The following is a 45031-nucleotide window of genomic DNA, read 5'->3' as shown; positions in this document are numbered from 1 at the left end:
CCCACACCAGAGCTTGTATTAGGTCTGGGGGGCTCGGATAGGTTTATAAGAGACAGGAGCGACGCCCTCCGCTGCGCTCCGGGCAGGCTCCGCTGACGCTTCGCCAGTTTCCCGCGCAAGCGCGGGAAACGCCGTCCGCAAGCGGACGGCGAGAGAGGGGTCCGGCGCAAGCGCCGGACCGATGGCGCTGACGCGCCACCAGATGCCCGCGCAAGCGCGAACATCTGACGGGCCTTCGGCCCGTTGGGGTGTCCGCTGCGCTCCCACCCCGGTCCTTCCGGCTGCGCCTCCAGTCCAGGGCCCGCTTCGCGGTCCCGGCTGGCAGCAGCGGAGGGGCCGGGGTGGTCTGTCGGGCGCGGGTCCGGGGGCTTCGGTCAGAGCCATCCTGCCCGGATCGGCTCCGTGCCATGCCCGTTGGCGGTACAGTCGTCAGTATGCATCATGCGGAATGTGGTGCGTGTAGCTGTGTAGGATCCCGAGAAAACCGCTAACTCCTCCCGTGGCGGGGTTTTCCCGCCGCTTCGTTTCAGTGGGGTGCCGAATGCAGAAGTCTGGTGACATCGTACTGCGTCCTCACCAGGAGGAAGCGGTGGAGGCGATTGTCCGGGGGCTCGATATTCCGCCCGGGAGACGGATTCCGGAGGCCGGTCTACGGGCCACGGTGGTGGCGGCATGCGGGACCGGGAAGACGTTCATCGCCGCCGCTGCGGCGCTCCGTCTGGCCCGGAACGGACGAGTTTTGGTGCTGCTGCCGACGCTGGATCTGCTGACGCAGACAGCTCGGGAATGGCGGCTGGCCGGCCACACCGGGCCCGCGGTGGCGGTGTGCTCGCTGGAGGACGACCCCGCCCTGTGGGCCCTGGGTGTGCGCGCGACGACGTCGCCGCCGCAGCTCGGGCTGTGGCACGGCCGGGGACCGGTCACCGTCTACGCCACCTACGCCTCCCTCCCGGTCATTGCCGAGGCCCACGAGGGCGCGTACGGGCTGCCGATGGACGTCTTCGACCTGGTGGTCGTCGACGAAGCCCACCGCACTTCGGGGTCGGCGGGGAAGGCGTGGGCGGACATCCACCGCCAGGAGGTCATCCCGGCGATGCGCCGGCTGTACATGACGGCCACCCCGAGGATCTGGAAGGAGCGGCCGCCGCGGTCGCGGGCGGAGGAGGAGCTGCACGAGGCGCAGGTGTCCGTCGTGGACGAGGAGACGTCAGGTCGGACGCGGCGGGTGTGGAACCGCCTCCCGAAGGAGCTCGCGTGCTCGATGGACGACGAGAGCGTGTTCGGGCCCGTCGTCTACGAGCTGTCGCTGGCGGCGGCGATCTCCCGGGGGCTGCTGGCGAGGTACCAGATCGTCGTCGCCGAGCTGACCGACCCCGTCGTCACGCCGAAGCGGCTGTTCGGCGAGGAGCGGCACGAGGAGCCGCCTCGGGGGCAGCGGCTCGCGGCGACGCAGACCGCGCTGCTGGAGACCATGGCCGCCCACGGACTGAAGACCACGATCACCTTCCACCACCGCACGGTCGAGGCGGAGGCCTTCGCCGCCGGGCTGCCCCGGGTCGCGGCCCGGCTCCACGCCGTGGACCCGGAGCGGCACCCCGAGCGGGTGTGGGCGGGGTGGCTGTGCGGGGAGCACGAGGGCGCCCACCGGCAGTCCGTGCTGGCCGACTTCGGGCGCAGGGCCGGGCGCGCCGTGCTGTCGAACTGCCGGGTCCTGGGTGAGGGAGTCGATATCCGGGCGACTGACTCGGTTGCCCTGATCGACCCGAAGGGATCGGCTGTGGACATCGTCCAGGCGATCGGCCGGGCGCTCAGGCAGCATCCGGGTCAGGGCAAGATGGCAACGCTGATCGTTCCGGTATTTTTGACGGAGAACGAGAAGCCGGAGGACATGCTTACCTCGAACTCGTATCGCCCTCTTATTCGGGTTTTGGAAGGTCTTCGGGCACACGATGAAAAGGCTGTGGAAATGCTGGCCATTCCACAGGAGAACCAGAAACGCGTCGTCGCCCCGTCACTCCCGGTCGGTCCGGAGCCCGCCGAGGGCGAGCCGGATGACCGGCCGCTGCTCCGGTTCGCGACCCCCCGCGACCCCGCTCTGATCGCGAAGTGGATCAGCTACACCGTCATCAACACCGAGCGGCAGGACTGGAAGCGGGGCGTCGAGGCCGCGTACCGCTACCGGCTGCGCGAGGAGCACTTGGACGTCCCGTACGAGCACGTCGAGGGCGCGTACCCGCTGGGGCGGTGGCTCTCCGACCAGCGGCGCGCGTACCGGGCGGGGCAGATGTCCGGGGAGCGGGCGGCCGAGCTGGAGGAGCTGGGGATCGTCTGGGACACCGCCGACGCCGCCTTCGCCGAGAACCTCGCCGCCGCACGGGCCTATTACGAACTCCACGCAACCCTCGCCGCGCCGCGCCGCGCCTTCGCCCTGGGCAAGCCGGTGGGGCAGTGGCTGACCAACGTGCGCAGGCCCGGTGGGCTGGGCAAGGACCCGGGCCGTGCCCGCCGACGGGCACAGGAGCTCGCGGCCATCGATCCGGACTGGAACCCCCGCGAGAACGGGTGGACGGTCGACTGGCAGCGCCACTACGCCTACCTCGCCCAGCTCCTCACCGGCGGCGCCCGGCTCGACGACGTCGTGCCCGGGGTCACCCTGCACGGCGAGGACGTCGGGCGCTGGCTCGCCACCCAGCGCCGCGACTTCAGCAAGCTGAACGAGGAGCAGCAGCGCAGGCTCGCCGAGCTGGGCGTGAAGGCCGTACGGGCCCGTAAGGCCCCCACGAAAGCCGCCGTGGCGTCCGGGCCGGGCGCGGGCGGCGGGGCGTTCCAGAAAGGCCTGGAGGCGCTTGCGCAGTACGTCGCGCAAGAAGGCCGGCTGCCGGGGCGCGGCGTCGTCCAGGTCCTGCCCGACGGGACCGAACACCGCACCGGGATCTGGCTCGGGAACTTCAAGGCCCGCCGCGACAAGCTCGATCAGGCGCAGCTCGCCGCGCTCGCCGAACTCGGCGTCGACTGGGCGCGGTAGCGGGGGCGAGGCCGATCAGCTGCCCGTCGGGATACCGCCCCGGACCGGCGATGCAGCCCCGTTTCACAAGGTCACAACTTCCGACTCGGGAACATGGCCCGTCGCCCGTTCACGCCTGCGAGGTGGGCGCCGCGACGCGTGGAATCGGCCCCTTGTCGGGTGCCACAGCGCCCTGGCCAGCGGTGTTCCGTACACGGCATTGACGATCCACTCAAAGCGGGAAGATGCAGGGCGCCCGAGCGCCACGCGCCGCCCAGCACCACCGTCCCGGCCAGCAGGGTCAAGACCATGCCCCCGACCTCGTACCCGAACCACTGCACCCACCAGCCGGCCGCGGCCAGCCCGGTCCCCGCCAGCGGCGGCCGGGTGTGGGAGCCGCCGCTGTCACCGCGTGCGCCCCGCGCCCCTGGCCGGTGCGGTCTGCTGCCGGTGGGCGGGGACGGCGGCTTCCGTCGGGGCCTGCTGGCCGGGGGGGGCCGCGGCGGCCGGGGTGGTGGTGGAGCGGGAGCGAGCCGCCGTCGGGGAGACCCGGACCCGGGACGCGGGCGCGGCCGGTGCCGAGGGCGGTGTCGTCAGGGAGTTGAGGGTCGCGTCCAGCACGTCCTTGACGAGTCCGACGATCGTGGCGTGCGCGAGCGGCTTGACGCCGAGCTGTTCCAGGGCCTTCGCGCGGTCGCCGAGGTCCAGGTCCCGGGGCACGGTCAGCCCCTCGGTCAGCGGGCCCCAGGAGCGCTTCGCGTCCACACTCGCGGGCGGCGCCCACGGATCGACGGCCTCCCGCACCGGCGGCGCCGCAGCAGAAGCCGGGGCGGGGGCGGTGCCCGTGGCGGGTGCAGGTGCGGGTACCCGTCCCGCCGCAGGCGCACCCCACGGATCGCCGGAGCTGCCCATGCGCGAGGCCAGCACGTCCCTGGCCGGCGGCGGGGCAGCACCGGGAGCAGCAGGAGCGGGGGCGGTGGCCGCCGGCGGGGCGGGCGCGGGGGCGGGTGCCCCGGCGGCGGCCGCGGTGGTGACGGCGGCGACGGCCTGGTCGACGCCCGCTCCGGCGGCGTGCGCGTCCAGGAGGATCCGGGCGACGTCGATACCGCGGGCGTCGAGCTGGCCCATCGCGGCCGCGATGTCCGGCCAGGCCGGGGAGGCGAGGATCGCGTCGCGCACCAGGCCCTCGGGCATCGTGGACTTCAGCAGGTCGGCCCACCGGTCGGTGCCCTCCGCCTTCGTCCGCGCGATGTTCGCGGCGACGGCCTGGTGGACTGCGGCGGTCATGCGGTTCATCTGCGGCAGGAAGGTGGCGAGGTCGACTCCGGCCTGCTGGAGACCGACGAGCTGGCGGGCCAACTGCGGCCAGTCCGCCCCGGCCATCAGCTCGGCGAGGATGTCGTCGCCCAGGACGCCGCGCAGCTGGTCGGCCGACCAGCCCGGGGCCATCTTGGCCGCGTCCTCGCTGAGTTCCTCCTCCTTGCCCGTGATCCGTTTTTGGGTGGCGCGGCGGACGGCGTCGGTGATGGTCATCATCAGCCGGTAGGCCATCGCCGCGCTCTGCGCGGCCTCCCCGAGGGCTTCGGCGAACGGCTCGGGCTGGGGCGGGTACGTCATCGGCGGAAGGCTCCCTCGGGTGGGGTCAGCGCGTACGGGACGGGCCCGGCCGTCCGGGATCCGTGCGGCGCGCGGGGCCAGTTCCAGGGCGCGGGCCCCGGCGCGCCAGCCGGCTCGGGCGTGGCCTTCGAGGGAGCGGGCGCCGGGGGCCGCGGCGGCCTGCTCGAAGGCGTCGGCCGCCCGTTGGACGCGGGCACGGACCAGGGCGGTGGCCACCGCCAGGAGGTCGCCGAGCGCGGCGACGTCGCCGGCGCCTTCGTCCTGCCCGGCGCGGCCCAGGAGCAGGGATGCTTCCCGGATCCGGTGCTCGGCGAGCGCCCAGTCGGCGTCGGTGACGAGGGGCTCGTAGCGTTCGCGGACGCGGGGCAGGGACAGGTCGTAGGCGGGCGTCGGGCCCGCGAACCAGACCGGGCGCGAGCCGTGGTCGGCGCGGTCCCCGGGCAGCGCGACCGCGTATCCGAGCAGGGCGCCGTCGTCGTCGCGGCGTTCGCGCACGCGCAGGCCCGCGTCGCGGAGCCGGTCGAGGAGCAGCCATCCCCGAAGCCTGGTCATCCCCGGTGGCCGCCAGGCCATCCACGTGGTCGACGTCCAGGAGCGGATCACCCGCGTCGGGAAGATCAGCCGGCTGGCCAGGCGCGGCACAGCGCGGGTTCTTACAACGGCACTCGCTGCGTATGAGCACGGCCCGGCGCGCCGTGCGAATCCGGACAGGCTCATCGCTGCCACGGCGGCGGTTACCGCGGAGTCCGGCGAGTCCGTTCTCTGACCCGCTGCTCCCGTGTCCGCCAGGCTCGACGCGGGGCGGCAGGGCAGCGCAACGACGCCGTTTCCGCCGTCGTTCAGTACTGTACAGAGCGGCCGTTCCGTACCGTGCGGAGCACCGGAAGGGGACTCGCGATGGCCGGTCTGAGGCTGGGCCCGCTCCTGCGCCACGTGGACTGGGAGTCGGGAACGAGCGCGACGGTGTGGGTCGAGACCGACCGGGCGTGCACGGCGGAGGTCCGGTGCCCGGGCGGCGGCGGTGGTTCGGCTCCCACGTTCTGCATCGTCGGCCACCACTACGCACTGGTGGTCGTGACCGGGCTCGCCCCTGGGTCCGCCACAACGTACGAGGTGCTGCTCGACGGCGAGCGGGTGTGGCCCCTCGCGGATTCGCCCCAGCCGCCCAGCACCATCCACACGCCGCCGGTCCCGGCGACGGGCGCGGTGGTCGCCTTCGGCTCGTGCCGGTGGGCGGCGCCTGCTGTGGGCGAGCCCGATCCGGTGGGCCCCGATGTCCTCGACACCCTCTCCGCCCGGCTCGCCGCCGACCCGGAGGCCGAGCGTCCGGACGTTCTCCTCCTCCTCGGCGACCAGGTGTACGCGGACGAGACGTCCGCCGACACCCGCGCCTGGATCGCCCGGCATCGGCGGGCCGCCGGCACGGGCTCCGCCGCCCCGCCGGACCAGGTCGCCGACTACGAGGAGTACACCCACCTCTACGACGAGTCCTGGGGCGACCCCGAGCTGCGCTGGCTGCTCTCGACCGTACCCAGCTGCATGATCTTCGACGACCACGACGTCATCGACGACTGGAACACCAGCGCTGCCTGGGTAGCCGACATGCGGGCAACGCCCTGGTGGCACGAGCGGATCACCAGCGGCCTGATGTCGTACTGGGTCTACCAGCACCTCGGGAACCTCTCCCCCGCCGAGCTCGCCGAGGATGAGCTGTACGCGGCGGTACTGGCGGCCGGCGACGGCACGGAGGTGCTGCGCGCGTTTGCCGAACGCGCCGACGCCGACCCGGCGACGGTGCGCTGGAGCTACCGCAGGGACTTCGGCCGCACCCGGGTGCTGATGGTCGACACTCGGGCCGCGCGGGTGCTGGAGGAGCAGCGCCGGGCGATGCTGGACGCCGAGGAGGCGGCCTGGCTGCGGACGCAGGTGTTCGACGACCTCGGCGGCGTCGACCACCTGCTGGTCGGGACCTCACTCCCGTGGCTGCTGCCCCCGATGGTCCACTTCGCGGAGGGTTGGCATGCGGCGCTCTGCCGGGGCGAACGCGGGCCGCGCTGGGCGCGCTTCGGTGAGTGGCTGCGCCGGCGGGCGGACCTGGAGCACTGGGCGGCGTTCACCTCGTCGTTCGAAAGGCTGACGGAGACGGTCGCCGAGGTGGGGAGGGCCGACGCCGCCCCGGCGACGGTGTGCGTGCTCTCCGGGGACGTACACCACGCGTATGTGGCGGAGCCCGTGTGGACCACCGGACAGCAGCCGCGCTCCCGTGTCTTCCAGTTCACCTGCTCACCGCTGCACAACTCGGTGCCCGCAGCGATACGGGTCGGATTCCGTTTCGGCTGGAGCCGGTTCGCCAAGGGGATCGGACATCTCCTCGCCCGCCACGGACGGGTCGCGAGACCGGCGGTCCGGTGGGAGCGCACCGGCGGACCGTGGTTCGGCAACCAGTTGATGACGCTGACGCTGCGCGGACGTACCGCGCGGCTGCGGCTGGAAAGAGCCTCGGCGGGTGCCAAGCGGGGGCGCCGCGGGACCGACCGCGCGGGAGCGCGGCTCATCGGCGTCCTCGACCGCAGTCTGGCGGATGGAAGTTGACGCCCCGCCGGACGGCGGTGGCATTCCAGCACCTGAGGGTGATCCTGCCACCGCCCACGGGTCGGCCCACCGGCGGCAACAACGGTGCGATCACCGCGCAAGCGGTGTCGGATAACTCGGCTTCCCTCACGACCGGACCACCGATCCGATGATCGGAAGGACACTCCCAGGGCCTGTCCGGACGATCGCCTACGGCGCCAGAGGACCTAGTCTGCTGCGGTGGCGCTGCCGCCAGGTGGCGTTTCTTCGGAGCTTTCCCTGCTACCACGGGGCGCTCCTTCGCCGAGGACCGCGATGCCTGCGTGGGACGGCCGCCACGCACACCGTGACGACCGCCGCCGAGGAGGCCACCTCCAGCCTCACCGCGGCCGGACCGGCAACCTCGACCCGTACCGCCGTCATCGCCGGGCCGGTACCGGCCTCCAGGGGCAGCACCGCGTCTGTGTCTTCAGGGGCGGATGGTGTCGCATCCACCCGGGACCGCCGTCCCCGGTACAGATGCAGCAGGGCGACCACCGCGGAAACCCCCGCGCCCACAGCCGGGGGAATCCCGGTCCGGTCCCAGGACGGCATCTGAGTCGTTCTCCATTTGGTTTGGTACGGACACCGCTGGCGCCCAACCTCCCAGACGGTCGACCCGCCCCACTTCTCCCTCCACCACCCCCTTGAATCGCCCATTCGAGTGACAAGAGGCGGCAACTGTGCGATTCGAACGACCGGAAAGCACCGAGGCGGCGAGATGCCGCGCCGGAGCTTCGACTGCCCCCGAGCCCCCGCCGGGCCTCGTTCGCCCTTGCCGGGGTCCGGCGGCCCGTCCCGGCGATACCGTGGATACAGACGCCGAACGACTGCCCAGGAGCACACCGATGAGCGAACAGCCGGCCCCCGCCAGTACCGTGCGGCAGCCCCTGGAGCCCGCGGCCGCCGACGCGGTCCGCGCCTAGGCCGCCAAGACCCGCGAGAACGCGGACCGGCTCGCCGCCGTCCTCGAGGACATCGCCACCAACGGCCTTCCCCCGCTGGAGGAGTGCACGCCCTGGGAGGAGCTGCGCGAGGCCCATCTCGCCCGCCTCGCCGCGCAGCGCACGGCCGTCGCCTGACGGCCGCACGACGTGCCAGGGTCGCGTTCAGCGAGTCCGCGGCCAAGCAGCTCGAAGACCTCACCACGGAGCGCGAACTCCACGCCCTGGACCGCGCCCTGGTCGCCATCTCCGTCGACCCCGAGATCGGTGAGCCGATTCCCGCCGACGGCATCAGCCCCGAGCTGCGCCAGTACACCGACGAGATCGAGGATGTCCGCGTCCTGTACTTCGTCACCGCACTGCGGACCGTCGTCGTGGTCGCCTACATCGAAACCTGACCAGGACGACCGCGGTCACGTCTCCGGACGCGGACGTCCCGTCGAGTGCGGACGCTGTGGTGCGTGCTGTTACTGTCCCGAGCGGTCAGGGGTAGGACCAGGGCCTTGGAGTAGGTGGTGCCGAGGGCGGTGGCCACCGCTTCGGCGGGCATGCCGTCGTCGCGCAGCGCGTCGGCGGCCTCCCGGCTCACCCGGGCGGCGATCCGCTGCAGCACACCGGCGGCGCGCAACGCGGCCAACGGCGCGTCCGCGGTCGTGGCGGTCAGCTGCTCGGCCGTCTCGACCAGGAGCGCGGCCAGCCGTTCGGGCAGCGGTACCGCGTTGTCGCGGACGACGGCCAGGTGTGTGGTACATCGCGGCGGAGGATCGAGATTCCGGCTGCCCGCCACCGTGAAGCATGCGAGACCCGGTGCAAGGGCTGATCGACAGGCGGAGGTCACGGGTGAACTGCTGCCAGATGAAGATCCGGGAGGAAAGCATCGGCTCGCGGCGCAGCACGGTGTGGGCGCCGGCGCCTCTGACGAAGACGATCGCGATCTGGGTGGCGGGTTCGTCCCACAGGTAGCGGAAGTACTCGAAGGCCTCGCCGTTGAGCCATTGCGCTCGTCCACGAGGAACGTACGGGGCCGTTCGGCGAGGGCTGTCTTCAGCAGGCGGTCGAACTCGCTGGGGTGGCGGGGCGGCTCCCCCAGCAGGCGCAGGGTCTCGAAGAGCTCGTAGCGGACGGCGCGGGCGGTGGGGCGGGCGCGGAAGGTGACCCGGCACACCTCCTCGCCCGCAGTCTCCTCGAGTTCGCGCAGGCAGGTGTTGACCGCGAGGGTCTTGCCGAAGCCGGCGTTGCCGTGGATACACATCATCGCCCGCGCTGCGACCGTGTCGGCGATGTTTTCCCTGGCGGTGAGCAGGGAGCGGGTGGTCACGATCTGCGCGTCGGGAAGGTCGACGTACTGGTAGGTCGGGGCGGTCACCGCGGTTCTCCCTCGCCGGTGGTGTCGGCATCGGCGGCAGCGCCCGGGCGGGGAGCCCCGGCAGTGCCTGAGCGGGGCTGCTCGTCAGCGGTAGGTGCATCCGCAGGGGCGTGGTGGGTGCGGGCGGCCAGGGAGGGCGGGGTGCGCCAGTCGGCCGGCGGCGCGGCAGGTGGGATCAGGTCCGGCAACGCCAGCCGCGACAGGTCCGCGGTGTTCTCCTCGGCGAGCTCCCGGCCCGCTTCCTGCGAGGTGAGCGTCTGCAACCGCTCGGGCCGGCCCGGCCGGGCCTGGGCTCCGTAGCGCTCGGCCAGTTCCTTGCGCAGGCGCCGGTCGCGTGCTGCCCGTGCGGAACGGACCGCGCTGATCTGCTCCGGACTCGCTTGGCCCGCGAGCTCGGCCGGGCCCATGTCGGCCCGTGGCGGCGTCGAACACCTCGATCCGGCGGTGGTGATGCGGCATGAACCGGACCCGCACCGGCTCGCCGACCAGGCCCGTCATCCACACCGCCACGTAGTCGCGGTTCCGGAAGCGGATGCCCTTGGTGGAGAGCACCCGGACACGGCCGTCGTCCTCCAGGGTGAGCGTCCACAACTCGTCCGTGCTGATCTCGCGCAGAGGCGTCGGGTCCGCCTCCACACCTGAAGCGGGGAGCGGCCCTTCAAAGGCGCGGGGCGGTGGGAGGTGTTCCACCAGGCCACCCAGTCCAACAGGCGGGTGGTGAAGTCCTCGAAGTCCAGGAGCACCTCGTCCTTCGGCCGCGCCCGGCGCCGGCCCGGGCGGGGCTGGCGTACGTAGCCGGGCAACGCGGCCAGGAACATCGACTCCACCGCCCGGTTCAGGCCCTCCACCGTGCCCTTGAGGTGCGGGGTGTAGGCGGGCAAGTCCTCGACGGTGACGTCGAGAGCGTTGAACGCGGCGGTCACCGTCCTCGACAGGAAGTCCCTGCCCCGGTCCACGCGTACTTTCTCCGGCAGGCCGCCTTACGGCCCGAACAGCTCCTCGCGCACCGCGGCCGCCCGGAGGGCGGCCAGGACCGACTCCCGCGACGGATGCCCCGGTGTGACCGCGACACCCGTGATCGTGTTCGTCGCGCAGTCCACGAACCAGGTGACCCACGGCCGGCGGACGGTGCCCTCGACGTCGACCAGGACCGGGGCCTGGACGTGATCGGCCTCCCAGACCTGGTTCCGCCACCCCCGCGGCCGCGACAAGAACACATCATGCTTGCGGGCCTCACACTCACCACGGGCAAGGCCCGCCCGCTCCCCCGGCGTCAGATCACGCCGGATCGCGCGATGCAGCGTCGGAACCGACGGAGGCGGATCACCCTCGCCCCGGGCCGCGCGGGCGGTCAACTCACGATGAACAGCAGCGACGTTCCCTCTCCACACCCCGAGCAGAACCCTCACCTCCGCGGTGACCGTGAACCGCCCGTGATGCCGGTCCCGCTCCCCCGGCGCCGCAGCCGCGGCCTCGTCTTCCTCGGCGGCCGCCAGCCACCGCCACACCGCCCGCTCCCGCACGCCCAAAGCGTCCGCCGCCATCCGAACATGCCGCGTGGTGAGTCTCCCCTCCCGGCGCAGAGCCAACAGACGACGTACTGCCGGCCCCCGCAACGCCCGAACCGATACGGCCGGCAAAGCAGCCCCCGTATCCCCACCCGACCCCGCCGGCGGCTGCATTCCTTCATCCACCCCCCGATCACACCAACCACCCGCCGGCCGGTGAATCAGAACTCACGAAACTGAGACAGCGTCACACCTGCCGCGATAAAGGCCCCAGACAGCGATCCCCCACCGATCTCTCACATCCAAGACAGTGCCCCCGCCCCCCTAAACAGCCCCCGACCAGCATCAACACACTCAGGCCCACTGTCTCTCACACCACTGTCGCCAAACCGAGAGATCGCAGGTGCATCAGCAGCGCAAGGCGCTGCGGGCCGGGGAGCTGGAAGAGCGGCGCAAGGAACTACTGGACGCGCCGGAGGCCGGCATGGTCTGGGAACCCGGCGAAGAGGCATGGGAAGCCAAACTCGCCGCCCTCCGCTCCTACCGCCGGGCCACCGGACACCTCGCCCCCCGACAAGACGCCATATGGGGCAAAGGCGACGAAATGATGCCCATCGGACAACACATGGCCAACCTCCGCCGCAAAGGAACCAAGAACGGCCTGGGCAAAGACCCGGACCGGGCCGCGGAGCGCGCGGCGCAGCTCGCCGCCATCGACCCGGACTGGAACTGCCCCTGGCCGCTCGACTGGCAACGCCACTACCGCGTCCTCGCGGACCTGGTCGACACCGACGGTCACCTGCCCGACATCGCACCCGGCGTGCTCATGGACGGCGACGACATCGGCAAATGGCTCCAGCAGCAGAAGCAGCCGGCCACCTGGACGCGGCTCCAGGCCGAACAGCAGGAACGGCTGACCAAGCTCGGCGTACAACCCAACCAGGCGCCCCCTCCCGCCCCCGCAGCGGCGCGCACGGCGAAGGGGCCCGAACAAGGCGCAGCAGGCGTTCCAGCGCGGCCTGGCAGCCCTCACACAATGGGTAGAGCGCGAAGGCGCCCACCGGCCCGTCCCCCGCGCGCACGGCGAGGAGATCACGGTCCAGGGCGAAACGGAGCCGGTCGTCGTAAAACTCGGCGTATGGGTCTCCAACACCAAGTCGAGGCGCGCCAAGCTCACCGCCGACCAGCTCGCGGCCCTCGCGCAGCTGGGCGTGACGCCACCAGGTGCACTTCGTTGATCGGGCCGGACACATCAGTGCACGAAAAGGACCACGAGCCCTTGGCCTCTGATGGTGCCGCCGCCCCGCGGAAGTGGCACGTCGCGAGGGTGTGTTGGCGCCAGTGCACCAAACGGGTGAATGATCGTTTCCGGTTCCCGCCGTATGCGTTTGCAGTCTGCGGACAGGCATGTCCCCGCATATGAAGAAGGGCACAGGTGGATGACCGAGGCTGTGGCCGAGACGGAGAGCGTTCTGCGGGAGTTGGAGCCGGCGGTGGAGCGACTCCTCGAGCGGCACCTGGCCACCGCCCGTGACTGGTTCCCGCACCAGTACGTGCCGTGGAGCGCAGCACACGACTACGACGGCCCACTGGACGGCACGGCCTGGTCACCGGAGCAGACAGCACTGCCCCAGGCCGTACAGGACGTGCTGGTGGTCAATCTGCTGACCGAGGACAACCTGCCCAGCTACCACTTCGAGATCGCCACCCGATTCGGGCGGGACGGTGCCTGGGGCACCTGGGTACATCGGTGGACGGCCGAGGAGGACCGGCATGCCTCGGTCCTGCGTGCCTACGTCCACGCCCGCCGCGTCGTGGACCCCATCGCCCTTGAAAATCTGCGGATGCGGCACGTCGGCACCGGCTACCACTCCGGTGCGACAACGCCCCTGCATGCGCTGGCCTACGTCACTGTCCAGGAACTGGCGACTCGGCAGGCCCACCGGAACGCCGGAGCAGCTTGTGGGGACTGGGCCGGCGAGCAGTTGATGGCGCGGATTGCGGCCGATGAGAACCTGCACATGCTCTTCTACCGGGATTTGTTCGCTGACGCGCTCGCCCTGTACCCCGCCGCGGCGCTCGCCGCCCTGGCCGATGTCCTCGAACACTTCGAGATGCCCGGTGCGATGATCCCTGGCTTCCGGAGACGTGCGGCGCGCATCGCGGCATCCGGCATCTACGACCTGGATGTCCACCTCGAGCATGTGGTGGCCCCCCTTGTGCGGGCACTGAAGGTCACCTCTCTCGTCGGCATCGGAGCGGTCGGCGAGCAGGCGCAGGAACGCTTGGGTGTGCATGTGGAGCAGCTCACCGTACGGGCGGCCCGAGCTCGAGAACTGTTCGAGCGCATGGAGGCCACGCGTCGTTCATCCGAATGACCGGCGGTGACTGCCGCGAGCCACGTACAGATCGAAAATTCTTGCAGGAGGAACCAGACATGACCCAAGCCGCATACAACGCCCTTCCCGATCAGCTTGTAGCCCTGGTCAACGAGCAGCTGGGCGGCGAGGCACAAGCCCGGCAACTCACGCCGGATCTCACCTTCGAGAGTCTCGGCATGGACTCCCTGGCCCTGATGGAACTGGTCGTGGCGGCGGAGGAGCGGTTTGGGATCGTGCCCTCCGAAGAGGCAATGGACCTGGCCCCGTCTGCCACCCTCGCCGACGCCGCCCGTGCCTTCGCCGATGCCCGCTGACGTCGCCATCACCGGGCTCGGGCTCGTCACCCCGGCCGGGCACACGCTTGAGGAGAACTGGGCGGCCCTGTGCCGGGGCCGATCGCTGGCCGCCCGGGACTCCGAGCTCGTCGGCCTGCCCGTCGACTTCTCCTGCCAGGTGACCGGCCTCGACGCTGCAGCGGGACTCGGTCCGCCGCGGGGCCGGCGGGTGGGACGGTTCATCCAGTTCGCGCTTCTCGCCGCCCGCCGGGCAGTCACCGACGCAGGTCTGCCCACGGACGTCGGACTCGGCGAACGGGTCGGGGTCGTGCTCGGCGTCGGATCGAACTGCTTGAGCACATACATCACCGAGTTCGGGCATCTCGGCGCGGGCCGGCCGGTGCGCGTCTCGCCGCTCGCGCTGCCGCGCAGCGTGCCGAGCATGGCTGCCGGTGAGGTTGCCATGGACCTCGGCGCCCAGGGCCCCAACTTCACCACCGCGAGCGCCTGCGCCTCGGGGGCGACCGCGATCGGAGTGGCACGTGATCTGCTGCGGTCGGGAACCTGCGACATTGTGCTCGCGGGCGGCAGTGAATCGGGCCGGTCCCGGATGACGGCCACCTGCTTCACCCGGATGCGCGCGCTGTCGCCGCGCCGCGACGAACCCGAGCTGGCCAGCAGGCCGTTCGACGCAGCTCGGGACGGATTCGTCCTCGGTGAGGGCGCTGCCGTCCTCGTACTGGAACGGGCCGCCGACGCACGCGCCCGGCAGGTCGAGGTGCTGGCCCTGCTGCGCGGTTACGGTGCGGGGTCCGATGCCTACCATCCCGTCGCCCCGCATCCACAGGGCGACGGCGCCGTCCGCGCAATCGTGGCCGCCCTCCAGGACGCGGGGTGCAGCCCTCACGACATCGGACACGTACAGGCGCACGGCACCTCCACCCCGCTCGGCGACCAGGCGGAAGCCGCAGCCCTGGCGCGCGTCTTCGGCGACACCACGCCTCCCGTCACAGCGTCCAAGGGGGTGATCGGACACTCCCTGGGGGCGGCGGGCGCGATCCAGGCGGCGTACACGGTCCTCGCGCTACGCCACGGCACGGTCCCACCCACCGCGAACTTCCAGCAGCAGGACGGCAAGCACCTGCTGGACATCGTGGCCGGCCCGCCTCGTCCGGTCACCACCAACACGGCCGTCAGCTGCGCCTTCGGTTTCGGCGGGCAGAACGCGGTGCTGCTGCTCAGCAGCACGTAGCTAACCGCAGCACCGCCGCATCGTACGGCCCTCGAGCTGAACCTGACCCGGTGGTGACGGTCCTGGCACAGGGCCCCCGAGGGCCGCGCTGGACGTTGCCGACATCGAACGGGTGAAGGTCCAGGAGCCACCACCCGCAGGTGTGGCCGTCCGGGGAGGACCGAGCATCACGTGACACCCCTGTCGGAGGGCCGGACCAGCGGCGCTCCGCAGGCCGAAACCCCTTGGAGTAGCCATGGACCGCTGCCAGGCACCTCGCCGTGACGTCAGCCTGCTGCGCGAGCTCGAGCCAGTGGTGGCGAAGGCGGTGGACGCCCATTTGGAGAGCGCGGATGACTGGTATCCCCATGAGTACACCCCCTGGAGTCGGGGCGCTGATTTCGACGGCGTGTTGGCCGGGACACCGTGGGAGCCGGAACAGGGCACTCTCGGTAAGGCAGCCCGGGATGGCCTGGTGCATAACCTCCTCAGCGAGGACAACCTGCCGAGTTACCACCGTGTGATCGCCGAGCTCTTCACCCGGGACGGAGCCTGGGGAACCTGGGTCAATCGCTGGACAGTCGAAGAAGGCCGCCACAGTATCGCCATTCGCGACTACCTCATGGTCACCCGCGCGGTTGATCCTGTCGCCCTGGAGAAAGACCGAACCGCCCACGTCCAAAACGGCTGGGGCATGGACTACGGCGACGATGTCGTCGCTTCGCTGGTCTATGTGACCCTCCAGGAACTCGGCACGCGCGTCTCCTACCGCAACATCAAGCTTCAGTGCGGCGACGCGGCCTGCGAGGCAATGCTCAGCCGCATCGCCATGGACGAGAACCGGCACATGCTGTTCTACCGCACGGTCCTGTCGGCAGCGATGGATCTGCATCCTGACCGGACCGTACGGGCTGTGGCAGATGTCGCCGCTTCCATCCGTGCGCCCGGCCACGGCGCCCCCGGCTATGCACGGCTGGCTCAGTCGATGGCCCGCTCCGGTATCTACAGTCCCGTCACCCACTACGAAGAGGTCTTGCAGCCCATCGTGCGCTTCCTGGGCATCTTCGACGTCAGTGGCCTGCGCCCGGACGGCGAGCAGGCGCGAGAGGAACTCGCGGCCGTGCTTGAGCACTCCGCCGGCCAAGCCGCGCGGTTCACCCGCATCTTCGAATCCTCAGCCCCGTCCCACCCAGCCTCGGTTCACTGATCAGGGCTGCAGATCCGCGCCGCTTTCCGCGGAGACGTCAGTGGCCGCCCCCCTCGAGTCCCCGTAGGGGCAGCGAGGGGGCGCAGGCAATCTGGACCGCAGCCTGTGGTGGTCCAGATTGCCGTGAACCCATGGCGTGGCGAACCAGCCCTGGGGAAGTTTGTGCCAGGGCGCGCGGGGTCAGGCGTCACCGCCGGACGGCCTAACCTCTCAGTCGCTGGCCGGGCGGGCTGAACAACGAGATATTGGTTGCCCTGGTGTCCGGTCTGACAAGACCGGTGTGTGGCCGGTGAACCGCACCCCGGCTGCCTCTGGATGCCAGGTGCCGGCCCCTTCGCCGCGCGAGTCGGGGCCGATCTGTCAACGGGATGGCGAGCCTTCCGTTGTCCCGAGCGGCATGGGCGGCGGGGCGTCCACGGCGGGACGGGCAGACTCGCGTCATGGGAGTGCGCTGCGGCGGCAGGAGGGTGACGGTCGCGCCGAGGTCCTTGGCCCCTCCTCGGCTTCGCGGGCGAGGAACTCGATCTGCCGGCCGAGCGCGGGCAGCTCGGTCTGATCCGACTCGGCGGCAGGCCGTCTGCCCAGCGCGTCCGGGAACTGTACTGATCCGGTTACGCGTCTTGTTCGGCAGAGCTTGTCGCGACGGGTTCTGCATGGTCGGGTGCCGGATCCGTGATTGTGCTGGGCATGGGGGCTGTGACAGGGCGGGGCTGGGTGAAAGCGCCTTCGAGCGCGTCGAGCTCGGCGAGCCAGCGGGCGGGGAGTTCGTCGATGTCGGGCAGGCTGGGGTCGGCGACGACGGCCAGGTGCGCGGTGTCGGCGTATTCACCCAGGCAGACCGACAGGTGGTGTCCTGCGGGCAGGAACATCAGCGGCAACATGGTGCGGGTCTTGCGGCCATTGAGTCGAAGGGGCCGCGTGGGGCCGGGGACGTGGGTGGCCACCATGGTGGTGCGCCGCCAGTGCAGGATTCGTGCCAGGGCTCTGCCATGCCAGCGGGTGGGCAGGACGTCGAACAGGACATCCGCGTCGGGATCGCGGTGGCTGATGCGGATGTTTCTGGTGGCCAGGCGTGTGGCGGCCAGGCGTTCGGCGGCGGTGGGCAGGTGGCAGGGCAGGGTGACGGGGACACCGCGGTGGAAGTTGCCCAGCGCGGCGCTCGTGTCGCCGCGCCGGGTGTTGAGGGGGACCGTCACCCGTACGGTGCCTGTGCCTTTGTGGGGCAGCCAGGGCCGCAGGGCGCCGGCGAGGGCGGCCAGGTAGACGTCGTTGAGACTGACACTCCCTTCCCGGGCGATGGCCTTCATACGAGGCAGGGGGGTGTGGACCCACATGCGCCTGGGTGGGCCGGTCGGGGCTTGAACGCGGTCGGGGCCAAGGCTGATGGCGTTCGCGGGCAGCGCGATGCCGGCGACCGCGCGTACCAGGGCGCGCACGCGTGCGCTCGTCCAGGAGGGTGGGGGCACGGGGGGTGTGCGGCGGCGCGGGAGGCCGGGTTCCCGCATCGCGGCGAGCGTGATCCCAATCAGGGACATGCCGTCGAGGAGGCCGTGGTGGGCGCGAAGGAGCAGGGCGAATTCGTCGTCACGGTGGCCGTGGAGCAGGGTCATGCCCCAGGTGACGTCCATGAGCGGCTGGGCGCATACGCGCTCGATGGCCGAGTGCAGCGCGGGGTCCCCGCCCTGCGTGGTCAGCGCGACCTCCTCGAGGTGATCGGCTGGCACGGTCGGGCCTACCGCCTTCGCGCCCCGTGGGCGGGCCCGGTCGCGCAGCGGCGGGTGGGCCATCCGCATCAAGTCGATCAACGCGTGCAGTTCTACGCTCGAAGGGGCGGGGCCGGCGGTCACGGCCACCCCGCCGATCTCCACGTTCGTGTGAGGGTGTGCCGCCGCGTAGTCGAACCAGCGTTCGCCCGCCGTCGTGGCGTCGTCATGGTCGTGCACAGGGTTCTCCGCTGAATGTCGTTCGCGTGGCGAAGGCTGGGGCGGTGGGCTTGTGTTTATCAGGCACGTCACGCCGTGGAACGCGGCATCGACGGAGCACCGGTGCGGCCGGATCTCATTCGCTCACCGCGGCCTCCCGGCGGGCGGCGTCCGGGCAGGTACCTGGTTACCGGGCGCCTACTGTCGTCGGCGACGTTTGGGATGACGCGGGCCGGCCCTCGGGGATCGCGGCGGCGATCTCGCGCACCAGCGCCCAGGCGTTGCGTACGGAGGCCTGGGACGCCAGGCGCGAGCCCAGGGCCGCGCGCAGGATGTAGCGGCCGTCGACGGTGGTGGGTGTCACGAGGATCTGGTGGGTGGCGTCGAGCTCGACACGTAGGCGCTCTGTGCGGGCGTTGTCACCGGCGAGGCGGAAACACACCAGTCCGAGTGAGTGTGAGACCAGTTCGAAGCCGGGGCTGTCCCGGACCAGGTCGGCGAGCAGCTCGGCGTGGGAGAGCTGTTCGCGGATGTGCGCGCGCAGGCCCTCGACGCCGTGGGTGCGCAGGACGAACCACAGTTTCAGGGCGCGGAAGGGGTGCATGAGCGGCACCTGCCAGTCGCGGAAGTCGGTGACGTCGCCTGAGTCGCTGGCCTGGTTGCGTAGGAATGGCGGGCGGATGTCCATGGCGGCGGTGAGGCTGTGCCGGTCGGCTACCCACATGGCGTCGCAGGGCGGCCCGGTGAGCAGCCACTTGTGGCAGTTCACGGCGTAGGAGTCGGCGTGCTCGACGCCCTCGTTGATCCAGCGGTTCTCTGGGCAGACGGCGGCCGAGCCGGCGTAGGCGGCGTCCACGTGCAGCCAGGCCCCGAACTCCTGGCACACTGCGGCGACGGCGGCGATCGGGTCGATAGCGCACGTGCCGGTGGTACCGACGGAGGTGACCACGATCGCGGGCACCAGGCCTGCGGCGCGATCGGCTGCCAGTTGCTCGCGTAGGGCGGTGGGGTCCATCTCGCAGGTGCCTGCCAGGGTGGGGATCTGGGTCGGTTCCCCCAGACCGGCGATGCGTGAGGCCTTGGGGACGCAGGAGTTCGCCTGCTCGGTGCAGTACAGGCGGTAGCGCCCTTCAGTGCCGTGCTCGCGCCAGCGTCCGCCTGAGGCCCGGTACAGGGCGGCGGCTACGGCCACCAGGACCGCTGAGGATGCGGAGTCCTGTAGGACCCCACCGCCGTCCCCGGTGCTGAGGAATCGCTCCGGCAGGCCCAGCGCGACCGCGAGGTGGTCCAGGACCGCCTCCTCGAGTTCGGTGGCGGCCGGGCCCGTCGACCACATCATGTGCTGGACCGCCAGGCCGGAGGCCAACAGCTCGCCGACCACCGACGCGGGGCTGGTCTGGGTCGGGTAGTAGCCGAGGAACGAAGGGTGCTGCCAGTGGACGAGCCCGGGGATCACCACCCGCCGTACATCGGCAAGGACATCCCGGATCGGCTCGCCGTGCACCGGTACGCAGTCCGGCAGCATGGCACGTACGTCCCCGGGGTGAAGGTCCGGCGTCACCGGCAGGCGTTCCTCGCGCAGGTCCTCCCAGTAGTCCTCGAGGATCGCGGCGACCTCGCCGATTGCGCTGCGAAACGAATCATCACCAAGAGTCACTGACATGCCGGGTAACGTACCGCATAAAAACTAGTGAAATGGCCCAGATGACAAGCGAATCCGTGCTGTGGCTCGCCCCGCCCCAGCACCTGCCCCACGGCCTGGGGACCCTACGCGAGGCCGCGGACCGACCTGACCGTCACCACACACCCCCAGACCACCGCCGGCTCCCCGAACGCGACCCCCGCGAAGCCGCGTTCGACGAATACTTCGCGGTCGCACGATGCTCCTGCGCCCCCGCGCCCCTGTTGATCGACGCCCTCGACGACACCCTCGCCACAGTGCGGGCCTTCTCCCGTCACCCGGACGGATCTTTAACGGAGCCCGACCTCGATCTCGCCGCGCACGCGGCCGGCCTGACCCCGGAAACCGGCCTCTACGAGCCCCGGACGCAGACCACGGTGCGCCAACGCTGGATTCAGGGGCACCGGCTGTTCTTCGCCCTCACCCAGGCGACCGTGGTCGCCCTGCGGCACGCCCTTCGCGCTCCCTCCTCCGCAGGTTCCGCCCTCGGCCTGGAAAGCGCGGCTCACTTCCTGCGCGCCAGCGCGTCCGCCCTGCGCATCACCGCGTCTTTCGACGCGCAGGACTACCACGACACTGTCCGGCCCTCGATGGCCCCACCGCAGGCTCCCCGTGGATTCTCCGGCCTGTGGTCGGCCGATCACCGCGTCCTGGTGCAGAGTCTGCGCGAGTGGGGGCTGGCCGCACCGGCGAAGTCCTCCAGCTTGCGCCCCGCCCACCGGCGCCTGGTGGAGGTCCTGACAGATGTTCACCACGCCCACGTCGGCGTCTGCTCGCGCTTCGTGGGCTCCGGACCCTCCCTGCTCCGCGGCGCGGAACCGGGGGTGCAGGTTCTGGACCGCCTGTGCCAGCGGCGCCGCACCGCTCTGGACGCCGCGCCCGCCGACAGGCCGGCCCAACTGCCCGACGCCCGGAATGAAAACCTCACCCTTCACCACTGAACCCGCACTTGACGCGTCCCGGGCGGGCGGGGGAAGCCGACTCGGCTCGGCTGCCGGGTGGTCTTCCCACCAGCAGCAACATCACTTGTGTGTGTCTTGATCGTTGATGCGGGTATGCCAGTACGCAGCGAGGACGGGACAGGGAGGGGGGCGTGGTCGGCTTCCCGGGCCTGGAGGGTGGTGGTGTGCGCGGCGGTTGCGCTGGTCGCGGCGCTCCTGAGCCTGCCAGCGGTGTCCGGCGTTTTCGGTGCTGGAGGGACCATCGCCACAGGCACCGAGTCAACCAGGGCTCAGACTCAGGCTGAGGTACTGGGGGTCGGCACCCCGGATCTGGTGCTTGCCGTGACGGTGCGCGACGGGGGCGCACGGCCGGCGGTTGCAGCCGGTGCGGGTGTCGTTGCCCGTGTGCTGGCGGACGAGCCGGCTGTGCGTACGGTGCAGTCGGCCGCCACGGGAGACCCGTGGCTGATGTCGCGGGACGGACGCACCGGACTGGTGACGGTCTCGCTGTCGGGCAGCGACGCGGCCCGCAAGGAAGCGGCGTTGCGTCTGGTGCCCAAGGCGCGGGCGGCGGTGCCGGGGATGCGGGTGGACGCGAGCGGGGTCTCATGGGCGACGGCCGAGATCGACCAGCAGGCCGAGGCCGATCTGCTGAAGGCGGAACTCTGGGCTGCGCCGCTCATCATGCTTCTCCTGTTGCTGACCTACGGTTCGTGGGCTGCGGCCGCGCTGCCCCTCGTGGTCGCGATGCTGGCCGTCGTCTGCTGTGTACCGTTGCTGGGTCTGCTGGGCCACGTGAGTGATGTGTCAGCGTTCGCGGTCAACGCGGCCGCGGCTATCGGCTTCGGTCTGTCGATCGACTTCACCTTGTTCGTCCTGGCCCGCTACCGCGAGGAGCACGCGAAGGGAAGGCCGCGCGCCCGGGCACTGGACGTGGCGCTCAAAACATCTGGTCGCTGCGTGTTCTGTTCGGCTGTGGTGATCTCGTCATGCCTGGTGGCGGTGGCCTTCATCCCCGTCCCGCTGCTGCGCGCGCTGGCTCTTGCGGGTGTGGCGGTGACATTGCTGGCGGCGCTGGCCGCGTTGACGGTGCTGCCGGCCGCGTTGACGCTGCTGGGTGATCGCGTCGATGGCGCCGACCCGCTGCGCAGACTGCGCCGGGCTCCGGTCGGAGGAGCCAGCCGGTTCTGGCGGGAGCTCGCCCGCCGTGTCACTGCCCGGCCCGTGGCGGCGGGCCTGGGGGCACTCGCGGTGCTGGTCGTGGTGGCTTGGCCCGCAACGGGTCTGCGGTTGGGCGCGATCGACGAGCAGACGCTGCCGCCGGCGGCCTCGGCCGCCACTGCGGCCGCGGACCTGCGCGGGCGCTTCGACGTACCTCCGGAACGAGTCCAGGTGGTCGTCCTCGAACGGCCGGGCTCGGGTCTTGGAAACTACACGGCCACCGTGGCCCGGCTGCCGCATGTAGGTGCGGTGCGCATTGTGCCCAACCCTGCGGCGGATCGGCCCGGACAGGCGGCGCAGGAACAGCGCCCGGCAGTGGTGCTGGTGGCGGCAACGGTGGGACCCGACACGCCCCAGGCCGCGCGCCTGGTCGATGGGCTGCGCAAGACTCCCGCGCCGGGCCCGGTCCTGGTAGGCGGCCGTGCCGCGCAGATCACCGACACCACAGACGCGGTGCGCGGCGCGCTGCCCTGGGTGGCAGTGGCGATGTGTGTGTTCCTGCTGGCCGCGCTCACCGCGTTCACCCACAGTGCAATGGCCCCTCTGAAAGCGCTCGCGGTGGCCGTCATCAGCTTGACTGCCGTTACCGGATTGATCGTGTGGACCTTCCAGTACGGATACGGGGCGGACGTGCTGGGCGGGTTCACGGTCACCGGTTCCCTCGACGCAAGTCTGCTGCTGTTCACCCTGGCCGTCGCGTTCGGCCTGTCCATCGACTACGAGGTCTTCCTCCTCGGCAGAATCAGGGAGGAGTTCGACCGCGGCCTGGACAACCAGGCGGCCATCATCAAGGGCATCTCCCGCACCGGACGGCTGATGACCTCCGCCGCAGCGGCCCTCGCCATCTCCACCGCTGCCATCACGACTTCCCACGTCACCATCCTCAAACTCATGGGCGCGGGCATCGCCTCGGCAGCGATCCTCGACGCAGTCCTGGTCCGCGGAATCCTCGTCCCCTCAGTCATGGCACTTCTCGGTCCCGCCAACTGGTGGAAGCCGGCACCCATCGGCCGGCGACGTCGTCCCGGCCCGCGCACCACGACAAGTGAACCCGCAGCGAGCTGACCGCCCGGCTGCCCGGCCACCACGTCGTCCTCGTCCACGCTCCAGCCGACTCGACAATCACAGCCACATGGTCCGCTACCTGCAGCAACCACGACACAGTCGTCACCGGCACACTCAGCCTCCCTGTAGCCGATGAAGCCCTCTCCCTGATCGAACTCCTCTCCGAACCAAACAGCCAGCAAGACTGCTAGACACGACCACGCCCGCTGACACCCAACCGTTGCCATCGCACTGACCACTCACACGTGCCGTGCGGCACCATTCCAGGACAGGCATTTCTGCTCAGCCAGCGGCCGCGGCTGTGCCCCCACCGACCGGAGGCACGTCCGCGACGCTCCCGTCCAGGCGCAGGCGCACGTGCCGCACCGGGTGCCGGTACAGGCTCCCCCGGTCGATCGCGACGTCGGCACTGATCTCCGCAACGAGGTCAGAACGAACAAGGACCGCGTCGAGGACATCGCGGCTCCCCCACGCCGAGGAGAATTTCACCCCGGTCCACGGATGCTCCGAACCGGCTGCGGTGAGGTGCTCGGCGACCTGCCTGCCTGTCTGTCAGGTAAGCCTGCCAGACCATTCCGGAATGCTTCGCAATGATTAGCTCATGCAGGATGAAACGAGTGAAGTGCCCTCGAATTCAGACGCGGGTGCGAGTAACCCGCCGCGCCGCCCGAAGACATGGGTCCGATGGCTTGAGATCGGCGCGGGCATTGCCACTATCGCCGGGCTTGTCGTGGCGGTTCTCCAGCTGACGGCGGACGCACCCAAGAGGCCGGATCGCACAGAAGTTCACCTCCTCCGCCCCTTCCGGAATGACGGAACGCTCCTTCCGCCGTACCAAGAAGACGGTCATGGAGCGGCCAAGTGCCAGAACAGTCGCGTGAGCAGTGATCCTGAAGCACTGCGGTGTTTCTCCAACGAGGCAGTAAGGGATCCATGCTGGCCATTCGCCTACCCTGCATCAGGGCTCCCCCGTAGAGCAGCCTGTCTAGCTTCGCCATGGGCGAAAGAAGTGTGGATAGTTGACGATCCCACAATCGACCGCCAGCCCCGTCCCACCGACGTGCCCCCCAGCGAAGGGCATCCATGGGCGATCTCTCTCAAGTATCCGTCCGGGGGATCCCAGAGCTTCCGCTGCCTCTACAACGGGGGAGCCGCCGACATCATCGGCGGAGAGCGAAAGAACTACATCTGCAGGACTGCAGAGAACCCGGCAGCCGAGAAGACCGACGGCTACGCCGTCGGGCAAATCAACGCCGAAACAGACCTGTGGAAGATCAGCTATGCCCCGGAAGGAAGTAGCAACACCAACCAGGCAGACGTGATGGAGGTATGGCGGTGACGCTGACCCGGCCCACTGACAGGCGGCGTCCGATACTTGAGCCGGCCTGACACACACCAGTGCACGGCACGGAACCCGGGACTCCCCTGTCTCCAGGCTCCCGCTCCCGGGCAGGGACCGTGGTGCCGGAGCAGTGGGCTGTGCGGCCGCGTGCGCAGCTGTGGGCAGGGACAGGGTCAGGGCGAAGGCCGCAGCCGCGACAGCGGACCGCTTCATGATCATCATGGGGCGGTTCTACCAACCTCCGCGCCGTCAGCAACAGGCCACCCCGGCCCAGTTCACCGCCCGTGCACACTGGTTCACCGGCGAAACGCCACTGCAACCCACCCCCGCCCGGTCAGCCGGCGGCCGCGGCCGGGTCCTCACCGAACCCGCGCACGTCCTCCACCTCCATGTCCAGGCGCAGGCGCAGGAAGCGGAGCGGGTGGCGGTACACGCCACCGTGGTCGATGGCCCGGTCGGCGCTGACTTCAGCAACCAGGGCGGGCTGGACAAGGGTGGTGTCGAGGACGTCACGGCTCCCCCACGCCGCCGAGAACCTCGCCCCTGTCCACGGATGCCCGGGCGCGGCCTCGGAGAGGTGTTCGGCAATCTGACGGGCAGCGTCCGGACGCAGCGGCACGGTCCGGCCGACCGGGTGCAGCCGGCCATTCCTTCCGCGAGAAGGTCGAGGCCCTGGTGAAGGCGAAGGCGGCCGGGGAGACGGTGGAGAAGGCCGAACCGGCGGCGGAGCCGACCGGCGCCGTCGACCGGCGCCGTCGACCGGCGCCGTCGACCTCATGGAGGCCCTGCGCGCCAGCGTCGAGCGGGCCAGGAGTCCCAAGGACACCGGCGACAAGGCCGCCTCCCCCGGCGCCCGGGCGGCCGGCGGAAAGAAGGGGTCCAGCCAAGGTGAGCCCAAAAGCCGCCACGAGATGATCGCCGCCGTCCTGCGCCGCGACGGGCGGACCGGCGAGAGCGAGGCCGCGACGCTGGCGCGTGTCGTGTCCGCCGTCATGTTCCTCGCCATGGCGCCGAGCGTGAACGCCGCCGCGGGCGCCGACGAGATCCTGCGGGAGATCCGGGACCAGGTCGGCGTGCTGCTGCCGCGCTGACGGTGACGGCGGCCGCCGCGCCGGCGACTCCGGGTGGGTGCGCGCCCCCGATCAGGCCGTCTCCGCCAGGGCCGCACGCGCGGCGGCGAGGATCTCGTCGGAGAGCGGGGAGCCCTCGGTGGCCCTGGAGAGGATCAGCGCACCGACCAAGGTGCACAGCCGGACGAGGCCCCCCTCGCCCCCCTCGCCACCCTCGCCCCCCTCGCCACCCTCGCCGCCGGGCGCGAGGTACGCGGCGAAGTCGGCCACACCCCGCGCATAGGTGCGCCGGGCCTCGCCGCCTTCGGGTTCACGCGCGATATCGGTGACAAGTGCCGCGACCGGGCAGCCTTCCGCCGCGTTGTCGCGGTGTTCCGGGGCGAGGTAGGCGTCGATCAGGTCCCGCTGAGCGGCGTCCCGGCGCCCTCCGTACTGCTCGAAGCGGGCCGCATGGCACCGGACCCATTCATCGATGGCGTGGGCGGTGACCTCGTCGACGAGCGCTTCCTTGGAGGCGAACTGCTTGTAGAAGGCGCCGTGAGTGAGGCCGGCCGCCTTCATGAGATCGGCGACGCTGACGCGCGTGCCCTGCTCCCGGAACAGCCGCGACGCGGTGTCCACCACCCGCCTGCGGTTCTCCTGTGCCTGTGCCTGCGATACGCGACCCATGGCCACCTCCCGTTCTCGCTTTGGATGTCGACTTGCATCTATCCTAGCCCGGTGCTTAGATTGGTAGTGCAATCTAAACGGTGAGGGTGCCCCGACAGCGCCCGCCAGAGCCTGGAGCGGACATGGAACTCAAGAACGCGGTCGCAGTGGTCACCGGCGCCAACCGAGGCCTCGGACGGCACCTCGCCGCCCAGCTCGTGGAGCGCGGCGCGAAGGTCTACGCGGCGGCCCGCCGCCCCGAGACGGTGGACCTGCCGGGCGTAAGCCCGCTGCGCCTCGACGTGACGGACCCGGAGTCGATCCACGAGGCCGCCCGCATCGCCTCGGATGCGACGCTGCTGATCAACAACGCGGGCCTCGCCACCGGCGCGACGCTCATCGGCGGCGACCTGGACGACGTGCACCGCGAGGTAATGACCAACTACGTCGGCCCGCTCATCGCGACCCGGGCCTTCGCCCCGGTCATCGAGGGCAACGGCGGCGGCGCCGTTCTCAACGTCCTGTCCGCCCTGTCCTGGTACCACCCGGCCGGCGCCGGCTCCTACGCGGCCTCCAAGGCCGCCGCCTGGGCGATGAGCGACGCGACCCGCGAGGAGCTGGCGCCCCGCGGCATCACCGTCTCAGCGCTGCACGTCGCCTACATGGACACCGACATGGCCGCCGGCGTCCCCGCCGACCAGAAGGTCTCCCCCGCCGACGTCGCGGCACAGGCACTGCTCGGCATCGAGGCGGGCCAGCCCGAGATCCTCGCCGACGAGGTCACCCGGCAGGTCAAGCAGGGCCTGGCCGGCACCCCCGGGACGGCCGCGGCCTGACGCCCGCCCCGCCCCTCCGTCCGTGCCGGCGCGGAATGCGTCGGCACGGATGACGCCACAAAGTTCCCCTTACCGGCAAAAGCCCGTAACGGACACACCCCCGTCCCCGCTCGTGCGGGAGACCGAACGAACGGAGACAACAATGAAGACCTTCATGGTCGAGAAGTACGGCGACCCGACCACGGTGCGCGCCGGGGATGCACCCGACCCCCAGGTGGGCGCCGACGACGTCCTGGTCAAGATCCACGCGGCGAGCGTCAACCCGCTGGACTACAAGATCCGCAAGGGTGAGTTGAAGGCGATCGTGCCGTACCGTCTCCCGCTCATCCTGGGCAACGACTTCGCCGGGACCGTCGTCCGCGTCGGATCGTCCGTCACCCGCTTCTCGGTGGGCGACGAGGTCTACGCGCGGCCCGACAAGGACCGCATCGGCACCTTCGCCGAACGCATCGCCGTCCACCAGGACGACCTGGCCCTCAAGCCCGCCTCGCTGACCATGACCGAGGCCGCCTCCCTCCCGCTGGTCGCGCTGACCGCCTGGCAGGCTCTGGTCGAGCGGGCGAACGTCCAGCCGGGCCAGAAGGTCCTCATCCACGCGGGTGCCGGCGGCCTCGGCTCCGTCACCATCCAGCTCGCCAAGGCGCTGGGCGCGCACGTGGCCACCACCGCCAGCACCGCCAAGGTCGGCCTGGTCAAGGAACTCGGCGCGGACGAGGTCATCGACTACCGCACCCAGGACTTCTCCGAGGTCCTCCACGGTTACGACGTCGTCCTGGACTCCCTCGGCGGCGAGACGCTCACCAAGTCCCTGCGCGTCCTCAAGCCCGGCGGCATCGTCATCTCCGTCGCGGGCCCGCCCGACCCGGCCACCGGCGTCGAACTCGGCGCGAACGCGGTCATGCGCCTGGGCGTCGCCGTCCTCAGCGCGAAGGTCCGACGCCAGGCCAAACGCCTCGGCGTCACCTACTCCTTCCTGTTCATGAAGGCCAGCGGCGACCAGCTGCGCGAACTCACCGCCCTCATCGACGCCGGGAAGATCCACCCAGTCGTCGACCGGGTCTTCCCGTTCAACGAGACCCTCCAGGCCATGGAGTACGTCGAGAAGGGCCGCGCGAAGGCCGGCAAGGTCGTCGTCTCGATGGCGTGAGCGCGGGCACCGATCCCGCCGGACACCAGACAGGCCGTCACTCCGCGACGAGTAGGCCAGGTTCTCGTATAGCTGAAGCTACCCGGCGAGTAGCGCAGAGTAGTCGTCGTCACGATCTGTAGTGCATCGACTCGCGAGCCGGTTGCGTGTTCCTGCCGGTCCGGTGCCGGGCAGGGGGCTGAATCGGTCGATTGCGCCCCCGTGCGGCGATCCAATGCGGAGAGGTGGACGTACCGACTCATTTCGGGACACCGATCCAATCCGGTCCGCTCCAGGTTTGCGCCTCCCCATTTCGCCCCCTTACGGTCGCGCTCCGGCGCCCGCCGGAACAGCGAAGAGGGGGAAGATGCATGACGGATCGTCTGCATCTGCGTCACTCCACCGATAAGCAAACAAACGCCCGTCAACTCCATGCACTGGACAGTCTGCTCAAATCCGGCGCCCCCGCGTACGAGGACCCGGCCACCTCCTCCCGCGTCTATGCGATCAACCGAGCCGGGTTCCGCCGGTTGCTCGACGAAGCGACGGTCGGCGACACGATCCGCATCGCGGATGCCGCGCGGCTGTTCCGCTCGACCAAGGACGTCATCCAGATCCGGGAAGTCCTCCAGCGGCGCGGGCTGCACCTGCAGATCGCAACCGGCGCGTGGTCTGGCTTCGACCTGGCGGCCGACGACCCGCAGACCAAACTGTTCGTCACCATGCTCGCCGGGGTGTTGGAGTTCCAGCGCGACATGATCTCGGAGAACACCAAGGAAGGCGTGGCCGCCGCTGCGGCATCCGGCAAGACGCTCGGCCGTCCGGCGGCCCTCGACGAGGACCAGGCCGGCGATGTCATCGACGCGTACCGGGAAGGCGCCGCGGTCAAGGCCCTGGCACGGCGCTACCGGGTGGCGCCCAAGACGATCCGCCGGCTCCTGGACGCCGCCGGCGCCCGCGACCTCCCGGGCGCCCCCGAGCCCGGGCCGGGTGACGGGACCGCCGAGGCCGAGCCGAAATCCCCAGCGCGGTGGAGGACCTCGTCCTCGCGCTCCTGGCCAAGGACCCGCAGCAGCGGCCCGCGGACGCCCGCACCGTGCACACGACCCTGACCACCCTCAACCGGATCCCGGAACCGAAGGCCGAACAGCCACCGCAACCCGGCCCCGGCCCGACCCACAGCACCCTCGTGGACGACTTCATCAAAGACGCCAACACCACGGGGTACGGCGGAGACCACATGCGCGCCGCGCAGCTGGCCTTGACGGCCGCCGAGGTAGCTACCCGCATGCTGGGACCCGACCACCCCACCACGCTCACCGCACGCCACAACCACGCCCACTGGACCGGAGCGAGCGGAGACGCCCAAACGGCCCGCAACCTCACCGACCAGGTTGAAAACCCGCCTGTATGAGGGCATGCCGCACCTGCGGCACGAGTTCGGAGGGTGCAGATGACACAACGCCCTCCTGCCCCGATCTGCGGTGATCACACCCCTGACATCAGGAATCATCTGTTCACCTTTCCGTTGCCGGATCATTCCGGGGCACTGGGAGGGCGGTGTCGGGCCGGCAGCGGGACTGACGGGCACGCCCTCGGCCAGCAGCTGCCGTTTCTGCTCGCCGAGGGCGGGGTGCAGCGGTTGGCGGTGTCCCAGCAGTTGCCGGTGTGCACGCAAGCCGGATGCCGGCCTCTCCGATCCGGTGCTCGATCAGCCGGGCGGGCGGGTCTTTCGGCGGGCGCCTGGAGGTGGCGAGAGCCTCGTGGTCTTCCGCGACGGCGGGTGCCTGCTCCGCTCACCCGTGTTCGCCGCGGAGGTAGGCGACCAGGGCACGCAGCCGATGTGGGGGGTGTGGTGTGTGGCTTGTCTGCCCTGAGGTCAGTTGTGCCGGGCGAGCTTGAAGGCGGAGACGAGCAGGATCAGGGCCAGCAGGGGGATGAGGACCAGGTCGGAGAACACGCCCAGGAGTAGTCCTCCCAGCACCGCGCCGACGATGGAGCCCACGGCCATGATCGTGGTGAAGCGGATGTTGGCGCCCAGGACGGCGAAGCTGCCGTCACGGCTGTAGCGGGCGAACGCGACGAGCATGGTCGGCAGTGAGACCAGCAGGGAGAGACTGCCGGCGGTCTTGATGTCCTCGCCGAACAGCAGAACGATCGTCGGGATGAGCAGCTCTCCGCCGGCAACGCCCATGATCGCGGCGACCACCCCGATGCCGAACCCGGCCACGACCCCGGCAGGGATCTGCGCCCAGAGGGGCAGTGCGAGCGTGTCCAGGGCGGTGGTGTGAGTGACTATCAGGGCGGCGGCCATGAGGACCATCAGGCCGGCGAGCACCTTGTAGAGGGTGGCCGAACGCATGCGGACCGCCCAGCCCGCTCCGGTCCAGGCGCCGAGGAGACTGCCGGCCAGCAGGTTGACCACGACGGGCCAGCCCGCGGCGACCTCGGAGGCCGGGACCGCCACCATCCGGGCGGGCAGTGCGACCAGGACAACGACCAGGGTCATCGCCTTGTTCAGGATGACCGCCGAGAGGGCGGCGAACCCGAAGAGGCTGATCAGCAGCGGCAGGCGGAACTCCGCGCCACCCAAACCGATCATCCCGCCCAGAACTCCGATCACGGCTCCGGCGCCGAAAACGACGGGCGCCGAGTGTGTCGGGCGAAGTGGGACGAGATTTTGGTCTGTGGCCATGACGGGCATCCTCGCTGGTGGCCGGCCCGTCCTGCCATGACGATAAGGCACTGGGTCTCCACTCGGCGTTCGTGCGGTTCTCCGATCCTCCCGCCACTGGCCCCCCGTGGGGCGTTCTGGCCTGTGGAGGAGGGTTGGAAGGCCGAGCTGCGTCACTGCTTCATGCATCGAGGCGTGTCGAGGGCAAAAGACTCCTAATTCGGAGTAATGTCGCGAATCTGGCGTTTAATTCGTCGGAGACATGCCGAATTGAGCGAAAAGGGGATGATGTGCGCAGGCTTCGTGAGGCTGCCCTCGTGGCTGCTGTGGTCGGGTCTATCAGCGTGCTTGGAGCTGGTGGTGCAGTTGCCCAGCCCCACGGCGGCGGGGATGCAGACAGGAGTACAAGCCAGGTCTCGTGCGATCAGCGCTCTGAGGTCACACACGTGACGCACCAGAACGGGCTCATCAACGGCCCGCTTCTCGGGAGCGGTCCTGCGACCGCAACGTCTCCCCAGCAAATCTGCAGCGGAAGCGACGGTGCGGGTGCGAACAGGGCCTCCTCCAGGTCAGGCGGCCTCCTCAGCCTCCTCACCGGCGGAACGGAACCAGATGATCCCGGCGTTCTCACCACCGTCCAGGTCGAGGGGACCCCGGTCGTAGCCGAGGGCGGCGGTGGCACGGCGACATCCACAGCGACCTGCCCCGCCGGAACTGTCGTCACAGGCGGCGGATTCGTCGCCGCTCCGACGCCACCCAACCCGGATGTCGAGTACGTCGTCCGCGAGAACCAGAGGGGCCCGGGCAACTCATGGCAGGTGACCATCGAAGGCTTCGAGGACACCACGTTCTACGCCGTAGCGGAATGCGCCACATTGAGCTGACCCTGCCGTAAGAGGCCGCCGGAAACCAACACAAACGGCGGTCTCGGACGAAGCGGAGGGTGCAGACGGTCGCGCCGGTAGCAATTGCCTTACGAGGCGGTACTCTCACGGCCCCCCGGCGCGGCCGCCCACTCCGCCGTAGCAGCCAAAGCCCACCGACTGACCGCGTTCCTCACCGCCACCCGGCTCCCTCCCTGCTAATCGCACTCCTCTCGAACGCTGCCTCTCGCCCAGGCATGCCCAGCTCGTAACGCCCGACCAGGCAGGACGCTTCAGGACCACATCCGGTGATGTGACCGAGCACCGTCGTCGGCCAGTAGGCGTTTCAGATGACCAGCTGGGGTCCTACCTGCGCACTGGCCAAACCCAGTGCGCAACGCTCAATCACTCGCAGGTGTCTTCATACCGCTGGCGTCGTTGATCAAGGCATGACGAACACACGCACTCTTCTCGCATCCGCCGTCCTCATCGTCGGCGCAATCGCTGCGTCCGCTGCTCCCGCCGGCGCTGCTGAACTCCCGACCAACGAGCTCAACAAGCTCATCCAGCTCAACCAGCTTGGTCAGGCTGGGCAGGCACTCGACCCTGTGCTCGGCCTTCTCGCGCCGGTCACCGATGTCCTGCCTCTGTAAGAACGGTCCCTCGCCTGGCGCCGTGGTTCTGACCTGAAGGCCAACTACGGCGCCCAGTCCCATCCGTGGCACCGCTGGATGACGCCCGGGGCGCCTGCCGGACCAGTCCGGTGACTGGAGCCTCTACCGCTGCCCCATCCGCCCGCCGGCCGGGCCTGCCAGCAGGCGGATGTCGGTGGCGGTAGCGAGGCGGGACCCGAGGCGGAGGCGAAGAGTCATGGCCGGCCCGCTCGAGATCCCCGGCGAGGACCGGCTCAGCCGTGACGTGTTTGCGCGGGGCGCGGCACTTGCTGTCAAGTGAGCGGGGGCACCGGCCGTCCGGACACGCGGGGGAAGCGTCCCCCGTCAGGGGTCGGATTCGACGCTGCCCGACTCCACGGCCTGGGCCAGCATCGGCTCCACCGGTGGTCGCAAGACCACCGCCCTTCCCGCTGGGCGCACACCGCATCGCCGTGCGTGCTCACTCTTGAGGGCTTGCTCGATTCGCTCGCCCGGGGAAGTGACTCGCTGGCTCTTCCTGCTGTAGGTTCTCAATCTTCTTGTCAGGCCGAACGCCCGTGAGCTGGTCGTTCGTCGCGGCTTCTCATTGACCTGTCAGCGCATCTTCCTCATCAGCGCGTTCGGTTCTCCGGCCGGATCGAGCCAACGTGGCGATATTGGCGAAGTACCGGGACCGCTCGCAATCACCAGGTACCTGGTCTGCAGCCCGCTTCTGGCACTCGCAATCGGGTCCGTGCTGTGACGGCCCGTGTACGGGACTGTTGCCGGACTGCCACTACCTGTGCCCTCAGGGGCGGAGGAGGAATAGGAACAGGCCCTGACGCCAGGCGTCAGGCGTGGAGGGGCGGTCGGCGAGCAGATGGCGGGGCTGCGGCCGGTTGCGGTGAGGATGTCGAGGGCAAGGTCGCTGGTGCGGCCGCCAGGGGTGGGGCGGACGACGAGCCGGCCGGGGCCTTCGATGGCTGCCAGGCGAGGCACGATGCGGTGGTCGTCTTCGCGGTTGTGGACGAACACGAGCCTGGGCCCGGGGGCGTGGGCACGGCCGAAGGCTCCGGCGGGGCCCTCGGCGACGTCGGGTTCAGGCATACACGCCGCCGCCGAGGAGGGTGAGGGCGTTGTCGATGACTTCGACGTCGATGCGGGGTCGTCCTGCGGCCTGGCACAGTCCGGCAGCGGTGTGGGTGAAGGCGGCCCAGTCGCGCATGGTGCCTTGTCCGTACAGCTCGTCGATCTGCCGCAGCAGGGCGTCGTCCGCGCCGGTGTAGATGGGGTGGTAGTCCCGCATGAGGGCGGGGATCTCCTCGGCGGCCAGCGGGCGGAAGGGCAGGCGGCGGAAGACGCGGGAGCGGAGCATCGGTTCGCGGGAGAGGACCTCCCAGCAGCCGTCGCCGCCGACGTAGAGCAGGGCGAACCTCGTCTTCGGCTCGTCGTGCAGGTGCCGCAGCAGTTCGATGCAGTCGCTGTTGAGGCGCTGGGCCTCATCCACGACGACCAGGCGCTTGGGGTGGGAGAGCAGGTCCAGGAGCCGGTTGGTGATGTGGAAGCGGTTGCGGGACTTGGGGGCTTCGGTGCCGGGGCGGTGAAGGACAGTGCGCACACGGCGGGGCCGCCGCGGCTGGCCTGGTCTTCCAGTGCGGCCTCGGCCGCGTAGGTCTTGCCGGTGCCGGCCGGGCCGTGGATGACACCGGTGGCGTTGTTCTTCACGAGGTCGTCCACGATGCGGTGGGCGAGCTGGAAGGTACCGGTCGGCAGCGTCGCGGCGCCGGTCAGGTCGGCGAAGTGCCGGGGCATTCAGCTCTCCTCGTTCTTGATGATCGGGATGATGCCGAGCAGGGAGGTGGAGGATCGGGCGTCCAGGGCCTGGCGGGAGGAATTGCGGCCGGTCTTGTCCGCCACGAGCCGAGATTCGGCGGCCGGGGTGCCGTCGCCGGTCATCGGCGCGAGTTCGCGCCGGGCCCGGCGGGATGCCTTGCGGCGTTCGCGGCCAAGCCGCGCGGCTTCCTCACGCTGCTGGAGACGGAAGGCGTCGGTCTGCTCGGCGGTGAGCGTTCCGGTCGGCAGCGCGGTGCACAGGTGCTTGCCGCCGAGGTAGACCTCGATGGACCGGTCGTCGTGCGGCATGTAGCGAATCTGGACGACCTGGCCGACCCTGCCGTGGATCTCGGGCGCGACGTAGGCGTGGCCGCCCAGGTGGATGCCGTCCTTCTGGATGGTGAGCTCGTCGCCGGCCAGCAGCAGGTGGCGCAGCTTGTCCGCGTCGATCCGGTGCAGGGGTGCCTCGTCCTCCTGCCAGGCGGCCAGCGGGGTGCGGCCGTCCAGCATGCGGTGCGGGCGCTCGGTGTTGTACCAGCGCACCCAGGCGGCGAGGCGCGCCACGAAGTCGTCCAGCAGCATGGGGCCGCCCTTCTTCTCGGCGGCGCGCTTGGCGGCCGGGCTGTCGCCGACGGGCCCGTACAGGCGGCCCGACGCGTCGCGGGGGCCGCCGGTGAAGTCGGGCATCAGGGAGATGAGGGTCTGCTCGATGGTGAGGTTGACCCGCTCGACCTTGCCCTTGCGGTGCGGGGTGAACGGTGGGAGGCGGTGGACGGTGACGCAGAGCGCGGCCATCACGTCCTTGATGGTGGCGGCGGCGAACTCCAGGCCGCGGTCGATCCGTACGCGGGCGGGCACCGCGCCGAACGGCGAGAGGGCGGGGTCGTGGACCAGGGCCATGCGCATGGCGGTCAGGACGGTGCCCGCGTGCGGGCTCACCGCGAGGGACCAGCCCAGCAGGGCGCGGGTGCCGTCGTCGCCGATCGTGGTCATCCACGGGGAGATCGGCTTGCCCTTGGGCGGGTGCACGAGGATCGGTAGCTGCTTGTGGTCCATCTCCCACACCCGGCCCCGGACCTCATCCGGGCGCCGCAAGTACACCGAATTTGCCCGGCGCCCGGACTCGCCGACCTTCCACGCGGCGCGCTCGGCCGGGGTGAGCTCGCGGCTGAACGAGACCTGCATCGTGCGCAGTGCGACGGGGGTGGCGCCCGCCCAGCCCTCGCGCAGGAAGTCGGGGACCGGGGCGCCGGCGGTGGTGCCGTCCCCGTCGACCACGGCCTGGCGGGCGCGGTGCACGGCGGAGACGTCCCCCGGTAGGGGCGTACGCCTCCCGGTCCGTCTCGCTCAGCACGTACGGCTCGGGCCCCCGGTGCTCAGGCACGCGGGTGTCGGCGGATAACCACCGCCACACCGTGCGCTCGCTGACGCCCAGGCCCTCGGCGGCGAGGCGCACGTGCGCGGCCGACAACTGCTCGGCGTCCCGCAGCTGGATCAGCCGGGCCACCGCCGCAGCACGCTTCGACTCGTCTGCCCCCTCCATGATCGGAAGTCTCCGACAGCGTCTCGAAACGTGTTCGGGACATCCACCCCGTTCGCCCGTACGAGTGAACGAGGGGCGATCGGTGGGCAGCCGACCCCAGTCCGTCCACGCTGATCATGACGGTGCGCGACACCGCGCGTGTCCCGTCTCATTGGATCAAGCTCTCGATCGGCGCCCTGGGCAGGCATGCCGCATTGTGCGGTGAGACGGATCGGTGCCTGTGTCTCAGTTCATCGTGTCCGCGAAGGTCAATTCGTGAGCTGTGCTGCTGTTCGTGCCGTCTCGGCAGTGATGGCCCATCGCTCGTGGTCCCGCCACTCGCCGTTGATGTACTGGAAGGCGGTCGAGTAGCCCTCGCGCTGGAAGCCCAGGCGTTTGGCGAGGTTCAGCGAGGAGGTGTTGTCCGGTTGGATGTTCGCCTCCAGCCGGTGCAGTTCCAGCGGGCCGAAGGCGAGCTGGACCACCAGCCTCAGCCCTTCGGTCATATAGCCACGGCCAGTCGTAGAGGCGTAGGAGGTATAGCCCAGGGTTCCGCTTTGGAGGGTGCCCTTGACGATGTTGTTGATGTTGATGCCGCCCACGATCGTTCCGGCGTCACGCCGGCAGATCACGAAGCCCTCATGGGTGGGCTGTTCGAACCGCTCAAGGTAGCTCTCGAACGCTTCCACTGTGTTCTCGCGGGCACCCAGCCAGCGGCGAAGCATCTCGGCGCTCTCCTGGGCCAGCGCTGTGAGCTCGTCGTAGTCCTGGCGGCGGACGTGGCGTATGACCACCCGCGGCCCTTGCAGGAGGTAACTGGTGATTGCCATCCAGGGATCCTATGCAGCTTCGTGCCCCTGTCCGACATGCGATCGGCGCCCGACGGTATCCACAGCACCGACCCCCTCGCCGTGCCGTTCCTGCACGCGCTCGCCCACTCGACACGGATGGACCGCCCTCCCCACGCGTCACTGCCCGTATTGGGCGTCCACGTCATCGGCGGCTTCGAGCAGCCGATCGCCGGCCAGGAGGACATCTGCGCCCACCTGCAGCGCCAACTGCACGACGCCGAGAGCCTGCGGAATGACCTGGCCGGGGTGGCCGACCTGCACCGCAGGCGGATCATCGAGCTGAAGAGCGACATCGAGCGGGTCAACGCGTCCGACCTCGCCAAGCGCCTGGTGCCGAAGATCCAGGCACTGGAGCAAGCACTCGCAGACCACTTGAAGGTCCTTCCGGACCTGCAGAGCGTCGCGGACGGCGCGTCGGCCGCCGCTCATCAGGCCAAGGTGGCATTCGATACGGCACAGGGGCGCGCCGACACGCTCACCGCAGCCCTGAGTGTGCTGCGCAGGAAGATCGAGGGAGCCCTTTCGCGAGTTTCGACAAACTCGTTAGAACTGCAGGCATGTCGCGTCAATATCGGAAACTCGCGCGCTCTCCTCTGATCTGCATGATCACAGGCTCGATTTCATCTCCAATCCCAACTGGGACGAGCCTGAGATCGAGGTCTCGCACGGCTTTCATTGCGGCCGAAGCCTGATCAGCCAGCCCTTCATCGACGACTCTTGCCAAAGTGTCAAATTTCGGCCGAAAATCTTCCCACGAGCCCGAGGGGCGGAAAGTGCAGCGGAATGAGGGTTGGTCGACATCGACCAACCGGACGATCCCCAACAGAACTCCCCTACTCTCTAGCCGCCACTCTGAACCACGCATCGGCGACGCCATTTCACTCCTCCCCTAAGCGTTGAAAATCTTATCTGAGGCCCTTCTCGATATCTCTCAACATGTCATCGAGAGTGACCCCGGGACCCCAATACTTCAAGATAGCGCCAGGCTCGATATCGAACTTGACCAGAAATTCTTTGTCCCTGTACGCGTTGTCTTTCAGGTATTGAAGCGTAAAATACGGGTCCGGTGGAGTTTCAAGGTGCACAAAAATGTCTTGAGTCTCAGCAGTGATTAGATTCCTATCTACGGCTATGACGCCATTTGCAGTGCCGCCATATCTATTTATCGCAACTTCTGGACCGTATGTGAGTGAAATCCAAGGCGACTCGTTGTGCTGCATTACATGTTGCCATGGTTTGACGTCGGGGTTTGCTCCCGGACGGTGAATGCCTACCAACGGGTCTTCGCCCTCGCGTAGTGCCCGGAATGCTAGCCGAGGTTCCACATGGGCAGAAACCGTAGCCTTTGGAACGAAGAAAGCCTTGAAGCTGCTCCATGCCGCCCCGATAACTGGTGCCAGTCCGCCGCTGACTGCGCCGATGAGGAGGTCGGTGGGTGTGGTGGGTTGGCATTGGGCGGTGTTGATGAACCAGGAGAAGGCGGCGCCGATGCCCGCGTCGGTGATGGCCGTGACGGCGAGGGCGCGGCCGCCGGTGAGGCCGAGGGTGGCGGCGAGGCCGGCGCCTGCGGGGGCGAGGAAGCCGGCGCCGGCGCCGATGAGGGCGCCCTTGGCTGTTGCCGCGGCGAAGTCGCGCCAGTTGAAGTCGTCCTGGTGGGTGTAGGCGTAGATGCCGGCGCTGAAGACGGCTCCGATGCACATGGGGCAGGCGCCGGAGGGGTCGGAGAGGTTGGTGGGGTCGTTGTTGGCGTAGTTGTACGCGGAGCGGTTGGGGCTGGCGAGAGGCGCGGAGACGGGGTCGGTGGTGGTGAAGCGCTGTTGGGCGGGGTCGTAGGAGCGGGCGCGGAGCTGGAGGCGGTCGGGGAGGGTCTGGTCCTTGTACTGGCCGGTGTAGCCGAAGGGGCTGGTCTGGCCGCCGGTGATGGTGGCGGTGCCGGTGGTCTTGCCCCAGGGGTTGTAGGTGTAGCGGTAGTTGTCGGTGCCGGCGGCGTCGTAGACGGTGGAGACGGAGTTCTGGCGGTCCTGGGCGAAGTAGTACTTGCCGGCGGTGCGGTCCATGGAGCGGGCGGTGCCGTCGGGGTCGTACTGGTAGTCGGCGACCAGGGCGCCGGTGGCGTCGGTGTCTGTGGCGAGCTGGGCGAGGGGGTTGTTGATGTCCCAGCGGGAGGTGCTGGTGAGGGTGTTGTTCTTCTTGGTGGTGGTGCGGTTGCCGTCGGAGTCGTAGGTGAAGGCGTAGGTGTCGGCTCCGACGGCGGCGGTCTTGATACGGCCGACGGGGTCGTAGGTGTAGGTCTCGTTGCCGTCGGTGAGCTGGTTGCCGTCGTCGTCGTAGGTGTAGCCGGTTGCTTCTGTGCCGGTGGTGGTCGAGGTCAGCCGGTCGCCGGTGTCGTAGGCGGAGTTGGTGGTGCGGCCGTTGACAGGGACGGCGCCGGTGAGCTTGCCCTGGCCGTCGCCCTGCCACAGTCGCAGCTGGCCGGAGGTGTCGGCGGCTACGACGCCTAGATTCCCGATTGTGCTGAAGCGGAGGGGGGCGGGTGTGGAGTAGGGGGCCCAGTCGTCGGCCTGGAGGATGTAGGTACCGAAGCCGCCGGTGCCGTTGCCGGGGTAGAAGCGCAGCTTCTTGCGGGCGGTGTCGACGGCGAGGAAGTCCTGCTTGTTGTCGTTGTTGAAGTCTCCGGGGACGAGGTGCATGGCGGCCCAGCCGCCGCCGCGGTCCACCCGTGCGCCGAGGCCGCCGGCGCCGTCGCCGGGGTGGAAGTACAGGTGGCCGTCGGTGTTGTTGACGGCGAGGACATCGAGTTTGCTGTCGCCGTCGTAGTCGAGCAGGGTGAGGCGGGAGGTTCCCCAGCCGGTGCCGAAGTCGATGCGCTTGCTGAAGTCGAAGCCGCCGGCGCCGGTGCCGGGGTAGAAGTACATACGGTCCGAGCTTGAGTTGACGGCGAGGAAGTCCTGCTTGCCGTCCTTGTTGAAGTCGCCCGCGCTCAGGGTCATGGCGGCCCAGCCCTGGCCCCGGTCGTTGGGAGCGGCGAAGCCGCCGTTGCCGTCGCCGTTGTAACGCAAGAGGTGGCCGGTGGTCTTGTCGATGGCGAGGATGTCGAGGTTGCCGTCGCCGGTGTACTCGAGGCCCTCCAGGCCGAGGTGTCCGCCGAGCTGTCCGCGCATGCGCAGGAAGAGGCGGAGCCGGCCGCCCTGTCGCCCTGGCCGACAGGGCACCGGTTCGCCGAACGCACCCGCGCCAAGCACGCCACCATCCACGCTCTCCTCGCCGCTGGACACAGCAAGCGATTCGTCGCCCGGCAACTCGGCATGACCCTCAACACCGTCCTGCGCTTCTCCCGCGCCACCACCCCGGAGGAGATGTTCACTGGCCAGTGGCAAAGCCGTGCGACCAGGCTCGACGACTACAAGCCCTACATCGATCAGCGCTGGCAGGAAGGCTGCACCAACGCCTGGAAACTGTGGGAGGAGATCAAGGAACAGGGCTATCCACGCGGATACGCCAGCGTCCGTGACTACGTCAGCAGGACTCTTCGAGGCAAGCCCCAACCGGTCGGCCCCCGGCCGCCATCGGCCCGCTCCGTCACGCGCTGGATCCTCACGCACCCCGACGCTCTACCCGAAGGCGACCAGCTCCATCTCAAAGCCGCCTTGGCCAACTGCCCCGACCTGACAACACTCGCCGAGCACGTGCGCTCCTTCGCCCACATGCTCACTCACCTGCGAGGCGACCGGCTCCCCGAATGGATCGAAGCAGCCAGCGCCACCGCCGAACTGCCCAGCCTCCGCCACTTCGCTCAGCACCTCCTGCGCGACCTCGACGCCGTCACCGCCGGCCTCACCCTCTCCTGGAACTCCGGCGTCGTGGAGGGCCATGTCAACAGGATCAAGATGCTCAAGCGCCAGATGTTCGGCCGCGCAGGATTCGAACTCCTACGCAAACGAGTCCTATTGGCGTGACCGGGCTCTCCCTGCCCTACGGCCACGCTGGTGAACGACGGGCAGGTTGGCGATGCGGAGGGTAGTTCCTTGACAGAAGCCCCCTAATCAGAAAGGGCCAAGGCAGCGAGCAGTCCTGCTCCGATTCCCAGGACAATCAACTGCATGATGCCCGTGGCGCGCCACCGCAGGGCAAGGAAGCCGCCGCCTGTGACGACTGCACCACCAACCAGGAGCCACATTCCCTGCCACGCCACCTTGGGCGCACCGGGCAAGTTGCCCTGGTCATAGCCGTCGGCCCAGCCGGCCATCCCATAGCCGAACACCAACCAAGCGATGACCATCAAGTCGAGGATGAGGAGCGCCAGGCCGGCCCCAACCTGTTGACCAGTCGACGGCTCTTTTCCGCGTCCCACCCTCACCACCGGTGCCCACGACAGTCTGTTAACCGCATGAGGTCAGCATGCGGCTGTGACGGGCCCTGCGCATGAGTACGGATACTCAATGCGCTGTCGGTAGCGGAGACGGAGAACTGACCACAGGTCGTTCTCGCTGCAGGGACTGCTGGTCTACTTCCTATCCGAGCCTTCACTCAGCGTGCACAACCACACGAAGTGGACCAGAGCCACTACTGCCGAATAAAGCCACCCATCGCTCCGCACTGCGCGCACCGGACGTACGTCACCGTGACGGGGGTCCGCATCCCGAACGGCAGCTGCTCCACCATCTCCAAGCCATGCCCAACGCGGCCAGGTCACGCCGGACACCGTCGTGCTGTGCCGGCCGGCTTGTGCATGAGACGGGTAGCGGGCGATTCGGGCGTGGCCGGTGAGCGTCCGAACGATGGACCGACACAGCCCAGAGTGTCGGGATCCTGCGGGACATCGACCCCGCATGGGAAGACCGCCCGACCCGCCTTACGCCCGCAGCCAGCGCCCCGTCGCCTTCATCTCCCCTGAGAACGGCGGACGCGAATGGCACGCCGCCCCCACCACCGTCACCCGTGTCTGATCCGGCCCAGGCCTGGCCCCCGCTTCCCCCGACCCGTTAGGCGTCAAGCTCTTTGAGGCGGGCGTCCCGGCTGTCGCCGAACTGGTTGATGGAGAGGCCGAGCATTAGGACTCCTTCCAGGCCAGCGAGCAGGCATAGAAGCTGTTCCTTCTCTTCCGGGGTTCCGTCGTCGTCGTGCTTGAACTCCTGGAGGCGAGTACGCGTTGCGACGATGACACGAGCGAAGACGTCGTGGATGAGTGTCGGACCGTTCCCATCGTCGTACTCGTTTGCATCGCGTGCCGTGGGACCCCCGCGGTAGACGAAGCACAGGGCTTCCGCTCGTTTGGTCGGCTGTACCTTTCCGTCCTTGTCGGTAAAGGTCATCTGCGGCTCATCTGGCAGGTTCGCGCCCACCCAGACCAGAACCTCCTCCTTGGTGAACGCTTCCCGCATGATTCTGTCGATGAGCTCGATCAACGAGTTGGCCGCCTGAGAGATGCCGTCCTCGGAGTGCGCTAGCGCTGTCCTGGCGCCCTTGATCTTTCTGACGAGCTGTGAGTTCTCGCGCTCCAGCCTTCTCGCGGACGACTCGCCCACACGCTGTCGGATGGAGGCCACGATCTCCGGCATGTTGTCGGGCTGCCACCCGACGAGGTCGTCGGCAGTCGCGACTGTGAGCTGCATAGGGAGCGTGGAGATGAACTTCTTGCCGAACGCATCATCCAGCTCGATGAGCCCCTGCACGATCTCCAGGCCGAGGACGTCTGCCTTCGCGACGGCCTTCCTCTGATTCACGGACATGTTGCTCACGGCATCGCTCCACGCCACGGCGAAGGGCATCAGCGCGCGCATCCCGCGCCGAATCGCGAGAGCTAGGACCGCGCCATCCTGCTTCACAGCCTCCACAAGAAGCCGGTAGGGGCCCGCTCCGAGCAGCCGAAGCGCGAATGCTTGATAGTTCAGCCCCTTGAAGGTGCTCAGCCACGTCTTGGCCTGTTCCGTATCCTGCAACTGAGCCAGAGTGAACTCCAGCCCTGTCTCCAAGCCGTCTGGTTCGAAGGCTTCGAAGAGTTCACCAAGGCGGTCCTGCCAGGGCATGGAGTGGTCTTGGTCCATCATGGTGCGGCAGAAGGAAACTAGCAGGTCAACACCAGTAATTGCCTCATCGCTGAAGTGCAGAGCGGTACGTACATCGGGGTCGAGGTTCCGCGCGAACTCAGCGAAACGGGATCTCCGTACGTCACCAACCACAGGGTCCTGCATGTCTGCCTCGCTCACCCATGCACGATTAGTCTCCGATCAACATACTTGGCTTGAAGTGGACACATCACTGGTTTTTCGACCCACTCGTTCAGGCTTCGGCCTCCACCTCCCTCCGAGCCAGTGGAGGGGCGCACAAGCGGGGTGCTGTTCCGGCAGAACGTTCGCCGGTGTCTAGCCGAGCCAGACGATGTCCAGGACGGACAGGTGCCACAGCGGCCGGTTGGCGAAGTAGATGACGGACAGGCGGCCGGCGGACGCGATCCGTACGTCTTCGCCTTCGGGGTCGTCGGGGTCCCACTGACTGAAGCCCCAGGGGTCGGCCGCGGCGGCGTCGAGCAGGTCCCACGCCGTCTCTTCGGCGTGCTCGGGGAGTTCGGCGAGGACCTTCGCGGCCGGGGTCGAGAGGCGGACCGCGTACGGGGCAGGCTCACCGGCGCCGCCGGCCGCGGAGCTCGGCCATGTCCACGAACCCGCTCTCGTCGTGGCCGGAAGCGGTGAACGCGTCGACCGCGGGGGCGGAGACGAGTCGGGCCTGCCAGACATGGACGACCTCGTAGAGGGTGTTCAAGGAGAACGTCCGGCGCGACTCCTCCAGCGCGGCCGCCCACTCCCGCTCGAAGGCCGGCACCCACGTCCCGGCGCGACGGTCGGCCCGGAGCTGGGCGAGGAGTTCGGCCGGCGCCCCGGGCGCGGGCGCGTACGGGGCGGCGGGTGTGTGGTCGGGCTGGGCGCTCATCGGCTCCTCCTGGCAGCGGGTGCTACCAGCCACGGTAGAACGCCGTGGCCTAGGCCGTGGAGGTTCTGATGGATGCCGCAGCCCGGACCCGGCTGACGGTCAGTCTGCCCGCCCAGCGACGGCCGCGAGGCCGCGTGACCGGGACAGGTCGGTGCAGCGGATCCCGCCGCCGGGGTGCCACTCCAATACCGGCGCCGCCGCGTCGCCGTGCTCGGCGCACCAGGAGACGGGCACCACGCCGCCGCAGTCGTGCCGCGCGCAGACGCAGCCCTCACCCGGACCCGCGTACGCGACGCCGTGGCGGACCACCCCGCCCGCCGGCCCTGACCCGGCGGTCCTGCGCAGCCCGGCCGGCCACGCCAGCGTCAGGCGCAGGCCCCCCGATCCCGACCGGAACCTGTCGATCACCCGCACCTCCCCCGGCACCGCCAACGGGCCGGTACCGGGCGCGGTCAGCCGCCGCAGCGACGCCCCGAACTCCCCGCCGGCCAGGGCGGCCAGCGCGTCGGCGTCCTCGTCGGTGGACCAGCCGGACAAGCAGTCCTCGCCGGCCGCGTCGTCGGCCAGGGACAGCCACGGGTCATCGAGGCGGAACCGGTGCGAGGCGCCTCCAGCCCCGGCCACCACCAGGGCGGCGGTCGTCGGCCCCGTGGGTACTCCGATCTTGTCGTGGGCGAGGAGCCAGGCCACGACCGCGCGGCGGTCGAACTGCGGGTGCACGTCCGTACCGGCCACCGGGTCGGGGAAGTCGGGGTGCCGGCGGCGCCAGTTCACCACCGCGGCCCGGCCCACCCTGGCCATCCGCGCCACCTCCGCCAACAACACCCGCTCCCACCCCGGGGACGGGTCCAGCGCAGCGAGCGGGGAGCGGCGGCCCGCCCGGGCGGTGCGCACCGCCCGCCAGTCCACGCAGGGGCGGACCACCTCCAGGAGCGCGACATCCTGGGCGTCGTACAGGGGGACCGTGGTCACCCCACCCTGCCGCTTGTAGTCGATGTCCACGGAGCCGATCGGGGCCAGCCACCCGAGCCGCACCACCTGGTCGAAGTCGGTACGGCGCACGCCCATGCGCACCGCGGCCTGGTCCGGGCCGAGGGGCACGTGCCGGTCGAGGAGGGCGGGCAGGTCCCGGCGGCGGCAGAGCGCGGCCGCCTGGTCCGGATGGACGACGGGGAACCGGGGCTCCCCGCCGAGGTAGACCAGGAGACCGGCCTTCACGAGGTGGCCGGCAGCCGAGGCGGTCACCCGCGGCCGGAGGATCGGGAGCGGCACCCCGAAGGCCTCCGTCAGCCGGTCCGCCGCCACCCCGGCCTCGATCCCCCGCAGCGCAGCGCGGACTGCTTCCGGGTCGGCGGCCTCCACCACCGCCCGCGACCAACGGCCCGGCCCGACGTCCGCGGCCGGGACCAGACCCGAACCCGTCGCCCACCGCCACGCCGCGACCGGCACCCGCAGCCGGCCCGCAGCCTGGCCCTCGTCGAACACCTCACGCACCGAACGCACCATGAACCCCACTCCAATCCGCACACGACCGGCCCGACGACCAGGCCGCGCCCGAAACATGCCGAAAGATCCCGTTTGATGTCAATAGGCATAATTTTGGGGCGAGTTGGAGGCGCACCGCACAAGCCGCCTACGCGTACACGAGGGCCGGATTCACCCCTGCGGGGGTGTCCGGACCGGCTCCGGACACACGGCAGCGCGGGGCGGCCCCCCCCGGGGGGGGGCCCGGCC

Annotated in this window: 35 protein-coding genes and 3 pseudogenes; 21 read left to right on the top strand and 17 right to left on the bottom strand. The window is 69.8% G+C overall.

What is annotated here, in order from left to right:
* The first annotated feature begins 541 nt into the window (after window positions 1–541).
* Window positions 542–3025 (top strand): Helicase associated domain protein, encoded by a 2484-nt coding sequence (locus tag ACFWUQ_RS18895; protein WP_384539124.1) that lies wholly within the window; start codon window positions 542–544, stop codon window positions 3023–3025.
* 384 nt (window positions 3026–3409) lie between these two features.
* Here the strand turns inward: ACFWUQ_RS18895 and ACFWUQ_RS18890 are convergent, their stop codons facing one another.
* Window positions 3410–5263, bottom strand: coding sequence for a hypothetical protein (locus ACFWUQ_RS18890; protein WP_384539122.1), 1854 nt, complete (start codon window positions 5261–5263; stop codon window positions 3410–3412).
* Between the two features lie 255 nt (window positions 5264–5518).
* Between ACFWUQ_RS18890 and ACFWUQ_RS18885 the strand changes: the two genes are divergently transcribed.
* From ACFWUQ_RS18885 to ACFWUQ_RS18875, 3 genes and pseudogenes are all read left to right on the top strand, one after another.
* Entirely contained in the window at window positions 5519–7213 is a 1695-nt protein-coding gene (locus tag ACFWUQ_RS18885; protein WP_384539120.1) for an alkaline phosphatase D family protein, read from the top strand.
* An 866-nt stretch (window positions 7214–8079) separates the two neighbouring features.
* Window positions 8080–8313, top strand: a pseudogene (locus ACFWUQ_RS18880) (hypothetical protein).
* A complete protein-coding gene (locus ACFWUQ_RS18875) occupies window positions 8310–8573 on the top strand; it encodes a hypothetical protein (protein WP_384539126.1) in 264 nt (87 codons plus the stop codon). The pseudogene ACFWUQ_RS18880 and the gene ACFWUQ_RS18875 overlap by 4 nt, the downstream one beginning before the upstream one ends.
* Here the strand turns inward: ACFWUQ_RS18875 and ACFWUQ_RS18870 are convergent.
* Together ACFWUQ_RS18870 and ACFWUQ_RS18865 are read right to left on the bottom strand one after the other, a co-directional pair.
* Window positions 8558–9541, bottom strand: coding sequence for an AAA family ATPase (locus ACFWUQ_RS18870; protein WP_384539118.1), 984 nt, complete (start codon window positions 9539–9541; stop codon window positions 8558–8560). The genes ACFWUQ_RS18875 and ACFWUQ_RS18870 overlap by 16 nt on opposite strands.
* Window positions 9538–11085: pseudogene (locus tag ACFWUQ_RS18865) on the bottom strand (Mu transposase C-terminal domain-containing protein). The gene ACFWUQ_RS18870 and the pseudogene ACFWUQ_RS18865 overlap by 4 nt, the downstream one beginning before the upstream one ends.
* Window positions 11086–11452: 367 nt before the next feature.
* On the opposite strand from ACFWUQ_RS18865, the pseudogene ACFWUQ_RS18860 reads away from it, so the two are divergent.
* From ACFWUQ_RS18860 to ACFWUQ_RS18840, 5 genes and pseudogenes are all read left to right on the top strand, one after another.
* Window positions 11453–12287: pseudogene (locus ACFWUQ_RS18860) on the top strand (helicase associated domain-containing protein); the annotation flags it as partial.
* 201 nt (window positions 12288–12488) lie between these two features.
* The gene (locus ACFWUQ_RS18855) at window positions 12489–13427 is read left to right on the top strand and encodes an acyl-ACP desaturase (protein WP_384539116.1); all 939 of its coding nucleotides are present in this window, start codon (window positions 12489–12491) and stop codon (window positions 13425–13427) included.
* Between the two features lie 59 nt (window positions 13428–13486).
* The gene (locus tag ACFWUQ_RS18850) at window positions 13487–13744 is read left to right on the top strand and encodes a phosphopantetheine-binding protein (protein ID WP_384539113.1); all 258 of its coding nucleotides are present in this window, start codon (window positions 13487–13489) and stop codon (window positions 13742–13744) included.
* Entirely contained in the window at window positions 13734–14957 is a 1224-nt protein-coding gene (locus ACFWUQ_RS18845) for a beta-ketoacyl-[acyl-carrier-protein] synthase family protein (RefSeq protein ID WP_384539111.1), read from the top strand. Before ACFWUQ_RS18850 ends, ACFWUQ_RS18845 begins: the two co-directional genes overlap by 11 nt.
* A gap of 235 nt (window positions 14958–15192) precedes the next feature.
* Window positions 15193–16143 (top strand): acyl-ACP desaturase, encoded by a 951-nt coding sequence (locus ACFWUQ_RS18840; RefSeq protein WP_384539109.1) that lies wholly within the window; start codon window positions 15193–15195, stop codon window positions 16141–16143.
* Between the two features lie 611 nt (window positions 16144–16754).
* On the opposite strand, the gene ACFWUQ_RS18835 is transcribed toward ACFWUQ_RS18840, so the two are convergent.
* Window positions 16755–18086 carry a WS/DGAT domain-containing protein gene (locus ACFWUQ_RS18835; RefSeq protein ID WP_384539107.1) on the bottom strand — a complete coding sequence of 444 codons (1332 nt, stop codon included), beginning with the start codon at window positions 18084–18086 and terminating at the stop codon, window positions 16755–16757.
* A 166-nt stretch (window positions 18087–18252) separates the two neighbouring features.
* On the bottom strand, window positions 18253–19728 hold the full coding sequence (locus tag ACFWUQ_RS18830) for a pyridoxal phosphate-dependent decarboxylase family protein (protein ID WP_384539105.1): 1476 nt from the start codon (window positions 19726–19728) through the stop codon (window positions 18253–18255).
* A gap of 41 nt (window positions 19729–19769) precedes the next feature.
* On the opposite strand from ACFWUQ_RS18830, the gene ACFWUQ_RS18825 reads away from it, so the two are divergent.
* From ACFWUQ_RS18825 to ACFWUQ_RS18815, 3 genes are all read left to right on the top strand, one after another.
* Window positions 19770–20687 (top strand): hypothetical protein, encoded by a 918-nt coding sequence (locus ACFWUQ_RS18825; protein ID WP_384539103.1) that lies wholly within the window; start codon window positions 19770–19772, stop codon window positions 20685–20687.
* A 114-nt stretch (window positions 20688–20801) separates the two neighbouring features.
* Window positions 20802–22973 carry an MMPL family transporter gene (locus ACFWUQ_RS18820; protein ID WP_384539101.1) on the top strand — a complete coding sequence of 724 codons (2172 nt, stop codon included), beginning with the start codon at window positions 20802–20804 and terminating at the stop codon, window positions 22971–22973.
* Window positions 22974–23574: 601 nt separating this feature from the next.
* Window positions 23575–24312: a hypothetical protein gene (locus tag ACFWUQ_RS18815; RefSeq protein ID WP_384539099.1), complete on the top strand. Its 738-nt coding sequence runs from the start codon at window positions 23575–23577 to the stop codon at window positions 24310–24312.
* A gap of 337 nt (window positions 24313–24649) precedes the next feature.
* Here ACFWUQ_RS18815 and ACFWUQ_RS18810 read toward each other — a convergent pair whose 3' ends face one another.
* Window positions 24650–24934, bottom strand: coding sequence for a hypothetical protein (locus ACFWUQ_RS18810; RefSeq protein ID WP_384539097.1), 285 nt, complete (start codon window positions 24932–24934; stop codon window positions 24650–24652).
* Between the two features lie 157 nt (window positions 24935–25091).
* On the opposite strand from ACFWUQ_RS18810, the gene ACFWUQ_RS18805 reads away from it, so the two are divergent.
* Window positions 25092–25406 (top strand): hypothetical protein, encoded by a 315-nt coding sequence (locus ACFWUQ_RS18805; protein ID WP_384539095.1) that lies wholly within the window; start codon window positions 25092–25094, stop codon window positions 25404–25406.
* Window positions 25407–25457: 51 nt separating this feature from the next.
* Here ACFWUQ_RS18805 and ACFWUQ_RS18800 read toward each other — a convergent pair whose 3' ends face one another.
* Window positions 25458–26054 carry a TetR family transcriptional regulator gene (locus ACFWUQ_RS18800; RefSeq protein WP_384539093.1) on the bottom strand — a complete coding sequence of 199 codons (597 nt, stop codon included), beginning with the start codon at window positions 26052–26054 and terminating at the stop codon, window positions 25458–25460.
* Between the two features lie 122 nt (window positions 26055–26176).
* Here ACFWUQ_RS18800 and ACFWUQ_RS18795 point away from each other — a divergent pair, with 122 nt between their 5' ends.
* The 4 genes from ACFWUQ_RS18795 (at window position 26177) to ACFWUQ_RS18780 (ending at window position 29409) form a co-directional block, all read left to right on the top strand.
* Complete coding sequence (locus ACFWUQ_RS18795) at window positions 26177–26869, top strand: SDR family oxidoreductase (RefSeq protein ID WP_384539091.1); 693 nt, start codon at window positions 26177–26179, stop codon at window positions 26867–26869.
* Window positions 26870–27011: 142 nt separating this feature from the next.
* On the top strand, window positions 27012–28016 hold the full coding sequence (locus tag ACFWUQ_RS18790) for an NADP-dependent oxidoreductase (RefSeq protein ID WP_384539089.1): 1005 nt from the start codon (window positions 27012–27014) through the stop codon (window positions 28014–28016).
* A gap of 350 nt (window positions 28017–28366) precedes the next feature.
* Window positions 28367–29107 carry a recombinase family protein gene (locus tag ACFWUQ_RS18785; protein WP_384539087.1) on the top strand — a complete coding sequence of 247 codons (741 nt, stop codon included), beginning with the start codon at window positions 28367–28369 and terminating at the stop codon, window positions 29105–29107.
* Window positions 29092–29409: a hypothetical protein gene (locus ACFWUQ_RS18780; RefSeq protein ID WP_384539085.1), complete on the top strand. Its 318-nt coding sequence runs from the start codon at window positions 29092–29094 to the stop codon at window positions 29407–29409. Before ACFWUQ_RS18785 ends, ACFWUQ_RS18780 begins: the two co-directional genes overlap by 16 nt.
* Before the next feature lie 465 nt (window positions 29410–29874).
* On the opposite strand, the gene ACFWUQ_RS18775 is transcribed toward ACFWUQ_RS18780, so the two are convergent.
* Window positions 29875–30690, bottom strand: a complete 816-nt coding sequence (locus ACFWUQ_RS18775; RefSeq protein WP_384539083.1) for a sulfite exporter TauE/SafE family protein — start codon at window positions 30688–30690, stop codon at window positions 29875–29877.
* Between the two features lie 425 nt (window positions 30691–31115).
* Here ACFWUQ_RS18775 and ACFWUQ_RS18770 point away from each other — a divergent pair, with 425 nt between their 5' ends.
* Entirely contained in the window at window positions 31116–31553 is a 438-nt protein-coding gene (locus tag ACFWUQ_RS18770; protein WP_384539081.1) for a hypothetical protein, read from the top strand.
* A gap of 428 nt (window positions 31554–31981) precedes the next feature.
* Entirely contained in the window at window positions 31982–32185 is a 204-nt protein-coding gene (locus ACFWUQ_RS18765; protein ID WP_384539079.1) for a hypothetical protein, read from the top strand.
* A gap of 1078 nt (window positions 32186–33263) precedes the next feature.
* Here ACFWUQ_RS18765 and ACFWUQ_RS18760 read toward each other — a convergent pair.
* The 3 genes from ACFWUQ_RS18760 to ACFWUQ_RS18750 form a co-directional block, all read right to left on the bottom strand.
* Window positions 33264–33782, bottom strand: coding sequence for an AAA family ATPase (locus ACFWUQ_RS18760; protein ID WP_384539077.1), 519 nt, complete (start codon window positions 33780–33782; stop codon window positions 33264–33266).
* A gap of 194 nt (window positions 33783–33976) precedes the next feature.
* Window positions 33977–35296: a Mu transposase C-terminal domain-containing protein gene (locus ACFWUQ_RS18755; RefSeq protein WP_384539075.1), complete on the bottom strand. Its 1320-nt coding sequence runs from the start codon at window positions 35294–35296 to the stop codon at window positions 33977–33979.
* Between the two features lie 492 nt (window positions 35297–35788).
* Window positions 35789–36349, bottom strand: a complete 561-nt coding sequence (locus tag ACFWUQ_RS18750; protein ID WP_384539073.1) for a GNAT family N-acetyltransferase — start codon at window positions 36347–36349, stop codon at window positions 35789–35791.
* 21 nt (window positions 36350–36370) lie between these two features.
* Here ACFWUQ_RS18750 and ACFWUQ_RS18745 point away from each other — a divergent pair, with 21 nt between their 5' ends.
* A complete protein-coding gene (locus ACFWUQ_RS18745) occupies window positions 36371–36967 on the top strand; it encodes a hypothetical protein (protein WP_384539071.1) in 597 nt (198 codons plus the stop codon).
* A gap of 308 nt (window positions 36968–37275) precedes the next feature.
* Here the strand turns inward: ACFWUQ_RS18745 and ACFWUQ_RS18740 are convergent, their stop codons facing one another.
* Window positions 37276–39531, bottom strand: coding sequence for an RHS repeat domain-containing protein (locus ACFWUQ_RS18740; protein ID WP_384539069.1), 2256 nt, complete (start codon window positions 39529–39531; stop codon window positions 37276–37278).
* On the opposite strand from ACFWUQ_RS18740, the gene ACFWUQ_RS18735 reads away from it, so the two are divergent.
* On the top strand, window positions 39508–40326 hold the full coding sequence (locus tag ACFWUQ_RS18735) for a transposase (protein WP_384539067.1): 819 nt from the start codon (window positions 39508–39510) through the stop codon (window positions 40324–40326). The genes ACFWUQ_RS18740 and ACFWUQ_RS18735 overlap by 24 nt on opposite strands.
* Window positions 40327–40409: 83 nt before the next feature.
* Here the strand turns inward: ACFWUQ_RS18735 and ACFWUQ_RS18730 are convergent, their stop codons facing one another.
* The 5 genes from ACFWUQ_RS18730 to ACFWUQ_RS18710 form a co-directional block, all read right to left on the bottom strand.
* On the bottom strand, window positions 40410–40649 hold the full coding sequence (locus ACFWUQ_RS18730; protein ID WP_384539065.1) for a hypothetical protein: 240 nt from the start codon (window positions 40647–40649) through the stop codon (window positions 40410–40412).
* Window positions 40650–41352: 703 nt separating this feature from the next.
* The gene (locus ACFWUQ_RS18725) at window positions 41353–42576 is read right to left on the bottom strand and encodes a hypothetical protein (protein WP_384539063.1); all 1224 of its coding nucleotides are present in this window, start codon (window positions 42574–42576) and stop codon (window positions 41353–41355) included.
* Between the two features lie 156 nt (window positions 42577–42732).
* On the bottom strand, window positions 42733–43104 hold the full coding sequence (locus ACFWUQ_RS18720) for a hypothetical protein (RefSeq protein WP_384539061.1): 372 nt from the start codon (window positions 43102–43104) through the stop codon (window positions 42733–42735).
* Entirely contained in the window at window positions 42989–43297 is a 309-nt protein-coding gene (locus ACFWUQ_RS18715) for a DUF6247 family protein (protein ID WP_384539059.1), read from the bottom strand. The genes ACFWUQ_RS18720 and ACFWUQ_RS18715 overlap by 116 nt, the downstream gene beginning before the upstream one ends.
* 99 nt (window positions 43298–43396) lie before the next feature.
* Window positions 43397–44803 (bottom strand): hypothetical protein, encoded by a 1407-nt coding sequence (locus ACFWUQ_RS18710; protein ID WP_384539057.1) that lies wholly within the window; start codon window positions 44801–44803, stop codon window positions 43397–43399.
* Window positions 44804–45031 lie beyond the last annotated feature (228 nt).

The organism is Streptomyces sp. NPDC058662 (genome assembly GCF_042716255.1).
Lineage (GTDB): Bacteria > Actinomycetota > Actinomycetes > Streptomycetales > Streptomycetaceae > Streptomyces.
The sequence above is the reverse complement of the archived record's forward strand: the minus strand, read 5'-3'. Positions and strand labels throughout refer to the sequence as shown.

Coding starts and splice junctions, on each gene's coding strand:
- ACFWUQ_RS18895 (WP_384539124.1), top strand. CDS start 542: ATGCAGAAGTCTGGTGACATCGTACTGCGTCCTCACCAGGAGGAAGCG.
- ACFWUQ_RS18885 (WP_384539120.1), top strand. CDS start 5,519: ATGGCCGGTCTGAGGCTGGGCCCGCTCCTGCGCCACGTGGACTGGGAG.
- ACFWUQ_RS18855 (WP_384539116.1), top strand. CDS start 12,489: ATGACCGAGGCTGTGGCCGAGACGGAGAGCGTTCTGCGGGAGTTGGAG.
- ACFWUQ_RS18850 (WP_384539113.1), top strand. CDS start 13,487: ATGACCCAAGCCGCATACAACGCCCTTCCCGATCAGCTTGTAGCCCTG.
- ACFWUQ_RS18845 (WP_384539111.1), top strand. CDS start 13,734: ATGCCCGCTGACGTCGCCATCACCGGGCTCGGGCTCGTCACCCCGGCC.
- ACFWUQ_RS18840 (WP_384539109.1), top strand. CDS start 15,193: ATGGACCGCTGCCAGGCACCTCGCCGTGACGTCAGCCTGCTGCGCGAG.
- ACFWUQ_RS18830 (WP_384539105.1), bottom strand. CDS start 19,728: ATGTCAGTGACTCTTGGTGATGATTCGTTTCGCAGCGCAATCGGCGAG.
- ACFWUQ_RS18825 (WP_384539103.1), top strand. CDS start 19,770: ATGACAAGCGAATCCGTGCTGTGGCTCGCCCCGCCCCAGCACCTGCCC.
- ACFWUQ_RS18820 (WP_384539101.1), top strand. CDS start 20,802: ATGCCAGTACGCAGCGAGGACGGGACAGGGAGGGGGGCGTGGTCGGCT.
- ACFWUQ_RS18815 (WP_384539099.1), top strand. CDS start 23,575: ATGCAGGATGAAACGAGTGAAGTGCCCTCGAATTCAGACGCGGGTGCG.
- ACFWUQ_RS18805 (WP_384539095.1), top strand. CDS start 25,092: ATGGAGGCCCTGCGCGCCAGCGTCGAGCGGGCCAGGAGTCCCAAGGAC.
- ACFWUQ_RS18800 (WP_384539093.1), bottom strand. CDS start 26,054: ATGGGTCGCGTATCGCAGGCACAGGCACAGGAGAACCGCAGGCGGGTG.
- ACFWUQ_RS18795 (WP_384539091.1), top strand. CDS start 26,177: ATGGAACTCAAGAACGCGGTCGCAGTGGTCACCGGCGCCAACCGAGGC.
- ACFWUQ_RS18790 (WP_384539089.1), top strand. CDS start 27,012: ATGAAGACCTTCATGGTCGAGAAGTACGGCGACCCGACCACGGTGCGC.
- ACFWUQ_RS18785 (WP_384539087.1), top strand. CDS start 28,367: ATGACGGATCGTCTGCATCTGCGTCACTCCACCGATAAGCAAACAAAC.
- ACFWUQ_RS18775 (WP_384539083.1), bottom strand. CDS start 30,690: ATGGCCACAGACCAAAATCTCGTCCCACTTCGCCCGACACACTCGGCG.
- ACFWUQ_RS18765 (WP_384539079.1), top strand. CDS start 31,982: ATGACGAACACACGCACTCTTCTCGCATCCGCCGTCCTCATCGTCGGC.
- ACFWUQ_RS18750 (WP_384539073.1), bottom strand. CDS start 36,349: ATGGCAATCACCAGTTACCTCCTGCAAGGGCCGCGGGTGGTCATACGC.
- ACFWUQ_RS18740 (WP_384539069.1), bottom strand. CDS start 39,531: ATGCGCGGACAGCTCGGCGGACACCTCGGCCTGGAGGGCCTCGAGTAC.
- ACFWUQ_RS18730 (WP_384539065.1), bottom strand. CDS start 40,649: ATGGTCATCGCTTGGTTGGTGTTCGGCTATGGGATGGCCGGCTGGGCC.
- ACFWUQ_RS18720 (WP_384539061.1), bottom strand. CDS start 43,104: ATGTCTGGCAGGCCCGACTCGTCTCCGCCCCCGCGGTCGACGCGTTCA.
- ACFWUQ_RS18715 (WP_384539059.1), bottom strand. CDS start 43,297: ATGAGCGCCCAGCCCGACCACACACCCGCCGCCCCGTACGCGCCCGCG.
- ACFWUQ_RS18710 (WP_384539057.1), bottom strand. CDS start 44,803: ATGGTGCGTTCGGTGCGTGAGGTGTTCGACGAGGGCCAGGCTGCGGGC.